Annotated in this window: 53 protein-coding genes and 1 pseudogene; 23 read left to right on the forward strand and 31 right to left on the reverse strand. The window is 65.1% G+C overall.

Annotation, left to right across the window (positions count from 1 at the left end):
- Positions 1-94, forward strand: a pseudogene (locus V8U06_RS26010) (IS5/IS1182 family transposase); the annotation flags it as partial.
- 16 nt (positions 95-110) lie between these two features.
- On the opposite strand, the gene gst reads toward V8U06_RS26010, so the two are convergent.
- The 14 genes from gst to V8U06_RS26080 form a co-directional block, all read right to left on the reverse strand.
- On the reverse strand, positions 111-716 hold the full coding sequence (gene gst / locus V8U06_RS26015) for a glutathione transferase (RefSeq protein ID WP_427143145.1): 606 nt from the start codon (positions 714-716) through the stop codon (positions 111-113).
- A 155-nt stretch (positions 717-871) separates the two neighbouring features.
- Positions 872-1633: an ABC transporter ATP-binding protein gene (locus tag V8U06_RS26020; RefSeq protein WP_427143146.1), complete on the reverse strand. Its 762-nt coding sequence runs from the start codon at positions 1631-1633 to the stop codon at positions 872-874.
- Complete coding sequence (locus V8U06_RS26025) at positions 1630-2571, reverse strand: iron chelate uptake ABC transporter family permease subunit (RefSeq protein WP_427143147.1); 942 nt, start codon at positions 2569-2571, stop codon at positions 1630-1632. The genes V8U06_RS26020 and V8U06_RS26025 overlap by 4 nt, the downstream gene beginning before the upstream one ends.
- Positions 2564-3535 carry an ABC transporter permease gene (locus V8U06_RS26030; RefSeq protein ID WP_427143148.1) on the reverse strand — a complete coding sequence of 324 codons (972 nt, stop codon included), beginning with the start codon at positions 3533-3535 and terminating at the stop codon, positions 2564-2566. Before V8U06_RS26030 ends, V8U06_RS26025 begins: the two co-directional genes overlap by 8 nt.
- Positions 3532-4437 (reverse strand): siderophore ABC transporter substrate-binding protein, encoded by a 906-nt coding sequence (locus V8U06_RS26035; protein ID WP_427143149.1) that lies wholly within the window; start codon positions 4435-4437, stop codon positions 3532-3534. Before V8U06_RS26035 ends, V8U06_RS26030 begins: the two co-directional genes overlap by 4 nt.
- 15 nt (positions 4438-4452) lie before the next feature.
- On the reverse strand, positions 4453-5298 hold the full coding sequence (locus tag V8U06_RS26040; protein ID WP_427143150.1) for a sugar phosphate isomerase/epimerase family protein: 846 nt from the start codon (positions 5296-5298) through the stop codon (positions 4453-4455).
- Positions 5295-6599 carry a DUF6005 family protein gene (locus V8U06_RS26045; RefSeq protein ID WP_427143151.1) on the reverse strand — a complete coding sequence of 435 codons (1305 nt, stop codon included), beginning with the start codon at positions 6597-6599 and terminating at the stop codon, positions 5295-5297. Before V8U06_RS26045 ends, V8U06_RS26040 begins: the two co-directional genes overlap by 4 nt.
- Entirely contained in the window at positions 6596-9595 is a 3000-nt protein-coding gene (locus V8U06_RS26050) for an IucA/IucC family protein (RefSeq protein WP_427143152.1), read from the reverse strand. Before V8U06_RS26050 ends, V8U06_RS26045 begins: the two co-directional genes overlap by 4 nt.
- Positions 9579-11345 (reverse strand): IucA/IucC family protein, encoded by a 1767-nt coding sequence (locus tag V8U06_RS26055; RefSeq protein ID WP_427143153.1) that lies wholly within the window; start codon positions 11343-11345, stop codon positions 9579-9581. The genes V8U06_RS26050 and V8U06_RS26055 overlap by 17 nt, the downstream gene beginning before the upstream one ends.
- 80 nt (positions 11346-11425) lie before the next feature.
- On the reverse strand, positions 11426-11713 hold the full coding sequence (locus tag V8U06_RS26060; RefSeq protein ID WP_226922676.1) for a DUF2218 domain-containing protein: 288 nt from the start codon (positions 11711-11713) through the stop codon (positions 11426-11428).
- A 63-nt stretch (positions 11714-11776) separates the two neighbouring features.
- Positions 11777-14086, reverse strand: coding sequence for a TonB-dependent receptor (locus V8U06_RS26065; protein ID WP_427143154.1), 2310 nt, complete (start codon positions 14084-14086; stop codon positions 11777-11779).
- A gap of 152 nt (positions 14087-14238) precedes the next feature.
- On the reverse strand, positions 14239-15171 hold the full coding sequence (locus tag V8U06_RS26070) for a FecR family protein (protein ID WP_427143155.1): 933 nt from the start codon (positions 15169-15171) through the stop codon (positions 14239-14241).
- A gap of 149 nt (positions 15172-15320) precedes the next feature.
- Complete coding sequence (locus V8U06_RS26075) at positions 15321-15833, reverse strand: RNA polymerase sigma factor (protein WP_427143156.1); 513 nt, start codon at positions 15831-15833, stop codon at positions 15321-15323.
- 182 nt (positions 15834-16015) lie between these two features.
- Positions 16016-16279 (reverse strand): hypothetical protein, encoded by a 264-nt coding sequence (locus V8U06_RS26080; RefSeq protein ID WP_427143157.1) that lies wholly within the window; start codon positions 16277-16279, stop codon positions 16016-16018.
- A 235-nt stretch (positions 16280-16514) separates the two neighbouring features.
- Here V8U06_RS26080 and V8U06_RS26085 point away from each other — a divergent pair, with 235 nt between their 5' ends.
- Together V8U06_RS26085 and V8U06_RS26090 are read left to right on the forward strand one after the other, a co-directional pair.
- Complete coding sequence (locus V8U06_RS26085; protein ID WP_427143158.1) at positions 16515-17291, forward strand: DUF3667 domain-containing protein; 777 nt, start codon at positions 16515-16517, stop codon at positions 17289-17291.
- 42 nt (positions 17292-17333) lie between these two features.
- Positions 17334-19301 (forward strand): TPM domain-containing protein, encoded by a 1968-nt coding sequence (locus tag V8U06_RS26090; RefSeq protein ID WP_427143159.1) that lies wholly within the window; start codon positions 17334-17336, stop codon positions 19299-19301.
- 199 nt (positions 19302-19500) lie between these two features.
- On the opposite strand, the gene V8U06_RS26095 is transcribed toward V8U06_RS26090, so the two are convergent.
- Positions 19501-20418 carry a LysR substrate-binding domain-containing protein gene (locus V8U06_RS26095; RefSeq protein ID WP_427143160.1) on the reverse strand — a complete coding sequence of 306 codons (918 nt, stop codon included), beginning with the start codon at positions 20416-20418 and terminating at the stop codon, positions 19501-19503.
- A 154-nt stretch (positions 20419-20572) separates the two neighbouring features.
- Between V8U06_RS26095 and V8U06_RS26100 the strand changes: the two genes are divergently transcribed.
- The 3 genes from V8U06_RS26100 to V8U06_RS26110 are packed head-to-tail and all read left to right on the forward strand — an operon-like array spanning position 20573 to position 24318.
- A complete protein-coding gene (locus tag V8U06_RS26100; protein WP_427143161.1) occupies positions 20573-22291 on the forward strand; it encodes an amidohydrolase in 1719 nt (572 codons plus the stop codon).
- Positions 22285-23259: a CobW family GTP-binding protein gene (locus V8U06_RS26105; protein WP_427143162.1), complete on the forward strand. Its 975-nt coding sequence runs from the start codon at positions 22285-22287 to the stop codon at positions 23257-23259. The genes V8U06_RS26100 and V8U06_RS26105 overlap by 7 nt, the downstream gene beginning before the upstream one ends.
- Positions 23260-23286: 27 nt before the next feature.
- Positions 23287-24318 (forward strand): extracellular solute-binding protein, encoded by a 1032-nt coding sequence (locus V8U06_RS26110; protein WP_427143163.1) that lies wholly within the window; start codon positions 23287-23289, stop codon positions 24316-24318.
- A gap of 76 nt (positions 24319-24394) precedes the next feature.
- Here the strand turns inward: V8U06_RS26110 and V8U06_RS26115 are convergent, their stop codons facing one another.
- Positions 24395-24592 (reverse strand): hypothetical protein, encoded by a 198-nt coding sequence (locus V8U06_RS26115; RefSeq protein ID WP_427143164.1) that lies wholly within the window; start codon positions 24590-24592, stop codon positions 24395-24397.
- A 32-nt stretch (positions 24593-24624) separates the two neighbouring features.
- A complete protein-coding gene (locus V8U06_RS26120; protein WP_427143165.1) occupies positions 24625-25014 on the reverse strand; it encodes a hypothetical protein in 390 nt (129 codons plus the stop codon).
- A 184-nt stretch (positions 25015-25198) separates the two neighbouring features.
- On the opposite strand from V8U06_RS26120, the gene V8U06_RS26125 reads away from it, so the two are divergent.
- Together V8U06_RS26125 and V8U06_RS26130 are read left to right on the forward strand one after the other, a co-directional pair.
- Complete coding sequence (locus V8U06_RS26125) at positions 25199-25708, forward strand: methylated-DNA--[protein]-cysteine S-methyltransferase (RefSeq protein ID WP_427143166.1); 510 nt, start codon at positions 25199-25201, stop codon at positions 25706-25708.
- A 1-nt stretch (position 25709) separates the two neighbouring features.
- Positions 25710-26264, forward strand: coding sequence for a hypothetical protein (locus tag V8U06_RS26130; protein WP_427143167.1), 555 nt, complete (start codon positions 25710-25712; stop codon positions 26262-26264).
- 58 nt (positions 26265-26322) lie between these two features.
- Here V8U06_RS26130 and V8U06_RS26135 read toward each other — a convergent pair whose 3' ends face one another.
- The 7 genes from V8U06_RS26135 to V8U06_RS26165 all read right to left on the reverse strand — a co-directional run bounded on the left by V8U06_RS26135 (position 26323) and on the right by V8U06_RS26165 (position 31326).
- Entirely contained in the window at positions 26323-27072 is a 750-nt protein-coding gene (locus tag V8U06_RS26135) for a 2OG-Fe(II) oxygenase (RefSeq protein WP_427143168.1), read from the reverse strand.
- On the reverse strand, positions 27069-27635 hold the full coding sequence (locus V8U06_RS26140; RefSeq protein WP_427143169.1) for a methylated-DNA--[protein]-cysteine S-methyltransferase: 567 nt from the start codon (positions 27633-27635) through the stop codon (positions 27069-27071). The genes V8U06_RS26135 and V8U06_RS26140 overlap by 4 nt, the downstream gene beginning before the upstream one ends.
- A 124-nt stretch (positions 27636-27759) precedes the next feature.
- Complete coding sequence (locus V8U06_RS26145) at positions 27760-27894, reverse strand: hypothetical protein (RefSeq protein WP_427143170.1); 135 nt, start codon at positions 27892-27894, stop codon at positions 27760-27762.
- 313 nt (positions 27895-28207) lie between these two features.
- Entirely contained in the window at positions 28208-28858 is a 651-nt protein-coding gene (gene alkB, locus V8U06_RS26150) for a DNA oxidative demethylase AlkB (protein ID WP_427143171.1), read from the reverse strand.
- A gap of 41 nt (positions 28859-28899) precedes the next feature.
- Positions 28900-29541, reverse strand: a complete 642-nt coding sequence (locus V8U06_RS26155) for a DNA-3-methyladenine glycosylase family protein (RefSeq protein WP_427143172.1) — start codon at positions 29539-29541, stop codon at positions 28900-28902.
- Positions 29538-30659, reverse strand: coding sequence for a bifunctional DNA-binding transcriptional regulator/O6-methylguanine-DNA methyltransferase Ada (ada, locus tag V8U06_RS26160; protein WP_427143173.1), 1122 nt, complete (start codon positions 30657-30659; stop codon positions 29538-29540). Before ada ends, V8U06_RS26155 begins: the two co-directional genes overlap by 4 nt.
- 211 nt (positions 30660-30870) lie before the next feature.
- Positions 30871-31326: an ester cyclase gene (locus V8U06_RS26165; protein WP_427143174.1), complete on the reverse strand. Its 456-nt coding sequence runs from the start codon at positions 31324-31326 to the stop codon at positions 30871-30873.
- 220 nt (positions 31327-31546) lie between these two features.
- Between V8U06_RS26165 and V8U06_RS26170 the strand changes: the two genes are divergently transcribed.
- Positions 31547-32878: an APC family permease gene (locus V8U06_RS26170; RefSeq protein WP_427143175.1), complete on the forward strand. Its 1332-nt coding sequence runs from the start codon at positions 31547-31549 to the stop codon at positions 32876-32878.
- On the opposite strand, the gene V8U06_RS26175 is transcribed toward V8U06_RS26170, so the two are convergent.
- Entirely contained in the window at positions 32879-33643 is a 765-nt protein-coding gene (locus V8U06_RS26175; protein ID WP_427143176.1) for a helix-turn-helix transcriptional regulator, read from the reverse strand. It abuts the gene before it with no gap.
- A 49-nt stretch (positions 33644-33692) separates the two neighbouring features.
- On the opposite strand from V8U06_RS26175, the gene V8U06_RS26180 reads away from it, so the two are divergent.
- From V8U06_RS26180 to V8U06_RS26195, 4 genes are all read left to right on the forward strand, one after another.
- Entirely contained in the window at positions 33693-35132 is a 1440-nt protein-coding gene (locus V8U06_RS26180) for an amidase (RefSeq protein WP_427143177.1), read from the forward strand.
- Between the two features lie 111 nt (positions 35133-35243).
- On the forward strand, positions 35244-36047 hold the full coding sequence (locus V8U06_RS26185; RefSeq protein ID WP_226923529.1) for an SDR family NAD(P)-dependent oxidoreductase: 804 nt from the start codon (positions 35244-35246) through the stop codon (positions 36045-36047).
- 70 nt (positions 36048-36117) lie between these two features.
- The gene (locus V8U06_RS26190; protein ID WP_427143178.1) at positions 36118-37065 is read left to right on the forward strand and encodes a GlxA family transcriptional regulator; all 948 of its coding nucleotides are present in this window, start codon (positions 36118-36120) and stop codon (positions 37063-37065) included.
- Between the two features lie 94 nt (positions 37066-37159).
- Positions 37160-37690, forward strand: a complete 531-nt coding sequence (locus tag V8U06_RS26195; RefSeq protein ID WP_427143179.1) for a dihydrofolate reductase family protein — start codon at positions 37160-37162, stop codon at positions 37688-37690.
- Positions 37691-37729: 39 nt separating this feature from the next.
- Here V8U06_RS26195 and V8U06_RS26200 read toward each other — a convergent pair whose 3' ends face one another.
- From V8U06_RS26200 to V8U06_RS26210, 3 genes are all read right to left on the reverse strand, one after another.
- Positions 37730-38104, reverse strand: coding sequence for a VOC family protein (locus tag V8U06_RS26200; protein ID WP_427143180.1), 375 nt, complete (start codon positions 38102-38104; stop codon positions 37730-37732).
- A gap of 70 nt (positions 38105-38174) precedes the next feature.
- Positions 38175-39074: a DMT family transporter gene (locus tag V8U06_RS26205; protein ID WP_226923522.1), complete on the reverse strand. Its 900-nt coding sequence runs from the start codon at positions 39072-39074 to the stop codon at positions 38175-38177.
- A 79-nt stretch (positions 39075-39153) separates the two neighbouring features.
- Positions 39154-40500, reverse strand: coding sequence for an NAD(P)/FAD-dependent oxidoreductase (locus V8U06_RS26210; RefSeq protein ID WP_427143195.1), 1347 nt, complete (start codon positions 40498-40500; stop codon positions 39154-39156).
- A 261-nt stretch (positions 40501-40761) separates the two neighbouring features.
- Here V8U06_RS26210 and V8U06_RS26215 point away from each other — a divergent pair, with 261 nt between their 5' ends.
- Positions 40762-41247: a GlcG/HbpS family heme-binding protein gene (locus tag V8U06_RS26215; protein ID WP_226923510.1), complete on the forward strand. Its 486-nt coding sequence runs from the start codon at positions 40762-40764 to the stop codon at positions 41245-41247.
- Positions 41248-41306: 59 nt separating this feature from the next.
- A complete protein-coding gene (locus V8U06_RS26220) occupies positions 41307-41996 on the forward strand; it encodes an ankyrin repeat domain-containing protein (RefSeq protein WP_427143181.1) in 690 nt (229 codons plus the stop codon).
- 23 nt (positions 41997-42019) lie between these two features.
- Here the strand turns inward: V8U06_RS26220 and V8U06_RS26225 are convergent, their stop codons facing one another.
- Complete coding sequence (locus V8U06_RS26225; RefSeq protein WP_427143182.1) at positions 42020-42985, reverse strand: AraC family transcriptional regulator; 966 nt, start codon at positions 42983-42985, stop codon at positions 42020-42022.
- A 241-nt stretch (positions 42986-43226) separates the two neighbouring features.
- Between V8U06_RS26225 and V8U06_RS26230 the strand changes: the two genes are divergently transcribed.
- From V8U06_RS26230 to V8U06_RS26240, 3 genes are all read left to right on the forward strand, one after another.
- Positions 43227-44987, forward strand: a complete 1761-nt coding sequence (locus V8U06_RS26230; RefSeq protein WP_427143183.1) for a hydantoinase B/oxoprolinase family protein — start codon at positions 43227-43229, stop codon at positions 44985-44987.
- Between the two features lie 78 nt (positions 44988-45065).
- Entirely contained in the window at positions 45066-47144 is a 2079-nt protein-coding gene (locus tag V8U06_RS26235) for a hydantoinase/oxoprolinase family protein (RefSeq protein WP_427143184.1), read from the forward strand.
- 55 nt (positions 47145-47199) lie between these two features.
- Complete coding sequence (locus V8U06_RS26240; RefSeq protein ID WP_427143185.1) at positions 47200-48555, forward strand: purine-cytosine permease family protein; 1356 nt, start codon at positions 47200-47202, stop codon at positions 48553-48555.
- Here the strand turns inward: V8U06_RS26240 and V8U06_RS26245 are convergent, their stop codons facing one another.
- Positions 48556-49458, reverse strand: a complete 903-nt coding sequence (locus V8U06_RS26245) for a LysR family transcriptional regulator (protein WP_226923480.1) — start codon at positions 49456-49458, stop codon at positions 48556-48558.
- 253 nt (positions 49459-49711) lie between these two features.
- On the opposite strand from V8U06_RS26245, the gene V8U06_RS26250 reads away from it, so the two are divergent.
- Genes V8U06_RS26250 through V8U06_RS26270 form a run of 5 tightly spaced genes read left to right on the forward strand, consistent with a single transcriptional unit; the run spans position 49712 to position 54000 of the window.
- A complete protein-coding gene (locus tag V8U06_RS26250) occupies positions 49712-50488 on the forward strand; it encodes a 5-oxoprolinase subunit PxpA (RefSeq protein WP_226923478.1) in 777 nt (258 codons plus the stop codon).
- 51 nt (positions 50489-50539) lie between these two features.
- Positions 50540-50782, forward strand: coding sequence for an acetyl-CoA carboxylase (locus tag V8U06_RS26255; RefSeq protein ID WP_226923468.1), 243 nt, complete (start codon positions 50540-50542; stop codon positions 50780-50782).
- Entirely contained in the window at positions 50779-52164 is a 1386-nt protein-coding gene (locus V8U06_RS26260; RefSeq protein WP_427143186.1) for an acetyl-CoA carboxylase biotin carboxylase subunit, read from the forward strand. Before V8U06_RS26255 ends, V8U06_RS26260 begins: the two co-directional genes overlap by 4 nt.
- Positions 52164-53039, forward strand: coding sequence for a 5-oxoprolinase subunit B family protein (locus V8U06_RS26265; protein ID WP_226923451.1), 876 nt, complete (start codon positions 52164-52166; stop codon positions 53037-53039). Before V8U06_RS26260 ends, V8U06_RS26265 begins: the two co-directional genes overlap by 1 nt.
- Positions 53029-54000 (forward strand): biotin-dependent carboxyltransferase family protein, encoded by a 972-nt coding sequence (locus V8U06_RS26270; protein ID WP_427143187.1) that lies wholly within the window; start codon positions 53029-53031, stop codon positions 53998-54000. Before V8U06_RS26265 ends, V8U06_RS26270 begins: the two co-directional genes overlap by 11 nt.
- A 53-nt stretch (positions 54001-54053) precedes the next feature.
- Here V8U06_RS26270 and V8U06_RS26275 read toward each other — a convergent pair whose 3' ends face one another.
- A complete protein-coding gene (locus V8U06_RS26275; protein WP_226923435.1) occupies positions 54054-55064 on the reverse strand; it encodes a GntR family transcriptional regulator in 1011 nt (336 codons plus the stop codon).
- Between the last annotated feature and the right edge of the window lie 370 nt (positions 55065-55434).

Below are 55434 nucleotides of genomic sequence, written 5' to 3' on the forward strand. Positions count from 1 at the left end.
GGACTGGCGGCGCATCGCAACCCGCTACGACCGTTGCGCGCATACCTTCTTCTCGGCAATCTGCATCGCAGCCACCATCATCTTCTGGACCTAATCAATGAGTCCTGAGCCTAGAGGAGCCCTTCTTCCTTGAACGCGGCCTGCGTCTTCGGTCGAGCGAGAACACGCTCGCGCAGCTTCAGGGCCTTCGGATAGGCGCTGAGATCGATCTGCATGTTCACACCCCAGCCGATGATGACGGAGGCATAGGCATCCGCCTGGGTGAAGTCGGCGCCGAGCCAATAGGGATTTTCATCCGAGAGCATGGCTTCGAACTGGCCCATGCGGCGGTTGATGTTGGCGATGATGCCGGGCTTGGCGTCTTCCGAAAGATTGGGCGCGAACAGGATGCCGAAGGCGACATGCAGGTCGGCGCAGAAGCCCAGGGCCTCCTGCAGGCGGGCGCGGGCGACCGAACCATAGGCCGGCTTGAAGGCGGGGATGTCGGAATGATCGCCGACATACTGCAGAATGGCGGCATTCTGGGTGATGACGAGACCCGGCTCGACCTCCAGCGCCGGGACGGCGCCGCGCGGATTGATGCCCAGATAGTCGGCTCCATGCTCCGTCTTCTTGGTCTTCAGGTCCACGGCTTCCACGGTATAGGCAAGCCCGGTTTCGCTGAGGACGATATGCGGCGCGAGCGAGCAAGCGCCCTTCTTGTAGTAAAGTTTCACGGAAGTCTCCTGTCTGTATGCGAGCGCGCTTCTATCAAGTCTGGCGCGCCGGGCAACGCCTCATCGGCATGCAACCGCAGGATGGATTTCACAGAAGCGTGATGGCGGCCGCGACCGAATTCGGCGCGATCCGGCCCGGCACCCCGGTTCCAGGCTCATGGGTGAAAATGCAGCGCGACCTGCAGGCCCGCAATCTCGTGTACCGGCATGGCATAACCGAAGACGGCTTCGAGCGTGGCGGGGGTGAGAACAGCGCGGGCAGACCCGGAAGCGAAGATCTGCCCACCCTTCATCGCGACGATGCGGTCGGCATGGGCAGCGGCCTGGTTGATGTCGTGGATGACGATGACGATCGTTCGTCCGTTCTCGTCGGCGATGCGGCGCAGCGAGCGCATCAACTCGCGGGCATAATACATGTCGAGATTGTTGAGCGGTTCGTCGAGCAGAAGATAATCGGTGCCCTGGCAGAAGGTCATCGCCACCATGGCGCGTTGGCGCTGGCCGCCGGAGAGCGTGTCGATGAAGCGGTCGGCGAGGTCGGCAAGATCGAACTGCGCCAGCGCCGCGTCGATCAAGGCATCGTCCTCCGCCGTCAGCCGTCCGCGGTGATGCGGGAAACGGCCGAAGCCGACGAGCTCGCGCACGCGCAGCCGGCTCGCCGTCGCGGTGTCCTGGCGCAGGATCGCAACGACCTTGGCAAGGTCCCGGCCATGCGTCTTGTCGACGGGAAGACCGTCGATGGAAATCGCGCCCGTCTGCAGCGGCAGGAGCCGCGCCATCAGGGACAGCAGGCTCGATTTTCCGGCACCGTTCGGCCCGACGAGGGCAGTGATGCCGCCTTTCGGGATCTGCAGGCTGACGGATTTCAGGATCTGCGCGCGGCCGATGGTCAGCGAGACGTTTTCGACAAGGATCATTTCCGGCTCCCGGCAACCAGCATGAGAAGAAAGACGAGGCCGCCGGTAAATTCGATGACGATGCCAAGCGTGGAGGCGCTGCCGAGACCGTGCTGCAGCAGCGTCTGGCCGCCGACGAGCAGGATGATCGAGACCAGCATGGCGGCCGGCAGAAGCACCCCGTGCCGGCGGCTTGCCGTGACCTTCTCCGCGAGGGCGGCGACGAGAAGGCCGAGAAAGGCGACGGGGCCGACAAGCGCCGTCGAAACGGAAACCAGAGCCGCGACGAGAAGCAGGAGGCTTGTCACGCTCTTCAGCCAGTCGACGCCGAGCCCGATCGCATTCTCCCGGCCGAGCAGCAGGACGTCGAGAATATGGCGCATGCGCCAGGCAATGGCGACACCGGCGACCGTCAGGACCGTCGAAACCGCGAGCAGGTCCGTCTCCACGTCGTTGAAATTGGCAAAGGTCGTGTGCTGGGCGACCGCAAATTCGTTGGGGTCGATCAGGCGGGCGACGAGCGCGGCGAGGCTTCTGAAGAAAACGCCGAGGACCACGCCGGCGAGCAGCATCAGCCCCATGTCGATCCGCATCTTCAGGATCGGAAAGAGCAGGGCACAGGAGAGACCCATCAGCAGCAGCACCTCGCCGCCGAACTTGAGCCGGGCATCGAGCGTGGCGAAGCCGATGCCGCCGATCAGCAGGATAAGCAGCAACTGGCCGAAGACATAGAGGGCATCGAGCCCCATGATCGACGGCGTCAGGATCCTGTTGCCGGTGACCGTCTGGAACAGCACCGTCGAGACGGCGATCGCGATCGCGACCTCGACCAGCGCCACAAGGCGCGTCAGCCGCAGTTCCAGCGCGAAACCGATATTGCCGCGCAGGCCGACAAACAGGAAGGCGAGGATGCAGAGGGCGGCGATCCCTGCCAGGATGACAAGGCGGCGATCACGCATCTCTGGCGCGCCCGAAAAGCAGGATGAGGAAAAGACAGGCCCCGGCGACCCCCATGACCGTGCCGACCGGAATCTCATAGGGGTAACGCAACAGACGGCCGATGACGTCGCAGCCGAGCACCAGGGCGGCGCCCGCAATCGCCACCCAGGCGATCGAGGCGCGGATATTGTCGCCGAGCAGGCGGGCCGCAAGGTTGGGAACGACGAGGCCGACAAAGGGGATCATGCCGGCGACGCTGACCGTCAGCGCGGTAATGACGGAGACGATCACGAGGCCAAGCTGCAGCATGCGTTCATAGCTGATCCCGAGCCCGATCGAGGCATCGCGCCCGAGCGACAGAATGGTCAGCCGGTCTGCAGCCCACCAGGCGATGGCAACCATCGGCACGGCGATCCACAGAAGCTCGTAGCGGCCGCGCAGCACGCCGGAAAACTCGCCGTTCGTCCAGATCTCGACATATTGCAGCAGATCGGCCTGCCAGGCGACGAAGGTGACGCCCGCCCCGATCACGCCGCCATAGACCAGGCCGAAAAGCGGCACGAGATAGGGCTGTTCGGGCGGCAGGCGATGGGCGGTCATCATGAAGACCGTCGTGCCTGCGAGCGCCGTGGCGGCGGCGCTCGCGGTCTTGACCGCGAGCGAAGCGGCGGGATGAAAAAGCGTGACCAGCAGAATGCCGAGAGCCGCGCTTTGCGCGGTGCCGGCGGTTGCCGGTTCCACGAAACGGTTGCGGGCGACGGATTGCATGATGAGGCCGGCAATGGCGAGCCCGGCGCCCGAAAGCATTGCGGCCAGCGTCCGGGGCAGGCGGCTGGCGAAAAGCAGATGGAGGCTGTCCCGGTCGAACCCCAGCGAGCCCGCCGGACGGCTCGCGCCGACCGAGAGACTAACGAGAAAAAGCGCCGCAAGGGCGAGCGGCGCTATCCAGAGGGTGAGAGGGCGTTGACGTGATCGACGGGTCATTGCGGCGGGGCCGAGACGAAGGCGTCGGTGATTTTCTGAAGAACCCGGTGCGTCGACTGGATACCGCCGGCAGCGATGTAGAAATCGGCCGACGGCAGGTAGATGACCTGGCCTTTCTGCCATGCGACCGTCTGGGCAACGAGCTCGTTGTCGAGGGTTGCCCTGGCATTCTGTTCGCCCGAGCCGATGGCTGCGGCGCGGTCGAGCACGAGAAGCCAGTCCGGATTGGCCGCGCGGATGAATTCGAAGGATACGGCTTCACCATGGGATGCCGCGGCGACATCCGGCACGGCCGCCGGCAGGTCGAGCGCCTTGTGCACCCAGCCGAACCGCGAGCCCGGGCCATAGACGGAGATCTTCGGTCCATTGGTCATGACGATCAGCGCCTTGCCCTTGCCGGCAACCGCACTGCGCGCCGCCTCGACAGAGCGGTCGAGTTCCGCCTGCACGGCCTTGGCCTCCGCCGCGCGGCCGAAGAGCGCGCCATAGGCGTCGAGGCGCTGCCTTGCCTGAAGCAGCAGATCGTCCCCATCCATGGTCATGTCGATGGACGGCGCGACCCTGGAAACGGCATCGAGCCTGGGGGATGACCGGCCACCGATGATGACGAGGTCGGGCGCCAGCGCGTTCAGCGCCTCGAGATCGGGCTCGAAAATATCGCCGACCGGTTCCGCAGCGTCCAGCAGGCCGGAGAGCTCCGGAACATAGAGCTTGGACGGCAGGCCATCGAGCTTCACGCCGAGCCGGTCGAGCGTGTCGACCGCCGCGATATCGTAGACCGCCACCGTCTTCGGCGTCGCGGCGATATCGACCTTGCCTCTGGCGGTCTCGATCTCGACCGCTTCGGCCGTTGCGCAGGAGGCGAGAAGGGCAAGGGCTGCAAGGAGTTTGCGTAGGAACATGGAGGTCACCAGAGATTAGAAATTCGCCGACCGGCGCAGTGGGGCGGTGTCGATGATGGCGCCGGCCAGTTGCTGGCGGTCGCGGCTCAGCACGTCGAAGCAATCGGCCCCGAACCATTCCAGCGATGCGTCCGCGGTCATGTCTCCGGAAAGTTCGACGAACAGGCGTGCATAGTCGAAGGCGCCGGCAAAGAGCGGCGTCATCGCCTCCCGCCGGCCGGCGGCGGAATAGACATTGGCCGGCTCGAAAACGTCGAGGGCATCGCGTGAGGCGACGTTCTTGAGATGGTAGTGGCGGATATGGGGCCGGAGCGCCCGGTGCATGGCGACCGGATCGTCGCCGCCCTCCCAGACATGCAGGACGTCGAAATTGATCTTGAAGGCGGGATGGCGGACTTCATCGATCAGGCGCAGGGTCGACGTGCCGGTATCGGCGAGCGTATTGGGGTGCGTCTCGACAAGCAGCAGCAGGTCGTGGGCTTCGGCTATCGCCGACATTTCCCTCAGGCGCGCGACGATCTTGCGGCGATCCTCGATGGAAGTCGCCGCGCTGGCGCGGTTCCCGGCAAAAATCCGGATCTTTCGCGCGCCCCAGTGCCGGGCGTGGCCGCAAAGGTTCACCGCCATTTGCCGGAGGGTGGCGGGGTCCGCTTCGAGCGGCAGGTAATGGCTTACCATCGGCACCGTGAGGCCGAATCCTGCCAGCCATTCGGCATTTCTCCCGGGCTGGCCGGCAAGATTGAGCGCATGGGCGCCCCACAGCTCGATGCCGTCAAAGCCGTGGTCCCGCGCCCAGCCGGCAATCTCCTCGATCGAGAGCAGGTGGTGGCGGAAGGTGATGGTGCAGAGGGAAACTCTCATCGCATGGCCCTCATGGCTTCCGGCGCCCGTTCGGTAGGAAAGCGGTCCTCGCACCATTGGTCGAAGATCGCGCCGAGCTTGGACTTCAGCTTGAACTCCTGCGCGTCGGTCTCGTCGATGCGCTTGAGGACCGCGGTGGCAAGTCCGGCATCCGCCGTCTGGCCGAGCTTCATGCAGTCGTAGTGCAGGGTCTTCAGACGCTGGACCAGAGCCTCGATCTCATCGCACCAGCCATCGAATTCCGCCGCCGGCAGTTTCAGCGCCCGCCAGAAATAGGCAAAGCCGTGCTCGTAGGCATATTTGCGGATGGTGATGACGGGGAGTTCTCGGACGGCAAGCGGCAGATCGGCAAGCGTCAGCCCGTCCCGGCCTGCAAGATGCGCACGCACGATCTCGCGCAGGCGCTCGGCAAGCGGATTGTCGTGCCGGCGGAAGCAGGCTTCGAAATAGGCGCGAATGTCGGCATCTTCCGGTGGATGGGCGGTGCTTCCGTCAAAGGCATAACCGCCCGCGACGGTCGGCTGGCGCACGGCATTGAGCACCGTCTGGCGAGAAATCTCGCCTTCCCAGCGATAGTCCGGATCGAGCACGCGGAACGTGTCGGGATTTTCGGAGGTCTCCAGCATCAGGTAATGCGGGAAGGGGTTCTGGTTGAACTTGTTCTCGCGCTCCGGCAGATGGAACATGTCGAGCATGACCATTACGCTGCCTTCGGCCGGGCGCTGCGCGACACGCTCCAGAAGCGTCGCGATATTCTCCTCCTTCGAGCGCGCCGCATCGTACCATTCCTCGATGGCGACGCCGTAGAGCCGCTCGAACCAGTCACGGAAGAAATCCTGCGTGATGCCGGGGCCGTGATAGAGGAGCTGCGCCCGTTCGCCGACGGCAAAGGGCGTATCCCATATGCCGAAATAGAAAGGCCGGTGGTCGAGCTTCCGCTTCTTCAATCCGTCGCAGACGCAGCTGACGAAGCAGTGCACCTTGATGTCGTAGTCCAGTTCGCCATGCACGCCTTCGCCCGCCGCGGGTACGGCCACAGGCGCGGCTGCCGGAGCGCTGCCGCGGGCGAGAAGGCCGGCGAGATCCGCCACCGTGGCGATATCCTGCCAGCTGATGATTTCCTCGGGCACGCTGAGGCCGAATTCGAGCTCCAGATTGAGGAAGATCTGCAGGATCAGCACGGAGTCGAGGTAAAGATCCTCGTTGAGGCGCGCCTCCGGCGCAAAGCCGGCGAGGTGCGGGTGGTTCATGTGGCGGTCAAGGACCGTGCGGATGGCCGCGATGATGTCGGCTTCGCTCATTCGGCGGCCTCCTTGCCGGGGTTGAATGCGCCGGCGGCAAACCGCGCGGCGACATCGCGCCGGCTGATCTTGCCGTTGGCCTGGCGGGGAACCTCATCGACCTGCACGATTTCGGTCGGCAACTGGTGGGAGGACAGGCGGGCGATGCACCAGGCGCGGATGTCCTGGGGCGAGACCGGCTCGGTTGCCGAGAAGACCAGACCGACCCGTTCGCCGGCAAACCGATCTTCGCGGCGGAAGGCGACGGCATCGGTGACGGCGGGCATCGTCATGACGGCGTCTTCGACATCGCCGGGATAGACGTTGAGGCCCGATACGTTGATCATGTCGTCCATCCGCGAGACGAAGACGAGCATCCCGTCCGCGGTTCGGTAGCCGAGATCGCGTGTGGCGATCGGCCGGCCGTTGCGCGTCACGACGATTTCGCAGGGCGCTTCGGCGGAGGCGCCGGTTTCGAGCGACAGGTGCGGCAGCACATGGCCCATGTCGCTGGCGGCCGTCAGGTCCGGATTGATCGCGATGCAGCCGGCTTCGGAGCAGCCATATTGCTGGAAGAAATGCTCCGTCCTGGCGCGGATCGTGCCGAACCACGCCTCCGGCAGCAGGGTGCCCGAGGTCATCACCGCATGCAGCTTGTCGCCCTCGGGCGTCAGGCGGGCGAGCGTGTGCAGGATGGCGGGCGAGGAATAGAGAAGGGCGCGCTCGGTCTCGCGCAGGCGCCGCTGCAGGTATTTCGGATTGGCGGTGTTGAGTATGAGCGGAGTCTGGCCACGCTCCAGCGCGACGAGGATGCCGCAGATGAGGCCGTAGGAATGGGTGGTCGGGCAGGCGACGACCGGCGTCATCGTCTCCGGCGCGCGGAAGGTGTCGACATAGCTGCGCACCTCCGCATCGATCTCCGACCAGCTCCGCGCGATGCATTTCGGCGCGCCCGTCGTGCCGGAGCTCATCTGGAGAAGCTGTCCCTCGCCGGCCCCTTTGGCGACGAGGGGATCGCCGAGCAGTTCCGGGATCGTGCTGTTGTAGTAGAGCCGGTCGCAGCCGGCGGTGCGGGCGAGCTTCAGCGCCGCTTCATGGGGCGTGCCGGGGTGGATCGGCAGCACGCTTTCGCCGCGCGCGCGGATGGCGAAGAAGAGGGCAAGCCAGTCGGCGGTTTCGGGGAAGCAGACGGCAAGCCTTCCGCCGGGCGCGCCGTCGAGGCCGGCCGCCTCGGCCATCGCCTCGATGCGGTCGTTGAACTCTTCGCGCCCATAGGCGCGGTCGTCGATCTGCAGCATGGTTCCTCCAGTGGCCCGCCGTTCGGGCGCGAATGGATTGGGAATGGCGTGGTGATATTCGGGTGCGGCCGCGAGCAGCTTCCGCACCATCAGCGATTCCGAGCGGATGGTGCGTGCGCGGTGGCCGAGCCGTGCCTGCCGTTCGGCAAGGCCGTGCTCGGCGGCATAGGTTTCGAGCCGCCGGGCGATCTGCGCCCAGAGCACGTCTTCCGCTGCGTGGCCGGCGGTTTCGACGAGATGGGTGAGATCGGTGAGATTGTGGACGAAGAGCGTGTCCATGACGAGTTCGCGCAGCATGTCGAGCGCGTTCGTCCAGTAGTAGTCATCCGGCGCGGCGGCGGCGTAGACCGGGTCGAGCGCGGCAAAATCCGGCGCAAGAAGCGGGTCGCGCAGGAATGCCGGCGCATATTCCATGCTCTCGTGAAAATCGCGCAGGATCAGCCGTTCCGGCCAGCCGTCGCGATGGACGAGCAGCATGTTCTGCGCATGGGCCTCCACGGCAATGCCGTGCTGCACGAGAAGGTGCCAGACGGGGAGGACCGCAACCTCGATGAGGCGCGCGAACCAGGCCTCGAAACCATGGCGCGCAAGCCACGGCGCAATGAAGGGCGCGCCATAGGCCTCGAACACCGCAAGCGCGTTGAAGGGCACGATCGCCTCGCCGGGCCGCAATGTCGCCTCCGCGCTTTCGCGCCAGATGGCGGCGATCTCGCCGGCGAGCGGGCCATCGCGATCGGCGATGATGCCGGCATATTCCTTCAGGATCGTCAGGGGATAGCGGTCCGCGAACAACGGATCATCAGCCACGACCCGGGCGATCCAGTCGGAAAGGACGGGCGCGGTGCAGACGGAATGCGCTGCGAGGATGCGGCGGGAGGAGGTGTTGATGATGCCAAGCGCAAGCTTGACGCTGGCGCGCTGCGGCGCGTCGATATTGTGCAGCGAACGCACGGACTGGCTTGCGACATACCGGTCGCCGGCCGAACCGAGGAAATGCGCCTCGCCGCGTTCGAGCCAGCCGGCAAGCCGGTCCCGCCTGAGATAATCCCATTGCCAGGGATGCAGCGGGAGGAGGCCGAAATCCTCGGGGGAAAGGCCAAGGGCGGCGCGGCGGGCCTGAAGGTCCGCATGGGCGTCGGCGCCAAGCTCGGCGGTCCAGAAGGCATCCTCGTCGGCGGGCAGCGCCTGCCGCAGGTGCCGGCGGGCGACGAGCAGCCAGACAAGGCGGAAGGGCGTGCCGGCCTCGGGCCCGTAGGCGCGGTTGTCTTCTTGGGTGAAGCCGGCGCGCGCCTTGTAGCACGGATGATAGGGATGGCCTTCGTCGAGCGCGCCCTCGATACCGGAAAAGGACAGGGCGCGGCGGTCGCGCGGCGCGATCTCCCTGCGGTTCCAGCGGGCGAAGGCGACGGTGAGGTCCAGTTCGCTGGTCAGTTTCGCGCGGTTTTCCGCCGGGCCGGGCAGGGCCGGGACGATGTCCGCAACACTTGCCGCCACCCAGCCGCTGTCCCGCCGGAATTCGACGGAGAAGGGGCGGATGCGCGGCCGGCCGAAGGGACCGATGGTGGCGTGGCAGCGATACGCCCGGTCGCCCTGCTGCCAGACGAGATGGCCCGATCCGGCGCGCACCGGCGTCACGACATGCTCGAAGATCAGCGCGGCGACGAGCTGGCGCAGGACACGGTCGTCGGGGCGGGAAACATCCTCAAGAGGCAATGGCATGGCCAAGCCTTTCCGTGGCGCACGCGTTCCAGAGCGGGTTTGCGATGCGCCGATAGAGCGTGCGCGTGTCCTCCGCCTGCAGCTCGTCCACGCCGAAAAGCCGCGCCCTGAGGTTCGCCTTGGAGGCGATGGTCGGGGAATGGATGAGGCTTTCGGCAAAGCGGGCGCCGGCCCCGGTCAGGACGCGCGCCAGGTTTTCGAGACGCCGGTGGAGGATCGCCAGCAGCACCGTTTCGTCGGCAAGGCCGTCGTGGCCCATCCGCGAGATGACCGAGAAGATCTGGTTGACGACGGCATAATAGGCAAAGCGGTCGTGGATATCGGCTTCGGGAAAATAGAGGCCGTCGATTCCGTCCATGTCCGGGACCAGCCGGGCGAGGGAGGCGCGGTGCCGCTCCGCAAGGTAGAAACCCTGGTTGTCGCGATAGTAGTAGGCCGAGGGAAAACCGCTCGACAGGTCGAGCAGGCTGTTCTGCTGGTGGGCCTCCAGCGCGATGCCGAAATCGTCATAGAGTGTCAGCAGCGGATCGAGCGCATGGTCGAGATAGCGTTCGAACCAGATCGCGGCAATGCGGGCGAGATCCCGCCCGTTCCCGGCCGCAAGCCGGCGCAGGATATCCTCCAGCAGGGAGCATGCGCCCGGCAAGGGATCGGCCGTCAGGGCCGCGAGCGTCACGATGCCCCGGTCACGCCCCGTGCCGAACGGGTTTTCCCTGAGGATCACCTCGAAACCGCTTTCCACACGGCCGGGCATGGCGAGCCTGATATGGGCTGGGTCGCGGATGATGTGGAAGCCTTGATAGCGTCCGGCTACGCCCGCCCGGTCGATGAGCCGCGCGATGGCCGCGCCCGCCTCCAGTTCATGCAACCGGTTGACGCGCAGCGAATTGGTGATGCGCACCGGAAGCGAGAATTTCAGCATGAAGGGCAGCGCGGCGTTGTAGACGGTGCGCACCGAGGACGTGGCGGAAAAACGCGGCCCATGGGCGCCGAGCGCGCGCAGCGCGCCATCGTCGATCAGCGCCTGGACGGCGGGGTCGAGCATCAGGGCTTCCGCCTGCAGCGGGTGCATGGGAAGAAGCGTTTCGCCGGGCCCCAGCGGCACGTCCGGCGCCAGCGACCGTACGATCTCTTCGGCGCTGCGGCCGAGCGCGCTGTCGGCACGCACGAGGTCGCGTGCCACGGCGAAGTAATGCAGGCGGAAATCGCCGCCGAATTCCGGGGCATAGGTGCCCTGCTGCCAGAAGTTCATGCCCTCGCGGCTCTTCGGCGTCGGGTGCAGCCAGTGGCCATAGGCGACCGTCTGTTCGGCCTTCAGGAAGGTGACGCTTTCGGCGGTCAGCGGGCGGGCGGCGCCGAGATTTTCCGCCGTGCTCTGGTAGCTCTGCATGACGCGCAGCATCAGGCCGAGCTCATAGGCGCGGGCGCTGTCGCGCTGGCCGCCCTCGAAAAGCCGGCCGGAATCCTGGATCATGAGGGGCACGGCGTTCATCGGATCGATGCCGCGCCATTGCGGGTCGGCCGCCGGGCGGATCCAGATCGTGCCGAAATGCAAGGGACCGCAGAGCGAGCGCGAGGAGATTTCGGCACGCAGAACGAGGCGTTGGCCGGCCAGCGTCCATTCGAGGCATTCGACACTGCGCGCGCCATCGCGATGCATGACGGAGATGCCGGGATTGATCTCGCGAAGATAGCAGTTCGCGAAACTCTGGAAGGTTGCCGTTTCGGCCATGTGTTGCGTGGAGATCATGGTTCACCTGGAACGCCGGCCGGGCTGCCGCGGCATGCGGCAAGCCGGCTCGAAATTGACGATGGATGGCGGTCGTGCGCTCAGGTGACGGCGCGCCAGGTGAAGGGCGGCGGCGTTTCCCGGAAGGCGAAACGCAGGAGATGGTTCTCGATGACGGCCTTGGTCTCGCGAAGGCCTTCCGCGTCGGCGGCCGCGACATGAATGTCGAGCCCGTTTCCAGCGACCGTCAGGACCGAGGTGCCGCAGGAAAAGCGGCATTCGCCGCGTGTGTCGCCATAGGTCACGTCGACCTTGTGGGCGAAATGCTTGCAGAGCTGCTGCAGGTACTTTGCACTGTTTTCGGTTTCAAATCGGGTGGTGGCTTCCATGGAGGGTCCTCCTCTTTCCGATGGTCCGCTTCCGGCGGCAGGGCGCCGCCGGAAGCGTTGTCACTAGAAGGTGGCGCGCACGCTCAGCATGAACGAGCGGCCGGGCTGGTAGAGCGGCGTGACGCCCGGGAATTCCTGGCCGTAGGTCGCGCGGTCTGCATAGACCTCGTCGAAGATGTTCTTCACGTCGGCGCGCAGGGTCAGGTTCTGGTGATCGACCGGCTTGTATTCGAGATAGGCGTTGAACACCGTGTAGGCTTCGAAGGGCTTGTTTGCGGGTTCCCCTGCCGCGGCCGCCGGAACCTTGTCGTATTTCAGCGCGATCTCGACGTCACCGCCGACCGTCACCCCGTAGTCGGCGAAGGTATGGGCGGCGGTGACGGTGACGATCTCGCCGACGGGGGTCGTCAGATACGTGCCGGTGTCGGAATCCGCCGGCTTGCCGTCGATGCGCGTGTCGGTGTTGATGTATTTCACGCGCAGGAAGCTGTCGGTCCATTCGTAGCCGGCGGCGATGGAAAAGCCTTCCGATTCCACCTCCCGGGCCCTGTAGGCCTGGGCATAGCGGGCGTAGCGCGCATTCTCCATGTCCGTGCGGAAGACCGAACCTTCGAGCGTGAAGCCGTTATAGGTGGCGACGAGGCCGATCGTGTAGTTGTCGGCGGTCGTCGGTTCCGGTGCGGGCAGGTACGTCCAGGCCGGGTTCAGGATGAAGTTTTCCGCCAGCGGAATGCCCGACCAGACATGCGAGTAGCCGGCCTTGGCCGTCAGGAAATCCTCGATGAGATCGTATTCGGCCGAGACGTTGCCGCTGAGGCCGGCATTGTCGAATTCCTGGCCGCCGGTGCCGGTGAACCATTGCCGGTCCGCGCGGCCGCCGAAGGAAAGGCGCGTCCGCTCGAAGGGTTCGAGGCGCGCCTGGACATAGGCCCCGAGATTGCTCGCCTTCTCCGTCGCGGCATCGTAGAGGTCGTCGAGCTCAGCGCGGTCGCTGTAGAAATCGACGCCTGCCGTCACCGTTCCGATATCGAAGTGGAAGCGGTTCTCGAACTTGCCGTTGAACGTCGAGGTCACGCCTGCGATCGGGTAGGAGACAGGTCCGGTGCCCGGCTTGGGAAAGACCGTCGTGTCGACCTCGGTCGTGCCATAGGCAAGAACCAGCTTCGGATCCCACCACCCCTCGGGCGTCTCGTCCGTATAGGTGAAGACGGTGTTGTTGCGGTCGAGGCGATAGTCGCGGATGTCCTTGTCCCACGGCTTGCTGCCCGTGGTGGTGCGCATGTTGGCGCGGAAGGGACGCGGCGCATCGTCCTTGACGCTTTCGTGGCTGAGTTCGACGCGGTCGCCGCTTTCGAATTCATAGGCGACCTTGCCGAGGCCGCTCAGGAAGTTGGTCCGCGTGCCCGGTACCTTGTCGCCATTGCCGTCGGAGAACTCGCCGCCCTTGCCGAAGTTCAGATAGCCCAGGAACTCGTACCCCTGATGGATGCCGTAAGCGGAAAGGCCGGTGCCGAAGACGCCGCCATTCGTGTTGTAGGTGGTGTTGACGAAGCCGCCGAAGCCGTCGCCGTCGAGGAAGTCGCGCGCGTCCTTCGTCTGGTATTCGATGGCGCCGGCCAGCGCGCCGGGACCTGCATCGGCGGGCGCCACGCCCTCGTCGACGCTGACGGCCTTCAGAAGCGCCGGATCGATCAGCGTCGTGGCATTGTGGTGGAACACCTTGTTGTTCTGCCGGCTGCCGTCGATGGAAACGGCGAGGTTGGTTTCCTCGATGCCGTTGACATAGACCTTCTGCGACATGGGCAGGGAAGAGCCGACCTTGACGCTCGGTTCCTCGCGGAAGACGTCCTGAAGGTTTGCGGGGTTCTTCCGTTCCAGATCCTTGGCGGTGATGTTGACCTCGCCGACGTCGCCCTGGCCGACCTCGCCTTCACCCTCGACGGTCACCTGCTGCAGCGTCGTCGCGCCATTCTCGACCGAACCGGTGACAAGCGGGGAAACATGCTTCGGCGTCACGATCGCGGTGCCCTCGGGCGTGATCGAATGGCGCAGATCCGCCCCTTCGAGCAAGGCGGCCAGTGCCTGCCCGGGCGTGTAGCTGCCCTTGATCGCCTTCGAGGTGATGCCGTGCGATGTCGTGGCGGCAAGCGAAACCTGCAGGCCCGACTGGCGGCCGAACGTATTGAGGGCGCTTGCCAGCGACTGCGCCGGGATATCGAAGGCCATGGTGCCGACCCGGGCGGTCTTTTCCTGCGCCGCGGCCGGCTGAAGCGCCGCCTGCGGCAGGATGAAGACAAGCGCCACGGCCGTGGAAACCATCAGCCTGGCAAAGAAGACAGTGCGGACCTGCGCCCCCGCGCGTGTTCCGTTCATTCGATCAAGATGCAAACGCATTTTACCCCCGGCATCATACCCTGGGACGCGCCGCCCCGGCGCGCATTCCCGGTTCAAAGACGACGGGCTCCGGGATCTTTTTCACGCCGGGCGCAAATTTCTTGATTTTTTCGGAAAACTTTTCGTGAGCCCTAGAAACGCGAGACGACGCGCACGTAATTCGAGACCGCGCGCACCTTGCCGCCGAGCGGCTGGACGAGGGCGCGCAGCGCCCGGTCGGGATCGGTGAGATCGTAGAGGCCCGTCACGCGCTGCCGGCCAAGCGCGCCGTCGGGCAGGCTGATCCAGGCCGGATGGTAACGTTGCAGGCGCGCGACAACGCTTTCCACCGTCACGTTGTTGACGAACAGCAGCCCGTTGCGCCAGGCGGCGATTTCTCCGACGGTCACCGTCTCCCGCGTAATCTCGCCGGTATCGTGGTCGACCGTCGCCATATCGCCGGGCGCCATTTCCGCAACGGCCGATGTCGCCGCGCCGGAAAGGCCGACGACGCCACGGGCGAGCTGCACCGTCGTCGAGGAGGGATCGAGCGCCACGTCGAAGGCGGTGCCGAGCACCACGACCCTCGCTTCGCCGGCTTCCACCGTGAAGGGGCGGGCGGCATCGTGCGCCACGTCGAAGAAGGCTTCGCCCGACAGGAGGCGCACCCGGCGCTCTTCCGGCGTGATGTCCACGCCGATGGCACTGCCGCCGGAGAGATTGACCTGCGACCCATCCGCCAGCGTGACCGTGCGGCTCTCGCCGGTCGCCGTCATAACGTCCGCCTGAAGACGAAGGAGAAGGGCAGGGGCGACGAGGATCGCGGCAACCGTGGCCGCAACGGCAAAAGCAATTCCGGCGGCCCAGCGGCCGCGGCGCCTGGCCGGAAGGGCAACGACGTTTTCGGCCGCCCTGACCTGCCAGAGATCGGCATGTTGCGGCTTGATCTCGCCGAGCAGCGCCCATGTGCGCAGGGCTGCCTGCCAGGCGGCGCGGTTGTCTTCGGAATGCTGCAGCCATGCCTGCAGACCGTCTGCGGTCTCGTGACATTGCGGCTTGTCCTTGAGGCGTAGAAGCCAATCCATGGCCTCTTCCATTGCGCGCCGCTTGTCTGTGTCGTCCCTGGTCAAGATACTACCTGTGCCCCGGCACCCCGTGCCGTGCTGCGCGTTCTAGCCGAATAATCGATCTCTGCGTAGGGACGATCTGCGGGCAATTTTTTTTCACACCGCCGTCAGGAAGCGGCATCGCCGAGACGGAGCGCGATCTCGACCAGAGCGGTCCGCACATGGCGGTGCGCCGTCGCGACGGAAATGCCGAGATGGGCCGCCACCTCCTCCAGCGTATGTCCGCCGAAACGATGCATTTCGACCGCGACGCGCACGTCGACCGGAAAGCCGTCGAGCACCTGGCGGACGATCTGCAGCTCCTGCGATACCTGAACGTTTTCCTCGGGTGTCTCGACAGCGCGGGGGATCGACCAATAGGGCGGCTCGTCGTCGCGCTCCCTCATCTCGATCTTCCGCCGCTTGATGACGTCGAGGCAGAGGTTGCGCACGATGCGGTAGAGATAGGCGAGTGTCTGCGCTGCGGCCGTGCCGGTCGTGTTCGACGGCGAGAACCGGATGAAGGCGTCCTGCACGATATCTTCCGCCGCTTCCCGCGAGCCGAGAATGCGCGTGGCGTAACGCACCAGAGCCGGCTTGTGGGTGGCGTAAAGCAGCGCCGTCGCATCCCCGTCCTTCAAGACGTCTCGTTCCTCTCCTGCTGGCTTTCCGGCAGGACAAACGCCGCAAGCCACGCTGCATCACGCTGGCGGAACGCAGCTGTGGCAGCGGTCGCCGTGGGAAAGGGCATAACTAAGTTGACAAACGTAGTCAAGTTTGATGCGCAAGCCACCGGCGATTTCGACGCTGGGTCGCTTGCAGGCTAATCTTGCGGACCGGCTTTCAGAGCCTGCAGGATCGTCCAGCCGAGGGCAATCGGCGAGAGCAGCGGTGCGACGAGGATCAGGATGGCCAGCAGCACGATGCCGAGCACATCCAGCGCCGCGATCGCCGGTACCCATGTTTCCATGAAACCGGCGAAGGCCTGGTAGCAGGCCGCCAGCAGGAGAAGGTCGGCGCCCGCCAGCCACCAGGGCGAGCCGTCGAAAGAAACGACCCAGGCGAGGCTCGCGAGAGAAATGCTCATGGCGAGCAGAATAAACATGGCCTGCAGCACGTAAGATTTGCGAGAATGCACTTTCCGGCGCGTAACGGTGGTTCCATGCACGCTTTTGCCTCCCTCTTCCCAAGCCGCGCGGCATGCCGCGATCCGGAAGCCATGGTCTATGGAAAAAGCGGACGAAACGCAAAGCCGCGGCCGTCGCCGGCCTGCGCATCGCTCGAGCGCCATCGATGATGCCGGCCTTTCGCGGTTGCAACGCATGACCGATCCGCATCGTCCGTCCGCGGCCCATTTCGACGCGCCGGTCTGCCGCAATTGCGGCGCCGCGCTCTCCACGCCCTTCTGTTCCGCCTGCGGCCAGAAGAAGGCGCGGCGCTTCGGCTGGGGCGAGGTGCGGGACGAAGCCTGGGACAAGCTGCGCTGGTTCGAGGCCGACATGGTCAAGGCGGCCCTGCGGGTCACCTTCGCCCCGGGCAGCGTGGCGCGCGCCTATGTGCTCGGCGAGCGCAAGAAACATGTGCACCCGCTGAAGCTCCTGCTGGCGGCCATCGTGCTGTTGCTTGTCGTCATCCACCAGACGGATTTCTTCGGCTCCGCGAGCCCCGGTCTCAGCAAGGCGCTGGTGCTGGTGCAGGCCTATTCGAAATGGTCGTTCTCCATCGGGATCGTCGCCATTCTGACCGCCTCGTTGATTGTTTTCCGGCGTCGCGGCGGGTTCAACGTGGTCGAGCATCTGGTGCTGGCGACCTATGCGCATTTTGTGATCCTTGTCGCCAACATCCTCAATCTGCTGCCGCTCTACTGGTGGACGGGTATCGAGGCGGTGAAGGCACATCGCGCCATCTCCGGCTACTACATGGGATGGGTCGAGGCCGGCATTGTCTTCGTGGCCTTCACGCAGTTCTTTTCAATCGATCTTCGCCGGCAATGGTGGTGGCCGCTCATCGGCACCGCCGTGTTCTACGCCGTCAAGAAGGGCGCGCTCTATCTCTACGGGCGCGCAGTGATCCGGATCGTCATGATCCAACTCGCTTGAGGCGAGGATGGCGGCTCCGGAATGTCAACGAGGAGGAAATCAATGGTGATGAACCTGCGAACCTGGAAATTCATGCTCGGCCTTTCCGTGGCCACGATGGCGCTTGCCTGCGGGGCGAGGGCCGGCACCGCACCGCTGTCGCGCGCGGGAGAAGGCTTCCTGACGCCGATCCCGAACGGCGCGGCGATCTGCGACGACATGTTCAGCCGCCTCGAGAAGAAGGACCGCGGCGTGCTCGTCGCCGAGGCGGAAACGAAGACGCCTTCCGAGCAGGAACTGGCCGCGGAACTGAGCGAGTTGCTGCAGGCCTGTTCCTATGATGGCCAGGCCTTCAAGGTGGATCCGCGCGCCCTGGCCGGCACCGATGGCACGGATGGCAAGGAAGCCGTGCGCAACATCATGCGGTTCACCGGCCTGCCGCAGAACTTCAAGGTCGTCGAGGGCGAAGTGCCGAACGCCGCCGCGCTGATCGTGATGGGGGGTGACGGCGTGCCGGAACGCGTCATCGCCTATAATGCCGTCTTCATGAAACAGGTGCGCGAGGCAACGATCAACAACGATTGGGCCAGCATCTCCATCATGGCGCACGAGATCGGTCATCACCTCTCCGGCCATACGTTGCTGCCGGGCGGCAGCCAGCCGCCGATCGAGCTGGAGGCGGACAAGTTCAGCGGCTTCGTGCTCTACAAGATGGGCGCGGCGCTGACCGACGCCACCAAGGCGATCAGCACGCTCATTCCCGAAGAGGACGGCCCGACCCATCCCGGCCGCAAGAAGCGGCTGGTGGCGATCGAGGCGGGCTGGACGGAATCCTGCGAGCAGCAGGCCGGCCCCCAATGCAGCGACACGGCGGTCGCCGCCGCCGATCTGCAGCCGGACGCCGGCGTCGAGGCCAAGACGGAAAGCGGCTCCGCGCCGTCGGAACTCACCACGGACAGCCAGGCGCATGCCGCGGCCGGCAGTGAGGCGGCTTCGCAGGATCTGGCGGGACTGACCCGCGAGGTGCTGGAAGCCCGGCTGATCGAGGCAATGGGCAAGCTGACCAAGCCGGATGCCGATATCGATGCTGTAAGCAAGGAGGTCGAGGCCATCAACAATGCACTGGCGTCAGCCGGAAGCGCGTCGGCCAAGAAGCCGGAAACGGTGGCAGCCGGCCCCGTGGACAGGATGCCGGTGCTCGATGCGGCCAGCACGCCCTCCAAGTTCGACCGCTTCGTCTATGACGAGCTCGGCATGTTCGATCCGGCGATCAAGGAGACGTTGGCAAAGGCTGCCTACGACTTCGCCGAAAGCAACAATATCGAGATCGTCACCATCGTCGCGAAGGACCTGCAGGGGCGCAGCGCGGATCAATATGCGCTGGATGCGATGCGCCAGTTGCGCGTCGGCAAGCTGGAGGTCGGCAACGGCGCCGTGCTGGTCGTCGCGCCCGGGAGCCGGCAGACGGGCATCGCGCTCGGCGCCGGTCTCCTCGTGGAGTATGAGGACAGCGAGCCGCTACGCGGTTATCTCGAGAGCTTCCTGACGCTGCTCGATGGCGGCACGAAACCACCGGCCGCCAGCGAGCTGATCGCCGAAGCCGGCTACCGCATCATGCGCGACACCAAGCCCTGGGAATGGAACGTGCGGTTCCAGAGCCTCGAGGACATGGTCGCCGCCGAAGCGAAAGCCGAGGCCGACCTTGCCGCGACGGGTGCGAAATACGACCCGCTGAAAAGCCCGTCCTGGCGCAAGCTGGCCCGGGTGCGCGCGACCATCGTGACGACGACGCCGAGCCGGGACGACAAGGTACTGGACGTGAATACCATCAAGGAGGAGCGCATCGGCCCCGCCATGCATGTCCGCTCCGCCGAGGGCCGCGACGCCCTCGTCTACGTCAATCCAGCCGCCGCCGCGCTGATGCCGGTGCCGCTGGAAACCGGCAGGACCTATGCCTTCGTCGTCCGTGAAAGCTTCCTCGCCGGCGACACGCCGCAATTCGACCTGATCAGCTACGATCTGATCGAATAGGCCTTTGCCATGCCTGCCGCATCCCAATGGGACCGGGCGGCGGGATTGCTGAAGGTCTGAGGTGGACGGATGGCCCTCACAAGGGGCAACAAGCGGGCCGGAAATACACCCGGCCCGTTCCATCGCGTGGCGGTCCGCGATGACGGTCTTTAGAGGAGCTGCCAGCCCCGTTCTCCACTGCTTCCGACGGTGATCTGCATCAGCCAAACGCACTTCGTGCCGCAGTCCCGCCTTCCGCCAGGCTGGATTTCAGCCAATCCCTGAAAGCGGGCAGCACGGGATGGTCTGACTTCACGAGGTCGACCACGAGGTAGTAGGAGCGTGGCGAGCGGATTGCGATGTTGAAGGGGCGAACGAGCCTGCCGTCCCCCAGCGCATCCCGGCTCGTCAGCTCGTCGCCCATCGCGATGCCTTGGCCGGCGATGGCGGCGGAGAAGAGAAGGTTCATATCCGAAAAGGTGATGCCCCGAGCGGGGTCGGAATTTTCGACCTTGGTCAGCGACAGCCAGCGTGTCCAGTCTTCGAGATCGCCAAGATGCAGCAGGTTGGTGCGCAGTACATCGACTGGCTTTGAAAGCCCCCCGAGTTTGTTGAGCAGGCTTGGGCTGCAGAGCGGGGTGAATTCCACGTCGAAAAGCAGCTCCACCACGTGGTTTGGCCAGTTTCCGTCGCCGAAGGCGATGAAAGCGTCGGTGTCGGCGTTGCTGACATCGTCCAGCCGGCGGGGGGTGAGGATGGAGAGCGAGACATTGGGGTGCATTTCCTGGAAGGACGCGATGTGGGTGCACAGCCAGAGCGAGGCGAAGCCGGGTGTGCAACTGATCCGGAAGGAACCGCCGATGCCCTGACCTTGCTGCATGCCCGCATCACCCAGCATCGTTAGCGCCTTGTGAACGTCATGTGCATAGCGCCGGCCGCGCGCGGTGAGCGCCACGCCCTTGCCGATGCGCTCAAGAAGGTCGAAACCGAGGTCGCTTTCGAGCAGCCGCAGTTGGTGGCTGACGGCGCTTCGCGTCAAGTTCAGCTCCTCGGCCGCCCGCCAGACACTGCCGTGCCGCGCGAAACTGTCGAGCGCGCGCAGCGCCTGCGTTGATGGAATCCGCGGTTTTTCCGGCATGCCAAGCCTGCTCTTTGGTGAATAGAATTTGCAGAAAATGGTAAAATAAATCGCTTTTTGTGCAAGGGATTTGCTGATTACCTGATGGCAACGGCAGGGGCACCCGAAGGGAACATCCCGCCGCTATCCAATATTCGACAGGTAAATCAAGACGATGCGCTCCCTCTACGATCATCGGCCGAGCCATGCGGCCGACCATGTCTTTGCAGACCTCGTCCTCGTCAACGGTCGCATCTATACCGGCGATCCCGGCCTGCCCTGGTGCCAGGCTCTGGCGGTCGCGCGCGGGCGTGTTATCGCGCGCGACGATGTCGAGCATCTGATCGGCGCACAAACCCGGGTGATGGATATCGGCGGACGTTTCGCCATGCCCGGCCTCTATGACATGCACACCCACCCGGATCTCGCGCTCGCTCCGCGCTATGCCGAGGATCTCGACATTGGCATCGTCGATCCGACACCCGAGCAGGTGCGTGACGCGGTGCAGGCCTATGCGGCCCGGCATCCCGACCGGGAGTGGATCTACGGGCAGTATTTCGTCCGCTATACTTTCCGCCAGGCAGGCCTCGTACCCGGTCGCGACTGGCTGGACAGCGTCATGCCTGACCGGCCGGTCGCGCTGCTCGACCGCATGTGGGGCACCATGATGGTCAACAGCATGGCCCTTCGCCGCGCCGGCATCAGTGCGGACACGCCGGACCCGACGAACGGCTATCTTGAGCGCGATCCCGTCAGCGGGGAGCCGACGGGCCTGCTCATCGACGGTGCCTACGCTCTCATCCATGCGGCGATGCCGCCGACGCCCGTCGCGGTCTTGCGTGCTGCCTATCGGGACGGGGTGCGCTATCAGTCTGCGCGCGGGGTTGTCGCGACCAAATATGTGCATGTCTGCGAAAGCCGGCTGAACGCCCTCCAATCGCTCGACCAGGCCGGCGAGCTTACCCTGCGTGTCGAGGCGGCCATCAGCTGGCAGGACGACATCTTTCCGGTGCGCCGGCGCTGGGAGTTGCTGGCCGGCGAGCGCCACTATTATCGCTCGGCCAGGCTGAACGCCAATGCGGTGAAATTCCACTTCGACGGTACGGTGGAGCCGCGCTCGTCCTTTCTCATCACGCCCTGGGACGGCGGCAACGCGGGCTGGAGCGGCAAGCTGAACCTTACGCCGGAGCATCTTGCCGATATGATCTGGGACATGGACCGACAGGGCATCCGTGTCATCGCCCATTGCACGGGGGATGCGGCGTCCGACACCTTTCTCGACGCGGTCGAGGAGGTGCGCGGGCGGCCCGGAGGGCTCAACGTCCGCCACCAATGCGCACACAGCACCATCCTGCACGGTGGCAATCTCCGGCGCTTCCGCGATCTCAACGTCACAGCCGAATTCTCGCCGGTCTCATGGTATCCGTCGAAATTCGTTTCAGGCGCGCGCTCGGGCTACGGCCCGGAACGCCTGTCGCGGGCCTATAACGTCAAGGGCGTTCTGGAGGCCGGCGGTGTCGCCGTCATCGGTACGGACTGGCCGGTCAGCCCGCTCGATCCGTGGATCGCGCTCGAAACGCTGGTCACGCGCGCCAATCCCTGGGGCGAGGGGGAGGGGCGGTTCGGCGAACCGATTTCCCTGCCACAGGCCATCGACGTCATGACGCGCAACGGCGCCTGGTCGATGGGCATCGAACATGAGGCAGGTTCGCTCGAGATCGGCAAGTCGGCCGACATCATCGTGCTCGATCGCAATCTCTTCGAGGTGGAGCCGCAGGGCAACATCCATTCAACGCGTGTGGACCTCACCTTCCTGCAGGGCCAGTTGGTGCATGACCGGTTGAACGAGCGCTCAGAAGCGGTGTGGCAAGGGGAGGCGCCGAGCCTATGGTGACCGGAGCCAACGCGACAAGAAACGCAGCCCCGATCCCGGTCACGGTGATCGGTGGGTTTCTGGGGGCGGGCAAGACAACCCTCGTCAACCATATCCTGGGTGGTGACCACGGCTTGAAGATCGCCGTGATGGTCAACGATTTCGGGGCTGTCAACATTGACGCCGCCCTCATCGCCTCGGCGGAGGGCGGGCTCTACAGCCTTTCCAACGGATGCGTCTGCTGCGGCCTCAACCAAGGTCTGGTCGAGCAGATCGAGGCACTTCTGGCGGCTCGCGCGGACATCGACCATATCATTGTCGAGGCAAGCGGCGTGGCCGATCCTGCCCGCATCATGGACACGGTGCGCTATGCCCGTTTTGCCGGGCGGCTGCGGGCGGATGCCATCGTGGTGGTGGTCGACGTCGCAGGCTTTGACGCCGCCCGCGCGGCCGCCTCCGGTCTTGCGGATGTGCAGGTCGCATCGGCCGACATTCTCATCCTCAACAAGGCCGATCTGGCGGGCCGCGCTGCGGTGGATGCCTGGCGTGCGCGCTGCGTGTTTCCGGATATGCGATTGATAGAGGCGACGCAGGCGCGCGTGCCCTTCGACCTGCTCTTTGCCGGGCCGGTGCTTGCGCGCGGCGTCGTCTCGTCCTTTTCCGCCGAACCCGTCAATGAAATCGCCGTCAGCGCGACCTGGCGGCATGACGGAGTGGTCGATCTGAAGCGCGTTCAGGCCGTGCTGACCGGCCTGCCGGCCTCGGTCTATCGCGCCAAGGGATTCCTGCACACGGAGGGCGGCCGGTGCTTCGCCGTCCACCTCGTCGGAACCCGTTTGACCGTCGATGCTGCAGCATGGGCGCCCGAGGGGATCGACACCGAGAACGTGCTCGCGCTCATCGGTTTCGGCGAGCGTCCGCCTTTCGAGGCCATTCTGGCGCAACTCGACCGTTGCGCCGCTCCACCTTCATCTTCGCCATCAATCTAGCGGGACCAATCCATGGGAGGAAACCATATGATCCGCATTCTCGGCGCCGCGACGCTCGGCTTCGCACTTCTCAGTTCCACTGCCGCGTTCGCGGCCGGTGAACTCAACATCTTCAACTGGGGCAACTATACGAGTCCCGATCTCATCGCGAAGTTCGAGAAGCAATACGACGTCAAGGTCACGTTGACGGACTATGATTCCAACGAGACTGCGTTGGCGAAGGTTCGTCAGGGTGGCCACGGCTTCGACATGGTGGTCCCGACATCCAATGTGATGAATGTCTGGATCGACGAGGGCCTGCTTCTGGAGGCCCGTCCCGATCAGATGGAGAACTTCAAGAATGTTGACAAACGCTGGGTGAACGTGCCCTACGATCCGGGCCGCCACTACTCCGTGCCATGGCAGTGGGGCACGTCGGGGGTCTACGTCAACACATCGAAATATTCCGGCGATCCGAACACGGTGGCCGTCATCTTCGATCCGCCGCCGGAACTGGCCGGCAAGATCAACATCGTGCCGGAAATGGCCGATGTCATGTACTTCGCCATCCGCTATGTCGGTGGTGAAGGCTGCACGGGCGACCTCGCCGTGCTCAAGAAGGCGCGCGACGTTCTCAAGGCGGCCAGACCGAAATGGCTTTCCATGGACTATGGCTCCATCGAGCGAATGGCAAAGGGTGATACCTCCGCCGGCAGCAGCACGAGCGGCGCGATCTTCAGGGCTCGTCTGCAGAATCCCGCCATCGTCTACGGCTATCCGAAGGAAGGCTACCGCATCTGGATGGATAATCTCGCGATCCTGAAGGACGCCAAGAATGTCGAGAATGCCAAGCTCTTCATGAACTTCATGATGGATCCCGAAAACGCCGCGCTGCTTTCGAGCTTCGACCGCTACGCAAACGGCATCAAGGGGTCGGAGCAGTTCATGCCCGAGGACATGAAGAACGCGCCGGAAGTCAATATTCCCGAACAGTTCCGGGCGGCCGGAGAGTTCGCCGTGGCCTGCAAGCCCGAGGTGGACCAACTCTATACGAAGATCTGGACCGACGTGCTGAAGTAAGCGCCCGGGCGCCCTGAAAGGGGCGTCCATGCCTTTCGGGTTCTCCGAGCCTAGCCGAGATGTCCGTCTCGGCCTTTCACTCCTGAGCCTGCAACGGCCCCGGGCAAGCCGTCGCGTCCGCGACGTCTTGCCCCATTTTCTGGCTTCTCTCTGCACCGCATCTTCCATGTTTGTCGATGCCGGAGACCGTGCGGTTCGCCCCGCACAGTTCGGGGCGCACGCCATCGCCGCGTTGCGCGGCGATGGCATGCAGACCATGCAGCAAGGTCAGCATGAGTTTTCCCTCCGTGCGGCTCGATGGTTCGATCAGGCCGCATTGATGTGCCAGAGCGCGGCGGAGTGGCCCCAGATGCGGGCGCACGGTGGCTCGCCCTTCGGGTCGTCGAGAGGGTCGACGTTCGGAAACAGGTCCCGCTCTCGCACTGTCGCGGCGATCTGCTCGGGGCTGAGGGTGCGCTCCAGCGTATCAAGCTGGGCGTTGGCCCATCCGGCCATGCGTTGCAGTTCGGGATGCGGATCGCCGTTTTCAGGGCACGAGAGGGCGGCGATCCAGCGCTTCAGCCCGTCCGCGCGCCGTTGCGCGTCGAGGAGGTCGTCAAGCAGCGCCAGGCGCGCGCTTTCGCGCTGGCGGCGGGCGGCGGCCATCTGTTGCCGGCGCCCCAGGTCCTGCGGATCGTAGATCTCGGGGGTGTCCATGTGCAGCTCCATCGGTTTTCTTGCCGCCGACGATAGGCTTGCTGTCCGGGTGCCTGCGCTCCGATTGTTGCCTTCAAATCGGAAATCGGCGCCGACCCGGAATTCGATTTGAAAGCAAGGACCGGAGGGTGGCCAGGCGCATCGGTCTCTAGACTGACTTCACAACGAACGAGAGGTCAGGACGATGCGTGAAACCATTCGATTTGCGTGGGGAACCAGTTCCCTTGGCGATTTTGTCGTCGCCGTGTCGGACAGCGGGATCGTGGCGCTCGAATTCAGCGCCATGCGCACCGCGATGGAGGACGCGCTGCGCGCCCGGTTTCCGGACGCTGCGCTCGACCATCGTCCGCAAGAGCTTGCCGGCATGATCGACATCCTGGCCGGTGCGATCGACGATCCCGCAAGGCCCTGCGACCTGCCGCTCGATCTGCGTGGCACCCCCTATGAGGTTCAGGTCTGGCGCATGCTGCAGGGCATTCCTGCCGGCCAGACCACGAATTACGGGACGCTGGCGGCGCAGCTCGGTTCACGCGATCCGCGGGAGGTGACGGCCGCGATCGCCAGCAATCCCATCGCCTTGATCGTGCCCTGCCATCGCGTCATCAAGAAGGATGGCTCGATTTCCGGCTATCGATGGGGTGTGCGCCGCAAGCAGGCGCTTCTGGCCCGCGAACGGCGCGTCGCGGCGGAATGATATGGCGGCTGTTCCCCTGGCCGAGCCGCTCGATGTCATCCGGCTGTCCTTCGCATCCGTCGACGCCGCGCGCGACCGTTTTCCCGGCTACCGCCTGGCGCGGCTGGTCGCGGCGCGGCTCGACCTGGACGAGGACGACATCGAACGGCTCTCCGATATGCTCGGGATCGATCTCCTGCAGTCCATGGCAGGCGTCGCGCGGCCGTTCGACCGTCATTTGCGCGATGTCATCGCTCTCTATGCTCTGGGAGCCCTGTTCCGCGATGACGGGCATGCGCCCTATCATCATGCGATCCGGCCGACCGGTTACGATTATCATCGGGACGACGTGGACCCGTCCGGCATGGCCCTGTGGCGGGCCGACTATCGCGCGATGCCCGAGGTCCGCCAGATGATGGCCGCGTCCATCGTCTGGCTCTATCGGGCGGGGAAGGACAATGTCTGGCTGCGCCGCGTGCCCTGCACCTGGCATGCCGCCGAGGCGATTGCCTGTCTGCGCGGCAGCGGCGCCTTGCGGGACTGGGCCCGTCTCTATGCGCTCTATCCCGGCTGGTAGTGCTGCGATCCGTAAAGGGCGGATCGCAGCAGCGGATGGGACAATCGGCAGCGCGCCGTCAGCGCGCGTCGTGGAAGATGATCCCGACGGTATGGCGCATGCCGGAGCGGACGCGGCTGACGCCGTGGCGCAGGTTCACGCGGTAATTGCCCTTCGTGCCCTGGACGGGACGATTGTGGACGGCGAAGGCGACGGCGTCACCCTGGCGAAGCGGTACCACCTCGACGCGGCTCTGCATGCGCGGGCGTTGCTCGGTCAAGGCGAATTCACCGCCGGTGAAGTCGCGGCCCGGCTCCGAGAGCAGGATCGCGACCTGGATCGGAAAGGCGAGGTCGCCGTAGATATCCTGGTGAAGACAGTTGAAATCGCCAGGACCATATTGCAGCAGGAGCGGTGTCGGTCGGGTCTGGCCGGCGGCGTGGCATTGCTGCTGGAAGGCGGCATGCGTGCCGGGAAAACGCTGGTCCAGTCCCATCCGTTCGTTCCAGCGGTTGGCGACGCCGGCAAGGCGCGGATAGAGCGCCGTGCGCAGGCCGCCGACGACATCGGGCAGTGGATATCTGAAATAGCGGTATTCGCCCTTGCCGAAGCCATGCCGCGCCATGACGATATGGCTGCGGAAATGGCTTTGCTCGGGATAGAGCGATGCGAGGCTTGCGCATTCCTCGGGCGTGAGGAGACCGGGCAGCACGGCGCAGCCGAAGCCGTCGAGTTCGCCGGCAAGCCCCTGCCAGTCGTAGGCGGCAATCCTGGCTTCCGCGGATACCTCCGCGGAAGACGGGTCCTGATTGATCGCGGTCCTGCTCATGCCGAGGCTTCCTTCTCGATGAGAGTGCGTTTGCGCTCGATGCCCCAGCGATAGCCGGCGAGCTCCCCCGTGCCGCGCAGGACGCGGTGGCAGGGGATGGCGAGCGCGAGCGGGTTGGCGGCGCAGGCATTGCCGACGGCGCGCGGGCTGGCCAGCGGGCTGATCCAGCGCGCCAGGTCCCGGTAGCTGACCGTCTGGCCAGCCGGGATGGTCAGCAGCTTTTCCCAGACGCGGCGCTGGAACGGCGTGCCGCGCATGTCGAGCGTCAGATGAAGGCCGCCGCAGGGCTTTGCCATGTAGCGCAGGATTTCGGCGACATCCCCCTTCACGGCCTCCTCGCCAAGGACGAGCGTGGACTTCGGGAAACGGGCAGCGAGATCGGCGGCCAGTTCCTCTGCATCGTCACCGAGCAGGATCGCGCAAACACCCTTTGCGCTGCGCGCGACCAACACCTTGCCGAGGTCGCAATCGGTGATGGCATAGGACAGGATGTCAGCGGGCGTCGCGGGAGACTTGACCCGCAGCCTCGGCCGCAGCGCATTCATTTTAAGGATCAGGTTCATTGCCGTCACTCCGTGCTTGATGGGATGGCTGAACCTTAGGGCCGGGGCTGCCGTGTCAAACTCCGGTCCTTGCTTTCAAATCCAAGAAAGGCCGGCTTGCCGGCCGGTGCTCAAGCGTGCCCGTTCAGGTGAGCCTGAGGATCGTGGTCTCCGTGAGAAGGTAGGTCTCGCCGGAGGCGAAGCGGACTTCGGCCTCGCCATTGTCGCGCATCTGCAGCTCGGCATGGCCGGCGGCCACAAGCTCGCCGATGAATGCCATCACGAGCGCCTTGTCCGCGTTTCCCCGGGTGCGTGCCCCAGGCATGCCGGCGGCGTCCGTTCCAGGTCGCTTGCGCCGGCTCGTCCTGGCGTCGGATCCGCCCCGCGAGCACATGAGCGTGGTTCCTTGTTCTGGTCGTTGCGGCGGGCGGACCGTGAACGCCCGCCCGCCGCATTTCGATTGTTCTCGTCGAACGGCAAGGCGTCCGAGGGCTTGAGCATGTCAGGTTCAGATTGAACCAGACATGCTCTAAATTCTTTTGTTTTCGTTTGTCTTTTCGGGAAAACCGGTTCCCACTTTTCCCTGACAAACTCTAGAGAGCGCCCCGGAAGGTCAGATTGATGCGCATGCGTCCGACGGTGTCGTGGATGCCGTCCTTCAATTCGGGAACGCCGTGATGGAAAAGCCGTGACGGGCCGCCCCAGACGGCGACGTCGCCGTGCCGCAGCGCATATTTCTGCACGGGATCGGTCCGCTTCAGGCCGCCGAACTGGAACGTCGCCGGCAGGCCAAGCGAGACCGACACGATCGGATTGGCGAAGTCGCGTTCGTTCCTGTCCTGATGCAGCGAAAGGCGGGCGCCGGGTTCGTAGCGATTGATCAGGCAGGCGTCAGGCCGGAAATCCGGATAGCCTGCCCGCGCCGCCGCCGTGATCGCCAGATCGAGGAAACAATCCGGCATGACGGGCCAGGGTCGACCGGTTTGCGGGTCGGTGCGGTCGTAGCGATACCCCGTGCGATCGGTAACCCAGCCGGCCGCGCCGCAATTCGTCATCGCCACCGACATGGTGAAACCACCCGGCGTGACCATGTGCCGGAAGGGCGACGAAGCGGTGATATCGTCGAGCGCGATAAGCAGGGCCTTTTCGTAGGGAAGGGCCGCGCCGCGTAACAGCATCGCACCCTCCGCCATGATCTCCGTCGCGGGTTCTGCGGGCGCAAGCCTGCCAAACAGATCGGGCATCGGTTCTGCCTATCGGATGTTCCGTTGATCGAAGGGCGGGGTCATTTCAAGACGTTTCCGCGCTCGCGCGGGACGCGCCAGAGATACCAGGCTGCGACCGTGCGATGGGGCGACCAGGCCTTCGAGATCGCACGCAGCTGTTTCGGCTTCGGCTGCTCGGGCAGCGATTTCAGGACGCGATAGCCTTCGCGAACCCCGAAATCGTCGACGGGCAGAACATCCATCCGTTCCAGCGCGTACATCAGCAGCATTTCGACCGTCCAGCGACCGATGCCCTTGATGGCGACCATGCGCTCGATCAGCGCTTCGTCTTCCATGGTGGCCGCAATCGGGCGGGCGGGGATCAGGCCGTCCAGCGTTCCCTGCGCAATGGCCTTGATGGTGCCGATCTTGCTGGCCGAAAAGCCGCAGGCCCGTAGCGCATCGAACCTGGCTGCGACGAGATCGTCCGGGGTGGGAAAATCCCGGTTCGCGAAGAGCCCCTTGAGGCGGCCGATGATCGCGTCGCCGGCCTTGGCCGTCAGTTGCTGATAGGCAATCGCCCGCACGAGCGCCTCGTAGGGCTCACGGGCGGCCTTGGGATCGTGCCGGCATGGCCCGACCAGATCGATCAGCCTTGCCCAGTCCTCGTCCTGGTCCGCGAGGAAGGCAACGGAATCATCGTAACGTGAAAAAAGGTTCATGCGGTCCGTCCGGCGAGCGCGGTCGAGGGCTGGAGCGCTTCCCGGTCGAGCAGGACGCGCTTGCGGTCGACGCCCCAGGCGTAGCCGGAAAGCGCGCCGTCGTTGCGAACGACGCGATGGCAGGGAATGGCGACCGCGAGGGTGTTGGCGGCACACGCGCCGGCGACTGCCCGCCGGGCGCGCGGCGCGCCGATGCGGCGGGCAACCTGCGAATAGGAGAGACGTTCGCCGACGGGAATCTCCTGCAGGACCTGCCATACCCGGCGCTGGAACGCGGTGCCGCGGACGTCGAGCGGCAAGTCGAGACCAATGCCCGGATTTTCGACGAAGCCGCAGACACGGGCGACCAGCGCTTCATAGTCGCGGTCCATGCCGATCAGGCGTGCCTTCGGAAACCGATCCTGCAGATCGCGCACCAGCGCCTCCGGGTCGTCACCGAGCAGGATCGCGGCGACGCCCTTCGTGCTGGACGCCACGAGGATCGCGCCGAGACAGGACTGGCCGACGGCGAACTTGATGTCCTCGTTGGCGCCTCCCGCGCGATACTGCGTCGGCGTCATGCCAAGCATGCCGTTCGATTTCTCATAGAAGCGGCCACTCGAATTGAAGCCGGCGTCATACATCGCCTCGGTGACGCTGGTGCCGGTTTCGAGGCCTTGCCGCACCTTCTTCGCGCGCTGTCCGGCGGCATAGGCCTTCGGGGTCAACCCCGTCGATGCCTTGAACATGCGATGGAAATAGCTCGGACTGCGGTCGACGGCGGCCGCCAGCGCCTCCAGTGACGGTTCTTCCTCGCTGTCCTCGATGATGCGGCAGGCTTTCGCGACGAGCGCGGCATTCTCGCATTCGAGTGTCGGGCCATCGGGATTGCAGCGGCGGCAGGGCCTGAAGCCGGTCGCGCGGGCGCTTTCGAGCGTGTCATGCAGGGCGACGTTCTTCGGGTTCGCGGCACGCGACGGGCAGGAGGGCCGGCAATAGACGCCGGTCGTCGAAACGGAATACCAGAGCTGGCCGTCGGCGGACTTGTCACGTGCGAGGACGCGCGCCCAGCGGGGATCGTCCGCCACGGGAACCGATGAGGGGGGAAGGGGTGATGCGGGCCGGATGGTCGTGTCCATGGTCTCTGCTCGGATGGGTCTGGCATGATCGTGCCGCCGATCGGCGTCGGCCACACTCCGATCCTTGCTCTCAAATCGAACGAAAACCACCCGGTTCTTGCGCTGGCCCGGCTGTGCTGCACGGCAGAAACGGGGAGGCCCGCACCGGATCCGTGCGCGCCTCCCGTTCTCTCGCGACGTTGCATGGAGCCCGGCGGGCGGCGTCCTTCCGTCAGGCCTTGCGGATCAGCCCGAGCTGCATCATCGCCGTCAGGCCGTCGTCGAGGCCGTGCTCCTCGACGATCATGCCGTCGACCACCTTCAGCACGGTCTTGCCGGTGAAGTGCATCTTGCGGCCGGTCGCGGCAGGAAGCGCATCGTAGCCGGGCAGGAGATCGTCCCAGCCCGCACCGGTATGCGTGCCGCCGCCTTCCCACTGGCCGACGACATGGTCGCCCTCGGCGATCAGGTCCGCCGTGCCCCAGAAGTTGAGGTCGGGAAAGGCGGCGCGGAAATCGGTCATGAAGGCCTTGATGTCCTCGCGGCCGCGACGCGGCTCGTGCAGGGAATAGTGCAGCAGCATATCGGGATGGGCGATCTCGTCGACGACGGCAAGATTGACGGTCTTGCCCCAGAATTCGGTGAACCAGCGAACGACGACGGCCTTGTTGTCTTCTTCTTTGCTCATGGAAAAATCCTCTCTTCCAGTCGGGCGGGCATCGAAACCGTTCGATGACCTGCGAGAGGGATATCGGAGCGCGGCGGTCGCCAAACTCCGGTTCTTCTCTTCGAACCGGAAACGGCGGGGCCGGGGACAGACCTGTCATCGGGCGGCATAACACCCTGGGGTTATTGGCTTTGCCCGCGACTTCCCCGACCTTTCACCCCAAGACCTGGAGGAGGGGAACATGACACAAACAATCAAACTCGACCGAACGCTCGGCCTGTGGTCCGTCGTTCTGTTTGGCCTTGCCTATATGACGCCGATGATCGTGTTCGGCACGTTCGGCGCCCTGGCATCGGTGAGCCAGGGCACGACGGCGATGGCCTATTTCATCGCGGCGCTGGCGATTTTCCTGACGGCAGCAAGTTACGGCGTCATGGCGAAAGTCTATCCGGTCGCCGGTTCCGCCTATACCTATGCCCGCAGATCCCTCAATTCCGGTGTCGGCTTTCTCGTCGGCTGGGCGGTGCTGCTCGACTATTTCTTCTTGCCGATGGTGATCTGGCTGATCGGCGCGGCCTATCTCACCGCGGCCTTTCCGGCCGTGCCGGCCTGGATGTGGATCGTCGGCTTCATCGTGCTGACGACGGCCGTCAACGTCGTCGGCATTGCCTTTGCCAACCGCGTCAACGTGGTGCTCATGCTGGTGCAGCTTTCGGTGCTGATCGCCTTCGTCGCGCTCGCGGCACGCTACGTCATCGCCTTGAACGGTCCCGGCGGGCTTGTCTCGGTCCGGCCGTTCTTCGAGACCGGGGTGCCGTTCGGCGCTTCCATCGCCGGCGCCGCCATCGCGGCCTATTCGTTCCTCGGCTTCGACGCCGTCTCGACCCTGACGGAAGAAACGCGCGAGCCGACCCGCACCATGCCGAAGGCGATCATGATCATCGCCGTCATTGGCGGCCTCATCTTCACGGGCTCGGCCTATGTCACGCAGCTTGCCCATCCGGGCGGCACCTTCGCCTCGGTCGATTCCGCCGCATCGGAAATCGCCCTGATGATCGGCGGAGACCTCTTCGTCACGGTGTTCCTTGCAACGCTCGTGGTGGCGCAGTTCACCTCGGGCCTTGCCGCGCAGGCGAGCGTCGGCCGGCTGCTCTTTGCGATGGGGCGCGACGGCGTGCTGCCCGCCGGCATCTTCGGCAAGCTGCACGAGAAATGGCGCACGCCCGTGCTCAACCTGATCTTCGTCGGCATCGTCGGCCTGCTCGCGCTGACGCTCGACATCACCACTTCGACGTCCTTCATCAATTTCGGCGCCTTCCTTGCCTTCACCGCCGTGAACGTCTCGGTGATGGCGCTTTATCTCAAGGGCCATGCGGTCGTGCGGCCGCTCGGGCCGGTGCTAGGGCTGATCGTTCCGGCGGCTGGCGCCCTGTGTGACCTGTTCCTGCTGTGGAACCTCGACAGCCACGCCAAGCTGCTCGGCATCCTCTGGCTTGTCATCGGCATCGGCTACCTTGCCTATCTCACGCGCTTCTTCCAGCTTGCCCCGCCGGAGGTGGAGTTCGCCGAATGATCAGCGCCGGCTGAGGAAGAGATGGAAGAGTTCCGCCTGGCTGGAAATGGTGAGCTTGGCATAGGCCTGGCGGCGGTGGACCTTCACGGTGTTCGGCGAAAGGGCGAGCGTGGCGGCGATGGAATAGGTGGAGTGACCCTTCAGGATCAGGGTCACGATCTCCAGTTCCCGCTTCGACAGCAGCGGATGGCTGATCGCCGCCGCCGCCTTTTCCTCGACGTCCGGCGGGCTGAAGCGGTCATGCCAGTGTCGTTGGCAAAGCGCCTGCACCACCGGGGCGGCGCTTTCCAGCCGGTCGATATCGCGCCGGGAAAAGGCCGGCACGTCCCCGATGCGCGACAGCGAAAGGACCGCATCGGCATGCGGCAGTTTCAGGATGAAGCCGATCTCGTCGACAATGCCCGTCGCCTGGTAGTGGCGGCGGTAATATTCCGTTTCGGCGAAGCGGTCGGGGGCAAGCCGCCGCATGATCAGGATGCCGCCCGTCGGGCTGTTACGAACCGCGTCATAGAACGGATCGAGGATATAGGCGCCGGCAAGATAGTGGTCGACGATGGTGGTTCTATCGCCGACGATGCGTGCGTTGTCGAGGTCGAAGGCCTTGCCGCCCGCCGCATAGGCAAAGCCGTTCATCATCTCGAAGGGGACGAGATGGCGCAGCGCCTGTTCCAGTGCCGCGGGGAAACCCGCTTCGCCAAGGCTCGCCACCGCCGCGGCAAGGCCGGCATTCCATTGGTCGATATAGGCTGCCGCGCCGTCTGCCACGATCCGTCCCCGTTCCCTGAAGCCAAGACCTAGCACGGAGTTTGCCGCCATGCAGACAGTTTCTCACCCGCATCCGCTCGATCTGCCGGCAACCGAAATCGCCGATGGCATCCGCGCGGGGCATTTTTCCGCCGAGACGGTGATCGCCGAATCCCTCCGGCGGGCGAAGATCGTCAATCCCGCATTGAACGCCTTCACGGTCGTGCGCGAGGAGGCGGCGCTTGCCGCCGCCCGGGCGGCGGATCGGCGCCGGGCAGGGGGCGGTGCTCTTCCCCCGCTTCTCGGCGTGCCCTTCGCTGCCAAGGACCTGACGCCGACGAAGGGCGACCTGACGACACTCGGCTCCTGGTCGCGCGCGGATTGGGTGCCCGACGAAAGCGCCCTGTGTATCGAGCGGCTGGAAGCGGCGGGCGCCATCCTCATCGGCAAGACGACGACGCCGGAATTTGCTCATTCCAGCTTCACCGCCAGCCCGCGCTGGGGCATCACGCGCAATCCCTGGAACGCGGCGCGAACCAGCGGCGGCTCTTCCGGCGGTTCGGCGGTCGCGGTTGCCACCGGTGTCGTGCCCTTCGCCGAGGGCACGGACATGGGGGGCTCGGTGCGCATTCCGGCGGCCTTCACGGGCACCGTCGGCCTCAAGCCGAGCCTTGGGCGCATTCCCATGACCATCCTGCCCAGCACCTTCGACAGCATTTCCCATTTCGGCCCGCTGGCGCGCACGACGGGAGATGCCGTCGCCTTCATGGCCGCCGCGGCAGGACCCGACGACGCGGATATCTTCTCGTTGCCGTGTGCCTTTTCGGTGGAGGAGGCCGCGGCCCGTCCGCTCGCCGGCCGCCGCTTCGCCCTTTCGCTCGACCTCGGCTACTACAGCGTGGAGACGCCCGTGCAGGCATCGATCCTGTCGGCGGTCGATGCGCTGCGGGCGGCGGGCGCGGTGGTCGAGCCCGTCGAGATCGGCTGGACACGGGCCGTCAACGACCAATGGTACGATCTGTGGTGCGTGTTCATGGCCGCCTTTTTCGGCGAGGCGCTGGAGGGGCATCGGGACCGCATGGACCCGATCGTCGTCGATCTCGTCGAACGCGGCCGGACGTTGAGCGCGGTGGCCTACAAGCGGGTGGAACTGTTGCGCACGCGGATGTGGAGAGATCTCTCCGCGGTGCTTGCCCGCTACGATGCGCTGCTCTGCCCGACCTGCGCCGTCACGGCGCCTCCGGCCGATGCCGACGACAACGACTATGTCGCCGACCTGTCGGACGGGCGCTTCCGCGGCCTCGACATGACCTGCCCTTTCAATCTCCTGCCGCAATGCCCGGCCCTGTCGGTGCCGGCGGGGCTTGCGGACGATGGCCTGCCCGTCGGCCTGCAGATCGTCGGCCGGCGTTATGCCGACGAGACGGTTCTCTCGATCGGTGGCGCCATCGAGCGAGTGCTTCGCATGGCCGGATTGACGGGCCACCGTGCGAAAGGCTGGGCCTGGTGAAGGACGCCTGCAGGCCCAAAAGGCATGTCCTGAATTGCAGGATATATGACATTTGAGACATGCGGTTTCCGATCTAACATTGCCTCATCGATTGAAACCAAGGAGTTCATGATGACTGGCAATGGAAATGGAACGGCGCTGATAACCGGAGCGTCCTCCGGCATCGGGGCGATCTATGCGGATCGTCTGGCGCGCAGGGGCTATGATCTCATCCTCGTCGCGCGCAACAGGACGCGGCTCGACGATCTCGCCCGGCGTCTCACGGACGAGACGGGCCGTGCCGTGGAGGTTCTTGCCGCAGACCTTGGCAACAAGGCCGATCTCGGCCGCGTCGAGGCGCTGCTGAAGGCGGATGCCAGCATCACCATGCTGGTCAACAATGCCGGCATCGGCGCGACCGGGCCGTTGCTCGTGTCCGATATCGACAGGATGGAGGACATGATCACGCTCAACGTCAATGCGCTGACGCGCCTGACCCATGCCGCAATCCCCGGTTTCGTCGCCCGCGGCGGCGGCACGGTCGTCAACATCGCATCGATCGTCGGCATCGTGCCGGAGGCGCTCAACAGTGTCTATGGCGCCAGCAAGGCTTTCGTGCTGGCGCTTAGCCGGGCGCTCCAGGCTGAACTGGCCGAAAGCAATGTCCGCGTCCAGGCCGTGTTGCCCGGTGCGACGGCGACCGATTTTTGGGGCCTTTCCGGCACGCCGCTGGAGATGGTGCCGAGCGAGATCGTCATGTCCGCCGAAGACATGGTGGATGCGGCGCTCGCCGGGCTCGATCTGGGCGAGACGATCACCATCCCCTCGCTGCCCGATACCGCCGACTGGGAGACCTTCGAGGCGGCCCGCCAGCGGCTGCGGCCGAACCTCTCGCGCAACAGACCGGCCGACCGCTACCAGGTCGGGCGCGCGTAACGGCTATTGTGCATCGCTGGATGGCGTGAATATGCTGCATCCGGCGATTTCAGACAGGATCGGATGGGCCATGCACACAATAGGCTATGTCGTCTTCCCGGATTTCCAGCTGATGGGCTTTGCCGCGGTCACGGCCTTCGAGATGGCCAATCTGGCGCTCGGCGAAGAGGCCTATGCGATCGATCTGCTTTCCGAGACCGGCGGGGAGGTCAGGTCCTCCGCCGGTTTCGGCGTTCTCACCAGGGCCTTCGGCGAGACCGTCTACGATACGGTGATGATTGGCTCCGGCGCGGCCGTGCCGCCGGTGACGCCCGCCGTAACCGCCTTTGCCCGCGATGCGTTCGACACGGCGCGGCGGGTGGCGGCGCCGTGCACGGGGGCCTTCGTGCTTGCCGAAGCCGGCCTTCTCGAGGGGCGGCGCGCGACGACGCATTGGGCTTTCGCCCGCCTGCTGCGCGAGCGCTTTCCGGCCATCAAGGTGGAGGAGGACCGCATCTTCATCGTCGATGGCAATGTCTGGACGTCGGCAGGCATGACGGCGGGTATCGATCTTGCGCTGGCGATGATCGAGAAGGACCACGGGCAGGCGGTTGCCCGCGACGTCGCCCGCAAGCTCGTCGTCTATCATCGGCGCGCCGGCGGCCAGTCGCAGTTTTCCGCCCTTTTGGAAATGGATCCGAAATCGGACCGGATCCAGCGTTCGGTCAGTTATGCAAAGGCGAACCTGCGCAATGTGCTGTCCGTCGAGGAACTTGCCGATGCAGCCGGCCTCAGCGCCCGCCAGTTCAGCCGGGCCTTCCGCTCCGAGACGGGGCAATCGCCCGCCAAGGCTGTCGAGACCCTGCGCGTGGAGGCGGCGCGCATGCTGATGGAGCAGGGCCGCCATTCCATGGACGTCATCGCGGTGGAAACCGGCTTTGCCGACAGCGACCGCATGCGCCGCGCCTTCCTGCGAACCCTCGGCCAGCCGCCGCAGACGATCCGCCGCAATGCGCGCCGGGACCTTGCCGCAACGTAGATAGCGATTGTCGCGACGCCTTTAATTGGTTCTACTCCTGGCCGGCTCGTGTTCCGGGCCTAGATGATAAGGTGCATCAGGGGAGGCGGCGGCGATGGCCAGGCTCGTATTCGGAATGAACCAGTCCCTCGACGGTTACGTCGACCATATGAAGTTTGCGCCGGGCCCGGGGCTCTTTCGCCATTTCATCCGGGAGGCCGAGGGGCAGGTGGGCAGCATCTATGGCCGTCGGATCTATGACATCATGCGCTACTGGGACGAAGAGCATCCCGAATGGGGCGAGGACGAGCGCGCCTTCGCGGCCGCCTGGCGGAGGCAGCAGAAATGGGTCGTCTCTCGCACCCTGACATCCGTCGGCCCCAATGCCAGCCTTGTCGGAAAGGATCTAGAGGGTGCGGTCCGCGCCCTGAAGGCCGAGCACGATGGCGAGATCGAAGTCGCCGGCCCCAACCTGGCGAAAAGCCTCACCGACCTCGGGCTGATCGACGAGTACCGCATCTATCTGCATCCCGTCGTGCTGGGGCACGGCGACCCCTATTTTGCCGGACCCCGCCCGCCGCTTCGCCTTCTGGCGCATGACCGGATCGATGGGGACGTGATCCGCTTGACCTATGCTCCTGCCTGATCCGGCGGGCCGCCGCTGAAGGTTGCCTCTTGCCGGAGGTCAGCCCTCGGGCGCGTGGCAGACCGCTTCGATATTGTGTCCGTCCGGGCCGATGACGAAGGCGGCGTAGTAGTTGGCGTGATAGCGCGGGCGTAGGCCAGGTGGGCCATTGTCCGTGCCGCCCGCCGCGAGGGCCGCCCGGTAGAAGGCGTCGACCTGCTGACGGGTTTCGGCCGCGAAGGCGATGTGAAGAGGCGCCGGTTTCTCCCCGGTCTGGTAGAGGCACAGCGACGCCTGGTCCTTCGCGCTGAGCTCGATGCCATAGGATGGCGCGCCCTCCGCCACGATACCGACGCCGAGCGGTTCGAGCGCCTCGAGAAAGAATGTCCTGCTTGCGGCATAGTCGTTGACGCCGAACTTGACGTGGTCGAACATGAAGGCTTCCGATCGTGCGGTTTGGTGGGGCAAGGGTATCACGGCCGGCCCGCCGGCGTCGCGATGACGCTCACGCGGCGGCGCGGTTCCTTGCGGAAATCTCGCTTCGGCGTTCCCAGAGCACGAGGACCATGCTGGAGGCGACGATGAGCAGGGCTCCGAGGAAGACGTTCCAGGCGGGGATTTCCGCCCAGATCGCATAGCCATAGGCGAAGGCCCAGATCAGGCCGGTATATTCGACCGGCGCCAGGGCGGATGCCGGCGCATAGCGGAAGCCCTCGTAGAGCAGGAACTGGCCGAGCGTCGCGATCAGGCCGAGGCCGATCATCAGCATCCAGCCTTCGGCATCGGGCGTGCGCCAGATCCAGGGGAAGGAGACCGCGCAGGCGAGGCCGAACAGCAGGCTCGTGGCGAACATCTGTGTCAGCGTGCTTTCGCTGCGGCTCACCAGCCGGATGAGGATCGTGCTCCACGCCCAGCAGAAACCCGCGACGAGGCACATGGCGGCGGGGATGAGATGGGGGGAATGCGACGGATTGGCCGCGATCACCACGCCCGCAAAGCCGCCGATGCAGGCAATCCAGCGTCCCGCCCCGACGGCCTCCTTGAGAACGAGGATCGACAGGAAGACCGTGATGATCGGTGCGGAAAAATAGAGCGTCGTGAGTTCGGCGAGGCCGAGACTGCGCGCGGCGTTGTAGTAGAGCAGCCAGGCGATGAGCATCAGGGCCGCCCGCAGCACGACCGTTCCGCGATAGGGGCTTTTCAGGATCGAGGGATGGTGGCGCACGCGCATCAGCACGCCCGATATCACGACGATGACGAGGCTGCGCATGAAAAGGATCTGCGGCACCTCGTAGGTCGCGATCATCCATTTCACCAGCGCATCCTGCATGGAAAAACAGGCATAGCCGGCCGAGGCGAGCGCAATGCCCGCCAGCGGTTTCGTGTCGATCAATCCGGAGCTCATGGATACCTCGAAATGCCCTTGCCTGTTGTTGTGCCGCATTGTCCGACGCCGAAGCGATGCCGCTTCGGCTGGACATGCGTTAGAGGGCCGGCCCTAACTGGATGGGGCTGCCGTCGCTGAAACGCCCGAGGCGGAAACGATGAAGATTGTGCCCGGTCGCATTGCCCTGGATGAGGTCGGCGACGACGCGGCCGATGCCCGGTCCGATGCCGAAGCCGTGGCCGCTCATGCCGGTCGCCACGAGCAGGCCGTTTATGGCCGCCGCACGGTCCACGATGGGCACCACGTCGGGCATGGCGTCGATCATGCCGGCCCAGGTCGCCTTGAAGGGAATGCGCTGGAGATGGGGGAAAAGGTCGAGGAAATTGCGCTCGATGGCGCGCAGGCCTGCGCTCTCCGGCGCCGGGTTGAGGATGCGTCTTTTCTCGAAGGGGCTGACGGCATCGGGCGCCCAGTCGCGCGGCGTCGACCAGCTGTCGGGATAGGTCGCCGGGGCTGCCGGACTGTAGCGGGTGCCGAAGGGATTGTTCATCAGCGCGGGCATGTATTTCGGCGCGTGCCGGAAGGCATCCGGTCCGAGATAGAGCAGGCTGCTGCCGCCGGGCGCGAGGGTGTAGCCGCCGTCCTGCCGGCGCCGGAAGGCGATATGCTTTTCGGCGGCCGCGCCCGCATGGACCTCGGGCAGGGGTTCCGTGGCCGCGACGGTCGCCCGTACGCTGAGCTGCGGAATGGAAATGCCATGCCTGCGCAGGAAGAGGGACGACCAGGCCCCACCGGCTACCAGGACGGTAGAGGTCGCGATACGCCCCGCCTCCGTCCAGACGCCGCTGATCCTGCCACCGGAAACGTCGAGCGCTCGCGCGGCGCAATTTTCGACGATCCGGACGCCGAGCCGAGCGGCGAGCCGGGCAAGGGCCGGCACGGCGAGCCAGGGTTCGGCGCGCATGTCGGACGGCGTGATCATCGCGCCGGCATAGCGCCGCGACGCGCCCTTGAAGAGGCCGGCGGTCTCGTTTCCGTTGAGAAGACGGGTGTCGAGACCATGTTCGGCGGCGATCTTCATGAAGGTGCCGAACCCGGACATGTCCTTGTCGGAATGGGCAAGATAGGTGACGCCGGCCTGCGTGAGCCCGATATCCTCGCCGCACTCTTCGGCCAGTTCCTGCCACAGGCGGCAGGCCTCCATCACGATGGGCAGTTCGTCCGCATCGCGCCCCTGCTTGCGGATCCAGCCCCAGTTTCGCGAAGACTGCTCGGCCGCGACGCGCCCTTTTTCGAGGAGCGTCACGGAGACGTTGCGTTTGGCGAGATAGAGCGCCGTGGTGACGCCGATGACGCCGCCGCCGATGATCACGACGTTGGAGGCTGCCGGCAACGGTCCGGCATGCTCGATGGGGCCGGTTTCTGGGAAGGGAAAGGAGATCACGCTGCGCATTTTGAAAATCCAGGCGAGCCACCGTGGTAGTCACTCTCAAGGGGTGAATCAAGGCGCGGCGCGTAGCGACTTTTGGCCTTTAAAGGTGGGATCGGCGCATGTCGGCCTCCTGTGCGGGGAAACGGATTGATCTCGCCTGTCCCCTTCACACCCGTCTCCGTAGAACTACCGAGGCCGGCGCGAGGTCTACGAATATCGGCGCGGCGACGGGCGGGCTAATTTCCTCTCATCAAACATCGAAAGGAAGACACCATGATCCGCACCATCGTTCTCGCCGCTGCAGTCCTCGCTCCGCTCGCTGCTACCGCACAGGAACTGCCGACCGTTCCCTACCTGCCGGTCGCGCTCGCCAACAAGGCCGCAGACGCTGCGCTGCAGGCTTGCCTTGCCGAAGGTCACAATGTCAGCGTCGCTATCGTAGCCCGCGACGGCTCGACCAAGGTTCTGCTCAAGGGCGACAATTCCGGCCCGCACACCGGTTCCAGCGCTGAAGGCAAGGCTTTCACCTCGGCTGCCATGGGTCGCGACACGGCCGGCCTTGCTGAGTTCATCGCTTCCAAGCCGGCAAACGACGGCCTGCGCGACATGGATGCCCGCATGGTCATCCAGGCCGGCGGCCTGCCGATCAAGTTCGGCAAGGCTCTGGTCGGCGGCATCGGCGTCGGCGGCGCTCCGTCGGGCGATATCGATGCCGGTTGCGCGGCTGCCGGCCTGAAGGCCATCGGCGCTGCCGAATAAGCCAGACGAAGATGCGGCCCACCTCGTGTGGGCCGCTCCATTTTCAGGGAGGGCTCTCCATGCTGCGCGCGATCCTCGTTTCCATATCGCTTGTGTCCATGCCGCTTGCCGCAACGACCGTCGCGCATGCGCAGACGGCGCCGTCGACATCCGAAATCGCTGCCTATGAAGGGCTGCATCGCGCCGCCCAGAACGGCGACGTCGCCGAGATCCGCCGTCTCGCCGCCGCCGGCATGGATGTCAACGCGCGCGACGGGCACGGCCGGACGCCGGCCCATGTCGCGGCCTTCGCGTCCAACGACGATGCCCTGCGCGCCCTGGCAAAGGCCGGCGCCGACATGAACGCGCTGGAAGACCAGGACTACGACGTCGTCACCATCGCCGCGGTGGCCGACGATCCGGATTTGATGTCGCTCGCCATCGAACTGGGCAACGATCCCAAATTGACGACCAGCCGCTATGCCGGCACGGCGCTGATCGCCGCCGCGCATCTCGGGCGTGTCGAGGTGGTCCGCCGCCTGATCGCGGCCGGTGCCCCGCTCGACCATGTCAACAATCTCGGATGGACGGCGCTCATGGAGGCCGTGGTGCTGGGCGATGGCGGCTCCGACCACCAGCAGGTCCTGGGCCTGCTGCTCAAGGCCGGTGCCGATGCCTCGATCGCGGATCGCGACGGGGTAACGCCCCTTTCCCATGCCCGCGCCCGCGGCTACACGGCGATGGTGGAACTCCTCGAAGCGAAACGCTGAAACCCTTCACGCGGGGGACTTGTTCATAGGGAAGACCTGCCGGTGCGGGCTCTTTCGCGGTATTCGCCCGGCGGCAGGCCGAAATGGGCCTTGAAGGTCCGGGAAAACTGGGTCTGGTCGCCGAAGCCCCAGCTATAGGCGATTTCGGCGGCGGTCTGGACGTTGTCCGGATCTTCCAGCGCCTCGCGGCTGGCGGATAGGCGCTGATCGCGGATCCAGCTGCTCACCGTCTGGTCCGTGTCCTTGAACAGCTCGTGCAGGTAGCGCGTGGAGATGCCGCAGGCACGGGCGATGCGCTCCGGGTCGAGATTGAAATCCTGGAGATTGGCGCGCACAAAGGTTTCGATGCGGGCGAGATGGGCGCTGCGGACGGTGGAATTGCCTGACGTCAGCACGCGTTCATCGGCCTTGATCGCAAGAACCAGGAGATCGACGAGCTGGCGGCCGACCGTCGTGCGCGCCTCCTGCGTCATGCCGTCGAAGCGGCCGGGCAGGAGGTGCAGCATGTCCGTGAACAGGCCGCCGGCGCCGTTGTTGGCCTCGAACTGCAATGTGCAGAAGCGGTCCGGCGCCCGCATGCGGCCGCCGAGCGCATCGGCCTCCACCTTCAGCACCCACATGTCCGCCGCCTCCGCATGGCTGAACTGGTAGGGTTCGCTGCTGCGCTCGAGGAAGAACCCGCCCGGCCGGCAATTCACCTCCCGGCCGCATTGCGAGAAGAAGACCTCCGCCTTGGCCGGCACGGTCACCAGGAATTCCTCTTCCCGCGCGCCGCGAAAGTGATGCGGCAGACGGAGATACTGCAGCGCGTCGCAGGTCAGCCGCGAAATTGAGACATCCCCGAACCGCCAGGTCGTCAGGTCGCCGGAAAAGCGGTCGGCATCGCGAAAGCGAAGGTCGAGCGGAAAATAGGCCGAAGCGATGGCCTCGTGCCAGTGGCGGCTGCGGTCCGGAGCGCGCGTCGCGCTTGTGGTGATGCTCGTCTTCATGCGGCTTCCCCTCTTCAGGCAAAGGTACGCACAGGATTTCTGCCAGGCAACGAAAATGGCAGCTTGTGCGTTCCCGCGCAATTCGTTGTTCCCTGCCTGCAAAGACTGGCCTGAAAAACTCTGCCTAGATTGAACCCGGCTTCAACGGCGCGACAGATGCCGGCGGCCCAGGGAACAGACATTTCAACCATACGACCGGTTTCCGGGCCGTCGGTTCTCGCCCTCAACCAGCGTGAACACGATGCTTCATACCCAGACGTCCAAGATAGACCCGATCACCCTTTCGGTGGTGCGCGGCATGCTCGAAACCACCCAGCGCGAAATGACGCTCGCGCTGGAGAAAACGGCCCGTTCGTCGGTCTTCAACTTGGCGCACGACTATTCGACCGCGCTTTTCAACGGCCGGCCGGAGATGATCCTGCAGGGCCAGGATATCCCGATCCATCTCGGCTCGCTCATCCCCGCCATGAAGGCGGTGGCGGCCTTCTTCGGCGACGACATCCACGAAGGCGACCTGATCCTGCACAACGATCCGGCCTTCGGCGGCAGCCACGCCATCGATACCTGCATGTACAAGCCGGTCTTCTACAAGGGCGAGCTGGTCTACTGGACGGTCTGCAAGGGGCATCTCACCGATATCGGCGGCCCCGTGCCGGCCGGCTACAACCCCAACGCCACCGAGATCTATGCCGAGTGCCTGCGCATTCCGCCGGTGAAGATCTGGGACCGCGGCAAGCCGCGCCATGACGTGCTCAACATGATCCTTACCAACATGCGCGCCCGCCGCGACCAGGAAGGCGATTTCCGCGCCCTGATCGGCGCCTGCCAGGTGGGGGAGCGCAACCTCATCGCCATGCTCGACAAATACGGCAAGGAACAGGTGGACGCCTGCGTCGACACGCTGCTCGACATGGCGGACAAGCATATGCGCGCCCTCATTTCCACCGTGCCCGACGGCACCTATGAAGGGGCGGCGATCCTGGAGGATGCCGGCCACGGCTTCGGCGATTTCGAAATCAAGGCGACGGTCACGATCACGGGCGATGCCTGCCATATCGCCATCGATAGCCCGCCGCAGGTGCCCTATTTCATCAATTCCTACGAGGGCAACTCCCATTCGGGCGTCTATCTCGGCCTGATGATGTTCGCCGCCCTGCCGCCGCCCTACAACGAGGGGCTCTATCGCTGCGTCAGCGTCGATTTCGGGCCGAAGGGCACGCTCTGCAATGCCCAGGAGCCGGCCCCGCACATGAACTGCACGACGACGCCGATGGAGACGCTGACGGACGCCGTGCGGCTGGCCTTCGAGAAGGCGGTGCCTTCCAAGGTCTCGGCCTCCTGGGGGCATGCCAACGGCCTCAACATCGCCGGCCGCGATTCCCGCACCAACGAGGAATTCGTCACCATGGTTCTCGCCACCATCATCTCCGGCGGCGGTGCGACCCCGAAGCAGGACGGCTGGCACGCCGTCGGCCCGGAATGCTGCTTCGGCGCGCTCACCTCCGGCGATGTGGAACTCTTGGAATATTCCTATCCCATCGTCATTCACCGCTATTCGCTGATGACCGATTCCGGCGGGGCCGGGAAGTTCCGCGGCGGCTCGGGCACGGCCTGGGAAGTCGAGCCGCTCAACGGCGACATGCTGTGCATCGGCTTCGGCGAAGGCCGGCGCATTCCCGCGATGGGGGCGGCCGGTGCGATATCCGCCATGGTCGATACCAAGGTGGGGCGCGTCGAATTGCGCCGCGGCGGGAAGGTCGAGGTCGAACGCAAGAACATCATCGAGACCATCCGGCCGGGCGAGACGATCACCAATCTCAATCCCGGCGGCGGGGGCTTCGGCAATCCCTTCGAGCGGCCGGTGGAAAAGGTCGTCTCGGACGTGCGCAACGGCCTGGTGTCCATCGAGGGCGCACGGCTCGACTATGGCGTCGCCATCACGAACCGGGAGACCCTTGCGGTCGATGCGGTCGAGACCGAACGGCTTCGCGCCAGCCTTTAACGCTTTGTTTTACCGCATTTTCCGGACGCAAGACCGCGTTTCGCACCTTTGCTGGAAATGCTCCAAGGAAGACCTGACATGACCATGCACTCCTACCGTCTCGGCATCGACGCCGGCGGCACCTTCACCGACTTCGTCATCGCCGACCGGGCGACCGGTGAGGTCAAGCTGTTCAAGGCGCTGTCCACCCCCTCCGACCCGACCAGGGCCATCGAGACCGGTCTCGGGCTGATCGCCGCCGATCTCGGCAAGCCGATCGGCGAGATCATCGCCAATTGCGACCTCTGCATCAACGGCACCACCGTCGGCCTCAATGCGCTCATCACCCATCGCGGCGGCCGGACGGGGCTGATCTGCACGGCGGGCCACGAGGATTCCATCGAGATCCGCAATGGCCACAAGGAAGACGGCTACCGCTACGATCCGGACTATCCGGCCGCGACCATGCTCGTGCCGCGTTACCTCCGGCGCGGTGTGCGTGAGCGGGTGCTGTCCGACGGCTCGATCCGCACGCCGCTGCATGAGGACGATGTCCGCGAGGCCTGCCGGCTCTTCCTGAAGGAAGGCGTCGAGACCGTCGCCATCTCCTTCGTCTGGTCGGTGCTCGATCCCGCGCACGAACGGCGTGCGGCCGCGATCGTGCGCGAGATGATGCCGGATGCGATCCTGACCGTGGGCAGCGACCTCTATCCGCAGGTGCGCGAATACACCCGCACCTCGACGGCGGTGACCAACGCCTATCTCGCACCCGTCATGCGACGCTACATCACGGCGGTGGATGCCTATTTCCGCTCGCTCGGCGCCAAGCAGCCGGTGCGGTACTTCCAGTCCAACGGCGGGCTTGCCGTCGGCCAGGTGATGACCGACCGTTCCGTCTACGCCATCAATTCCGGCCCGGCCTCCGCGCCGCAGGCGGGGCTCTATGCCGGCGCGCCCTTCGGCCACAGGAATGTCATCACCGTCGATATGGGCGGCACGTCCTTCGACATCACGCTGACCCGCAACGGCCAGACCAATCTCAACAAGAACATCGACTTCCTGCGTTATCGGATCGGCGTTCCGATGATCCAGGTGGAGACGCTGGGCGCGGGCGGCGGCTCCATCGGTTGGGTGGATCCGCTCGGCCTGCTCCAGGTCGGCCCGCAATCGGCCGGCTCGGAGCCGGGACCGGCCTGCTACGGCCGGGGCGGCGTGGAGCCCACCACGTCGGACGCCAATCTCGTGCTCGGTTATCTCAACCCCGAAGGGTTGCTCGGGGGCAAGCTGCCGCTCGATGTCGGCAAGGCAAGGGCCGCGGCGGCGCGGGTCGCCGAGCCGCTCGGCATCTCCGTCGAGCAGGCGGCCTACGGCATGTTCGCCATCGTCAACAACAACATGGTCAACGGCATCCGGCGCGTCTCGGTCGAGCGCGGCTACGACCCGCGCGATTTCGTGCTGGTCGGGGCAGGGGGCGCGACGGCGGCGCATATCACGGCGCTGGCGCGGGAAATGGGCATCGACACGATCATCCTGCCCAAGCTCGCCTCGGGCCTGTGCGCCTTCGGCCAGATCATCTCCGACGTGAAGTACAACTACATGGCGCCGGCGCCGGTGCGCCTCGACAATGCGGCCGCCTATGCGCGCATCGACAGCCTCTTCAAGGAGATCGAGGCGAAGGGGGCGGTGCATCTCGAGGCGGACGGCTTTGCGCCCGAGGCCATCGACATCAAGCGCTCGATCGACATGCGCTATGTCGGCCAGGTGCACGAATGCACCGTCGACATCGGCACCTTCCCGATCGACGAGACCACCATCGAGAAGGTCAAGGACGCCTTCCACGCCCGGCATGAGGAACTCTACACCTATGCCGAACGCCACAGCGCGGTCGAGGTGGTGAACCTGGAATCCACGCTCTACGGCCGCATCGAAAAGGTGCGTCCGCCGACGCTCGCCGCCGGCGGCACGGCCGAACAGGCCCTGAAGGGGCATCGCGACGCGATCTTCGACCAGTCCGGCAAGGCGACGTCCACGCCCGTCTATGACGGCGCGAAATTCGGCGCAGGGGCGCGCATCCACGGGCCGGCCATCATCGAGGAGGTGACGACCACCATCGTCATCGAACCCGGCTGGACGAGCGTGCTGCACGAAAGCGGCAGCTATCTGCTGACACGGGAATAGGAAGGCCGGCCCCGCTTCGTGGCGGGGCGGCCGTCTGCAACAGGGAGGGACGGGAATGGCAGGCAATCCATCGGCCGCCGAGGGCGATAGCTCGGATTTTTCCAATACGGCGGTGCCGCCGCATGCGCGCATGCCGAAAGGCGCGCTCACCATGGCCTGGTGGGCGGTGTGCAGCGCGGTCTTCTACATCGTCGTCGGCGCCGCCATGGCGCTCAATTTCGGCACGCGCAACGCCATCATCGGCATCGTGCTGTCGATCGTCGTCTATGGCGTCGTCAATGCGGTGCTGAGCCGTTTCGCCATCCGCACCGGGTTGTCGGTGGCGCTGTTTTCACGCGTGCTGTTCGGCAATGTCGGGGCGGGACTTGCGACGCTGATCTTCTGCGCCACGGCCATCTACTATGCCGTCTTCGAAGGATCGGTGATCGCCGTCGGCATCACCACGATCCTGCCGTCGATCTCCTATCCGCTCGCCGCGCTGATCGTCGTGCTCTACAGCGTGCCGCTGATCTTCGGCAGCATCCAGACCTGGCTCGACAAGTTCAACGGCGTGCTGCTGCCTTTCTACATCCTCGGCCTCGTCGTCGCGGTCGTGCTCGCCATCGGGGAATACGGCTATAGCGACAAGTGGCTGAACCTCGGCCCGGAAGCCGGCGCGCCGGCCGGTGGCTGGTGGTCCTGCTTCGTCTACTACATGGGCGTCTGGGTGCTGATGATGTTCACCTTCGACTATGCCCGCTTCGGCCGCGAGGAGGATGCCGGCTATCACGCCTGGTTCAATTTCGGCACGCCCTTCTATGCCATGGCCTTCCTGGTGAGCGGTCTCTTCGGCATGTTCATGATCGGCACGGTGCCGGATCTTGGCGCGCTCTCCGAGGTCAGCGTGCTGCTGGCGCTCCTCAAGCTCATGGGCATCTGGGGCCTGCTCTTCGTCTGGGTCACGCAGACGCGTATCAACACGGCGAACTACTACCTTGCCGCCGTGAACCTGGAGGCGCTTGTCCAGCTCTTCGGCCGGCTGCCCTTCGGGCGCATCGGCTGGGCCGTCGCGGTCGGCGCCATCGTCTATGTGCTGATGCTGGCCGACGTCTTCACCTACCTGCTCTCGGCGCTCGCCTATCAGGGCATCTTCGTCGTCGCCTGGGTCGCCGTCGCCATGGCGCATATCCTGATCGACCGCTACGCGGCCCTCGTCGGCAGCGTCATCGAATATCGCTCCAGCCATGTGCCGGCCTTCAATCCCCTCGGCATCGCCGCGTGGTTCGTCGCGGCCGCCATCGGGATCTGGCTCCATGTCTGGGGTGGGGCCTATGCCGAGCTCTCGGCGCCGGCGACCGCGCTCATCGCCTTCGTGATCTATGCGGCGGGCCTCACGCAGGCACGGCGCTCGTGGTTCCTCACCGCGGGCTGATCAGCGTTCCGGCAGGTGGAAAGCCTGCTGGAAATAGGAGCGGAAGGCGAGCATGGGCGGCGTCAGTTCCATGTTCCGCCGCCAGGCGAGACCGACGTCCATGGCGGGCACGGGATCGCTGATATTGACCGTCTCGATGCGCCGGCCCTCGAGCGACCAGGGCCGGTGCACCATGTCGGAGAGGATGGCGACGCCCTGGCCGTTGGCGACCAGCGAGCGCACCGCCTCCACCGACGACGTGCGCAGGATCACGCGCGGCTGGTAGGGTGTGGCGCTCCAGTATTTGAGGGCGGAATGGGCGGCCTCGTCGACCGTCAGCATGATATAGGGCTCGTCGGCGATTTCCCTCAGCCCCACCGTTTCGGCCTGCAGCAGCGGATGCTGTGCCGGCAGCCAGAGCCGGCGCGTCGAACTCAACACCTTCTCGGTCACCAGTGCCGGGTTCAGGATGTTCGAGGTCAGCAGCACCGACATGTCGTAGCGGTTGCTGAGGAGCCCTTCTTCGATGGATTCGCGGTTGAGCTCGAAAAGCTGGATTTCAAGCCTTGGAAACAGCCGGCGCAGCCGCTCGATATGCAGCGGCAGGAAGTAGCCGATCACGGTATAGGTCGCCGCGACGGTGAGCGTGCCCTCGATCTCGCTGCTGACCACATTGAGATGCGTCGCCTCGTCCACCTTCTTCAGGATCTCGTAGGCGTGCGACAGGAACTGCCGTCCGGCGGGCGTCAGGTCCATGCCGTGCGGCGTGCGCAGGAACAGGCTGACGCCGACGGTCCGCTCCAGTTCCTTGATGGCCGTCGTGACGGCGGACTGGGAGATGGAGAGGTCGATGGCGGCCTGCGAAATCTGGCCGAGTTCTGCGGTCGCGACAAAGTAGCGGATCTGGCGGAGGCTGAGCGTCAAGGCTGTGCACGTCCTTCTGGTTTGTTGCGACATGGTATCGAAAAATCAGAACGATAGATTGCGAATTGAGCACCAAGTCGGGCCAATACAGGCGAATTCGCCTTATCCTTTTGTTTTATCATGATTTTGCGATGCAATAAAAAGAGGCGTCTCATTCTGATTTTCAGAATTCATGGATATGAAAATAGAATTTTTCAAAAGGAGGTAAAGGGCCTAGCGTGTCCGTGGTGGAGAAAAAAGCGGGGAAGAGGCAGTGCGTGAGGTCGTCGATATCAATTGCGACATGGGCGAGGCCTTCGGTCGCTGGCGCGTCGGCGATACCGATGACGCCTGCCTGATGCCGCTGATCAGTTCCGCCAATATCGCCGCGGGCTTCCATGCCGGCGACCCGAACCTGATGGACGAGACGGTGCGGCTGGCGGCCGAGCATGGCGTCGGCATCGGCGCCCATCCCGGCTACAACGATCTCCAGGGCTTCGGCCGCCGCAAGATCGCAGGCACGGCCAAGGAACTCGTCAATGACGTGATCTACCAGGTCGGCGCCATCAGGGAATTCGCCCACCGGCACGGCGTGCGCCTGCAACACGTGAAGCCCCACGGTGCGCTCTATATGGAAATGGCGGTCAATCCGGAGCTTTCGCAGATCTTCGTGCAATACATGCGCACGGTCGAGCCGAATGCCTCCATCTTCTGCATGGGCGGTTCGGCGACGTTCCGGGCGGCCCGGGAGGCGGGGCAGCCCGTGGTGCGCGAGTTCTATGCCGACCGCGACTACGACGACAGCGGCTCCATCGTCTTCACCCGCGATGCCGGGCGGCCCGATCCGGCCGCCATTGCCCGCAAGGTCCTGCGTGCTTGCCAGGAGGGCAAGGTGCGGACCGTCAAGGGCAACGACATCGACATCGCGTTTGAATCCATCTGCTTCCATTCCGATACGCTCGGCGCCTTCGAGATCGTGCGCCAGATGCGCGAGGCTCTGGTGGGAGCAGGCATTCGCATTGCGCCGGTTTCGGCCATGGCCGCGCGCTGACCTTACATGGCCGCGCGCTGACCTTACAAAGTGGAGAGAGAGAGAGACATCATGAGCAAGATCGAGATCAGATCCCCCCTGCCGGGCACGTTCTACCGGGCGTCCTCGCCGGACGTGCCACCGTTCAAGGCGGATGGCGACAGCGTCGCGAGCGGCGAGGCGATCGGGCTCATCGAGGTCATGAAGACCTTCCAGGAAGTGCCGGCCGGCGTCGAGGGCAGGAACATCACCTTCCTCGTCGACAACGAGGAGCCCGTCATGGCGGGACAGGTGATCGCCGAGGTGGAGGCATGACGATCCGTTCGATCCTCGTCGCAAACCGCGGGGAGATCGCGGTGCGCATCATCAAGGCGGCCAAGGCCCTCGGCATCCGCACGGTGCAGGTGCACAGCGCCGCCGATGCGGACATGCTGGCGGTGAAGATGGCGGATGCGGCGATCGACATCGGCTCGCCGGCCCCGAAGAAATCCTATCTCAATATCGAGGCCGTGGTGAACGTGGCGAAGGCCGCCGGTGTCGATGCCGTGCACCCCGGTTACGGCTTCCTCTCGGAGAATGCCGATTTTGCCGATGCGGTGGAGGCCGCTGGCCTGATCTTCATCGGTCCGAAGGGTGACGCCATCCGCCTGCTCGGCGACAAGGTGGCGGCGCGCGCGGTTGCCGCGCGGGCAGGCGTGCCGACGGTTCCCGGCAGCGCGGGACGCCTTGCGACGATCGAGGAAGCCCGGGCCGTGGCGGATAGAACCGGCTTTCCGATCATGATCAAGGCGGCGGCTGGCGGGGGCGGGCGCGGCATCCGCATCGCCGCCGATCTCGCCGACCTCGAACGCCACTTCCCGCAGGCCTCCGCCGAGGCGCTTGCCGCTTTCGGCGATGGCGGGCTCTATCTGGAAAGGGTCATCACCAGGGCACGCCATGTGGAGGTGCAGATCCTGGGCGACGGCAGCAATTTCATTCATTGCTTCGAGCGGGAATGCTCGTTGCAGCGTCGCCGCCAGAAGGTCTGGGAGGAGGCGCCGTCCTTCCTGCTTCCCGCCGAGGTGCGAGCCCGGCTGTGCGACAGCGCCGTCGCGCTTGCCCGCGAGGTCGGCTATCGCGGCGCGGGTACGGTGGAATATCTCTATGACGAGACGACGCGGGAATTCTACTTCATCGAGGTGAACACCCGTATCCAGGTCGAGCATCCGGTGACGGAGATGGTCACGGGCATCGACCTCGTGGAGGAAATGATCCGCATCGCCGGCGGCGCGCCCCTGTCGATCCGCCAGGACGATGTCGTGGCGAGAGGGCATGCCATCGAATGCCGCATCAATGCGGAAGATCCGGCAAAGGGTTTCATGCCCGCGCCTGGCACGATCACGAAACTCGTGGTGCCGGACGGCGAGGGCGTGCGTTTCGATACGATGCTCTACGAGGGCTACACGATCCCGCCCTTCTACGATTCGCTCGTCGGCAAGCTGATCGTCTGGGCCGAGACCCGGGAGGCCTGCCTGGCGCGGCTGAAGGGCGCGCTCGAAGGTCTCACGATCGAGGGCATTCCGACGACCATTCCGTTGCACCTGGCGCTTGCGACGGACGAAAGCGTGCGGCGCGCCGCCTTCGACACGCGCTTCCTCGAACACTGGCTTGAAACCGAATTCGCCGCAAAGGCCGGCGCGACTGCGGAGGTTGCGTGATGAGCACCAGATACACATTCGGGGGCGACGAGCACCTCTTCGTCGAATGCAGCGAGGAAATGTCGCTGGAGGCCTTCTTCAAGAGCCTCTCCATGGCCAAGGGTGTCAGGGAAAGCGGGATCAGGGGAGTCACCGAGATCTGCCCGGCCAATGCCTCCTTCCAGATCAAGTTCAATCCCGATGTTATCCATCCCGACGACGTGCTGAAGGAAGTGAAGGCGATCGAGGGCGCGGCGGAACGGGCCGAGCCGGTGCTGAAGACACGCATCGTCGAAATCCCCGTCTTCTACAACGATCCCTGGACGCACGAGACCCTGATGCGCTTTCGCGAGCGCCACCAGGAGCCGGCGGGCACCGACCTCGACTATGCCGCGCGCATCAACGGCTACGGTTCTGTCGATGACTTCGTCGGCGCGCATTCCGGCTCGCCCTGGTTCGTGTCCATGGTCGGCTTCGTGGCGGGCCTGCCCTTCATGTACCAGATGGTGGAGCGCAAGCGGCAGATCCAGGTGCCGAAATACCTGCGGCCGCGCACGGATACGCCGCGCCTCACGGTCGGCCATGGCGGCTGCTTCGGCTGCATCTATTCGGTGCGCGGCGCGGGCGGTTACCAGATGTTCGGCATCACGCCCATGCCGATCTTCGATCCTACGCAGACGACGAGCTACCTGCGGGATTTCATGGTCTTCTTCCGCCCGGGCGATATCGTGAAGTTCAAGCCGATCGACCGCGACGCCTATGACCAGGCCGTGGAAGATGTCGACAGGGGACGCTTTGCCCCGCCGATCCGCGAGGTGAGCTTCGACCTCCGGGAATTCCAGAACGACATCGACGGCACCAATGCCAAGCTGGAGGGCATGATCAATGGCCATTAAGGTTCTCCATCACGGTCTTGCGACCACCGTCCAGGATCTCGGCCGCCCGGGTTATTTCCATCTCGGCATTCCCGTCGGTGGGGCGATGGATCGCCTTGCCATGCGCGCGGCGAACCTGCTCGTCGGCAACGACGAGGGGGCTGCCGGACTGGAGGCCGTCTTCATCGGCCCGAAGCTGGAATTCACCGAGGACGCGCTGGTCGCCGTCACGGGCGCGGACATGCCGGCCAAGGTCGATGGCGTTTCCCAACCGGGCTGGACCGCCTTCAAGGTCAAGGCCGGCCAGACGCTGACCTTCGACTTCCTGAAATCCGGGGCACGGATCTGCATTGCCGTTTCCGGCGGCATCGATGTGCCGGAAGCGCTCGGCAGCCGCTCGACCTACCCGATCGGCGCACTCGGCGGCTACAAGGGCAGGCCGCTGGCCGCCGGCGACGAACTGCCGGTCGGCAGGGGCAGCCTTGCCGGCGAGGGCAGGAGCGTGCCCGAGGCGCTGCGCCGCACGCCCGGCATGCCGGCGGAACTGCGGGTGCTTCCCGGCCTCTACTGGCACCGCGTGACGGAGGAATCGCAGCAGAACTTCTTCGCCGACGAATGGAAGGTGGCGAACGAGGCGGACCGTATGGGCTATCGCTTCAAGGGGGGCCGCAAGCTCGGCTTCGTCGACCGCGAGCAGCCTTTCGGGGCCGGTTCCGACCCGTCCAACATCGTCGACAGCTGCTATCCCTACGGGTCGATCCAGGTGCCCGGCGGCACGGAGCCGATCATCCTGCACCGGGACGCCGTTTCCGGCGGCGGCTATTTCATGGTCGGGACGGTCATTTCCGCCGACATGGACCTGATCGGCCAGCTCCAGCCGCACACGCCCACCCGCTTCGTCAAGGTGACGATGGAGGAGGCGCTGGCGGCGCGCAAGGCGCGCCAGGCCGGGCTTGAACGGCTGCGCGAAGCGCTGGCCTAGGGGAGGGCGCTGTGTCTACGGAGCGACGGCGGCTTTGGGCATGCTCTTCCCGCTCAGTCGAGAATGGGCGTGAGATATGCCGCCGTGACGCCCGGTCCCGGAATGATCGCGACGATCTTCATCTGCGCGATGGTGCGGTTCAGCGAGGCTTCGAGATGGGTTTCCATCATCGAGACCGCCGATTCCGTCGCTCCGCGCAGCAGAAGCTCGGCCACCAGCCGCAGTTCCGTGATGATGGCGGGATCGCCCGGCAGGCCGAGGCGGCGCAGCAGCCGGTCGGTCGCCGTCACGGGCAGCAGGTTGTTGCGTACGAGATCCTTCAGCCGTTCGTTCGGTGCGGCCAGCACACAGCATTCGATGAACTCGGTCTGGATGGCCTCGCTTTCACGCAGCGAGCCGGTCGCGCTCGTCTCCTCGGCGGCGCGCAGGCGCTTCAGCAGCGCCTCCAGTCGCGCCTGGCTGACGGCGCGCGCGCCAAGGCGGATCGCCGACGGCTCGAGCATCGCGCGCAGAACGAAATGATCCTTCACCGTCTGCGCGGTGAGGGGACCGGCGATCCAGTGCGAGCTCTGATTCTTGCGCACCAGCCCGCGTTCGCGCAGGCGCGTCAGCACGTCGCGCACGACGGTGCGGCTGACATTGAAATGATTGGCGATCTCCATCTCGATGATGCGGTAGCGCCCGAAGACCACGCAGCCCGCCACATCCGCCTCGACCTGGTTGTAGATGCGCTCCCAGGAGGAGCGGCTTTGCAGGGCCTCGTCCGCGTGGCGCGGCACGATCAGGCCGAGCGCCTTGATGTCGGTGCGGTTCGGCTCGATATCGGCCCCGGGCGGACCGACGAGGAAGCCGCGGCCGGAAAAGCGGTGCACGAGCCCTTCCGCCTCCAGCGTCTGCAGCGCTCGTTGCACGGGCGCGCGGGACGTCTGCAGGATGTCGGCGATGGGGCCTTCCAGCAGCACGAGGCCGGGCGGCAGCGTGCCCGTTTCGATATTGCTGCGCAGCACGTCCTCGGCGATCGCGTAGCGCCGCTGGGTGCTGGTGGCTGCCTGCTCGTCTTTCATGGATCCCCGTATCCGTCGGCCTCTTGGAGGGCCGCACTCTGACGCATTCTCCGCCGTAAGGAAAGGATGACATAAATGATTATTGAATACAAAAATTGAATATTCTTTGCCCCTAGGTGCTGGGTTGGAAAGGGTGCAGCGAGTCGGACGGTGTTGGTTGCGGTTAAGCTGTAGGGTTGAATTTTGCGCACAATGCGCAGGAAATGAGCGGAAAGAGTGAGGGTGTCGGCCGCAAAGAGGGCGCGTCCGCAGCGGAAATCCTTTGGCCGTGCAGCGGTTTTCTCTTCACGGTAGAAATTTCTAAAAAGGCTATTGAATACAAAAATCATTCATGCAATGGTTTTGATAACAAGACGCCCGGAAGAGGCGT

The sequence above is a fragment of the Shinella sp. G-2 genome, assembly GCF_050172695.1.
In the GTDB taxonomy this organism is placed as follows: Bacteria; Pseudomonadota; Alphaproteobacteria; order Rhizobiales; family Rhizobiaceae; genus Shinella.

Bases quoted from the DNA above. Each gene is read 5' to 3' on its own strand.
- V8U06_RS26020 (WP_427143146.1), bottom strand. From the start codon at position 1,633: ATGATCCTTGTCGAAAACGTCTCGCTGACCATCGGCCGCGCGCAGATC.
- V8U06_RS26025 (WP_427143147.1), bottom strand. From the start codon at position 2,571: ATGCGTGATCGCCGCCTTGTCATCCTGGCAGGGATCGCCGCCCTCTGC.
- V8U06_RS26030 (WP_427143148.1), bottom strand. From the start codon at position 3,535: ATGACCCGTCGATCACGTCAACGCCCTCTCACCCTCTGGATAGCGCCG.
- V8U06_RS26035 (WP_427143149.1), bottom strand. From the start codon at position 4,437: ATGTTCCTACGCAAACTCCTTGCAGCCCTTGCCCTTCTCGCCTCCTGC.
- V8U06_RS26040 (WP_427143150.1), bottom strand. From the start codon at position 5,298: ATGAGAGTTTCCCTCTGCACCATCACCTTCCGCCACCACCTGCTCTCG.
- V8U06_RS26045 (WP_427143151.1), bottom strand. From the start codon at position 6,599: ATGAGCGAAGCCGACATCATCGCGGCCATCCGCACGGTCCTTGACCGC.
- V8U06_RS26050 (WP_427143152.1), bottom strand. From the start codon at position 9,595: ATGCCATTGCCTCTTGAGGATGTTTCCCGCCCCGACGACCGTGTCCTG.
- V8U06_RS26055 (WP_427143153.1), bottom strand. From the start codon at position 11,345: ATGATCTCCACGCAACACATGGCCGAAACGGCAACCTTCCAGAGTTTC.
- V8U06_RS26060 (WP_226922676.1), bottom strand. From the start codon at position 11,713: ATGGAAGCCACCACCCGATTTGAAACCGAAAACAGTGCAAAGTACCTG.
- V8U06_RS26065 (WP_427143154.1), bottom strand. From the start codon at position 14,086: ATGAACGGAACACGCGCGGGGGCGCAGGTCCGCACTGTCTTCTTTGCC.
- V8U06_RS26070 (WP_427143155.1), bottom strand. From the start codon at position 15,171: ATGGATTGGCTTCTACGCCTCAAGGACAAGCCGCAATGTCACGAGACC.
- V8U06_RS26080 (WP_427143157.1), bottom strand. From the start codon at position 16,279: ATGAGCATTTCTCTCGCGAGCCTCGCCTGGGTCGTTTCTTTCGACGGC.
- V8U06_RS26085 (WP_427143158.1), top strand. From the start codon at position 16,515: ATGACCGATCCGCATCGTCCGTCCGCGGCCCATTTCGACGCGCCGGTC.
- V8U06_RS26090 (WP_427143159.1), top strand. From the start codon at position 17,334: ATGGTGATGAACCTGCGAACCTGGAAATTCATGCTCGGCCTTTCCGTG.
- V8U06_RS26095 (WP_427143160.1), bottom strand. From the start codon at position 20,418: ATGCCGGAAAAACCGCGGATTCCATCAACGCAGGCGCTGCGCGCGCTC.
- V8U06_RS26100 (WP_427143161.1), top strand. From the start codon at position 20,573: ATGCGCTCCCTCTACGATCATCGGCCGAGCCATGCGGCCGACCATGTC.
- V8U06_RS26105 (WP_427143162.1), top strand. From the start codon at position 22,285: ATGGTGACCGGAGCCAACGCGACAAGAAACGCAGCCCCGATCCCGGTC.
- V8U06_RS26110 (WP_427143163.1), top strand. From the start codon at position 23,287: ATGATCCGCATTCTCGGCGCCGCGACGCTCGGCTTCGCACTTCTCAGT.
- V8U06_RS26115 (WP_427143164.1), bottom strand. From the start codon at position 24,592: ATGCTGACCTTGCTGCATGGTCTGCATGCCATCGCCGCGCAACGCGGC.
- V8U06_RS26120 (WP_427143165.1), bottom strand. From the start codon at position 25,014: ATGGACACCCCCGAGATCTACGATCCGCAGGACCTGGGGCGCCGGCAA.
- V8U06_RS26125 (WP_427143166.1), top strand. From the start codon at position 25,199: ATGCGTGAAACCATTCGATTTGCGTGGGGAACCAGTTCCCTTGGCGAT.
- V8U06_RS26130 (WP_427143167.1), top strand. From the start codon at position 25,710: ATGGCGGCTGTTCCCCTGGCCGAGCCGCTCGATGTCATCCGGCTGTCC.
- V8U06_RS26135 (WP_427143168.1), bottom strand. From the start codon at position 27,072: ATGAGCAGGACCGCGATCAATCAGGACCCGTCTTCCGCGGAGGTATCC.
- V8U06_RS26140 (WP_427143169.1), bottom strand. From the start codon at position 27,635: ATGAACCTGATCCTTAAAATGAATGCGCTGCGGCCGAGGCTGCGGGTC.
- V8U06_RS26145 (WP_427143170.1), bottom strand. From the start codon at position 27,894: ATGGCATTCATCGGCGAGCTTGTGGCCGCCGGCCATGCCGAGCTGCAG.
- alkB (WP_427143171.1), bottom strand. From the start codon at position 28,858: ATGCCCGATCTGTTTGGCAGGCTTGCGCCCGCAGAACCCGCGACGGAG.
- V8U06_RS26155 (WP_427143172.1), bottom strand. From the start codon at position 29,541: ATGAACCTTTTTTCACGTTACGATGATTCCGTTGCCTTCCTCGCGGAC.
- ada (WP_427143173.1), bottom strand. From the start codon at position 30,659: ATGGACACGACCATCCGGCCCGCATCACCCCTTCCCCCCTCATCGGTT.
- V8U06_RS26165 (WP_427143174.1), bottom strand. From the start codon at position 31,326: ATGAGCAAAGAAGAAGACAACAAGGCCGTCGTCGTTCGCTGGTTCACC.
- V8U06_RS26170 (WP_427143175.1), top strand. From the start codon at position 31,547: ATGACACAAACAATCAAACTCGACCGAACGCTCGGCCTGTGGTCCGTC.
- V8U06_RS26180 (WP_427143177.1), top strand. From the start codon at position 33,693: ATGCAGACAGTTTCTCACCCGCATCCGCTCGATCTGCCGGCAACCGAA.
- V8U06_RS26185 (WP_226923529.1), top strand. From the start codon at position 35,244: ATGACTGGCAATGGAAATGGAACGGCGCTGATAACCGGAGCGTCCTCC.
- V8U06_RS26190 (WP_427143178.1), top strand. From the start codon at position 36,118: ATGCACACAATAGGCTATGTCGTCTTCCCGGATTTCCAGCTGATGGGC.
- V8U06_RS26195 (WP_427143179.1), top strand. From the start codon at position 37,160: ATGGCCAGGCTCGTATTCGGAATGAACCAGTCCCTCGACGGTTACGTC.
- V8U06_RS26200 (WP_427143180.1), bottom strand. From the start codon at position 38,104: ATGTTCGACCACGTCAAGTTCGGCGTCAACGACTATGCCGCAAGCAGG.
- V8U06_RS26205 (WP_226923522.1), bottom strand. From the start codon at position 39,074: ATGAGCTCCGGATTGATCGACACGAAACCGCTGGCGGGCATTGCGCTC.
- V8U06_RS26215 (WP_226923510.1), top strand. From the start codon at position 40,762: ATGATCCGCACCATCGTTCTCGCCGCTGCAGTCCTCGCTCCGCTCGCT.
- V8U06_RS26220 (WP_427143181.1), top strand. From the start codon at position 41,307: ATGCTGCGCGCGATCCTCGTTTCCATATCGCTTGTGTCCATGCCGCTT.
- V8U06_RS26225 (WP_427143182.1), bottom strand. From the start codon at position 42,985: ATGAAGACGAGCATCACCACAAGCGCGACGCGCGCTCCGGACCGCAGC.
- V8U06_RS26230 (WP_427143183.1), top strand. From the start codon at position 43,227: ATGCTTCATACCCAGACGTCCAAGATAGACCCGATCACCCTTTCGGTG.
- V8U06_RS26235 (WP_427143184.1), top strand. From the start codon at position 45,066: ATGACCATGCACTCCTACCGTCTCGGCATCGACGCCGGCGGCACCTTC.
- V8U06_RS26240 (WP_427143185.1), top strand. From the start codon at position 47,200: ATGGCAGGCAATCCATCGGCCGCCGAGGGCGATAGCTCGGATTTTTCC.
- V8U06_RS26255 (WP_226923468.1), top strand. From the start codon at position 50,540: ATGAGCAAGATCGAGATCAGATCCCCCCTGCCGGGCACGTTCTACCGG.
- V8U06_RS26260 (WP_427143186.1), top strand. From the start codon at position 50,779: ATGACGATCCGTTCGATCCTCGTCGCAAACCGCGGGGAGATCGCGGTG.
- V8U06_RS26265 (WP_226923451.1), top strand. From the start codon at position 52,164: ATGAGCACCAGATACACATTCGGGGGCGACGAGCACCTCTTCGTCGAA.
- V8U06_RS26270 (WP_427143187.1), top strand. From the start codon at position 53,029: ATGGCCATTAAGGTTCTCCATCACGGTCTTGCGACCACCGTCCAGGAT.
- V8U06_RS26275 (WP_226923435.1), bottom strand. From the start codon at position 55,064: ATGAAAGACGAGCAGGCAGCCACCAGCACCCAGCGGCGCTACGCGATC.